This window comes from Mycobacterium mantenii, from assembly GCF_001667865.1.
Lineage (GTDB): Bacteria > Actinomycetota > Actinomycetes > Mycobacteriales > Mycobacteriaceae > Mycobacterium > Mycobacterium mantenii_A.
Genome location: NZ_LZJP01000020.1, coordinates 1 through 45,285, shown reverse-complemented (window position 1 = coordinate 45,285; position 45,285 = coordinate 1). Strand labels below are relative to the sequence as shown.

Annotated in this window: 36 protein-coding genes, 1 tRNA gene and 4 pseudogenes; 25 read left to right on the top strand and 16 right to left on the bottom strand. The window is 66.5% G+C overall.

The window, feature by feature from the left end:
• A partial coding sequence (locus A5688_RS03445) for a non-ribosomal peptide synthetase (RefSeq protein WP_120312458.1) occupies positions 1 to 3,413 on the bottom strand: 3,413 nt, incomplete at its 3' end.
• Positions 3,414 to 4,302: 889 nt separating this feature from the next.
• Here A5688_RS03445 and A5688_RS03435 point away from each other — a divergent pair.
• On the top strand, positions 4,303 to 5,556 hold the full coding sequence (locus tag A5688_RS03435) for a cytochrome P450 (protein WP_067836551.1): 1,254 nt from the start codon (positions 4,303 to 4,305) through the stop codon (positions 5,554 to 5,556).
• A gap of 136 nt (positions 5,557 to 5,692) precedes the next feature.
• Here A5688_RS03435 and A5688_RS26630 read toward each other — a convergent pair whose 3' ends face one another.
• The 6 genes from A5688_RS26630 to A5688_RS03410 all read right to left on the bottom strand — a co-directional run bounded on the left by A5688_RS26630 (position 5,693) and on the right by A5688_RS03410 (position 9,893).
• Positions 5,693 to 6,580, bottom strand: a complete 888-nt coding sequence (locus A5688_RS26630; RefSeq protein WP_082955227.1) for a DUF732 domain-containing protein — start codon at positions 6,578 to 6,580, stop codon at positions 5,693 to 5,695.
• 523 nt (positions 6,581 to 7,103) lie between these two features.
• Complete coding sequence (locus A5688_RS28500; RefSeq protein WP_067914827.1) at positions 7,104 to 8,069, bottom strand: peroxiredoxin; 966 nt, start codon at positions 8,067 to 8,069, stop codon at positions 7,104 to 7,106.
• A 148-nt stretch (positions 8,070 to 8,217) separates the two neighbouring features.
• Positions 8,218 to 8,289 (bottom strand) — tRNA-Val (locus A5688_RS03425).
• 48 nt (positions 8,290 to 8,337) lie between these two features.
• Positions 8,338 to 8,799 carry a peroxiredoxin gene (locus tag A5688_RS03420; protein WP_067836557.1) on the bottom strand — a complete coding sequence of 154 codons (462 nt, stop codon included), beginning with the start codon at positions 8,797 to 8,799 and terminating at the stop codon, positions 8,338 to 8,340.
• Complete coding sequence (locus A5688_RS03415) at positions 8,799 to 9,221, bottom strand: DUF3052 domain-containing protein (protein ID WP_067836559.1); 423 nt, start codon at positions 9,219 to 9,221, stop codon at positions 8,799 to 8,801. The genes A5688_RS03420 and A5688_RS03415 overlap by 1 nt, the downstream gene beginning before the upstream one ends.
• 84 nt (positions 9,222 to 9,305) lie before the next feature.
• Positions 9,306 to 9,893 carry a hypothetical protein gene (locus tag A5688_RS03410; protein WP_067836622.1) on the bottom strand — a complete coding sequence of 196 codons (588 nt, stop codon included), beginning with the start codon at positions 9,891 to 9,893 and terminating at the stop codon, positions 9,306 to 9,308.
• 183 nt (positions 9,894 to 10,076) lie between these two features.
• Between A5688_RS03410 and aceE the strand changes: the two genes are divergently transcribed.
• The 7 genes from aceE (at position 10,077) to A5688_RS03375 (ending at position 20,007) form a co-directional block, all read left to right on the top strand.
• On the top strand, positions 10,077 to 12,866 hold the full coding sequence (gene aceE, locus A5688_RS03405; RefSeq protein ID WP_067914829.1) for a pyruvate dehydrogenase (acetyl-transferring), homodimeric type: 2,790 nt from the start codon (positions 10,077 to 10,079) through the stop codon (positions 12,864 to 12,866).
• Between the two features lie 295 nt (positions 12,867 to 13,161).
• Positions 13,162 to 14,484 carry a PucR family transcriptional regulator gene (locus A5688_RS03400; protein WP_067914825.1) on the top strand — a complete coding sequence of 441 codons (1,323 nt, stop codon included), beginning with the start codon at positions 13,162 to 13,164 and terminating at the stop codon, positions 14,482 to 14,484.
• A gap of 143 nt (positions 14,485 to 14,627) precedes the next feature.
• Positions 14,628 to 15,536 carry an ACP S-malonyltransferase gene (locus A5688_RS03395; RefSeq protein ID WP_068268051.1) on the top strand — a complete coding sequence of 303 codons (909 nt, stop codon included), beginning with the start codon at positions 14,628 to 14,630 and terminating at the stop codon, positions 15,534 to 15,536.
• Positions 15,537 to 15,623: 87 nt separating this feature from the next.
• Positions 15,624 to 15,971 (top strand): meromycolate extension acyl carrier protein AcpM, encoded by a 348-nt coding sequence (gene acpM, locus A5688_RS03390; protein WP_064877187.1) that lies wholly within the window; start codon positions 15,624 to 15,626, stop codon positions 15,969 to 15,971.
• The gene (gene kasA / locus A5688_RS03385) at positions 15,968 to 17,218 is read left to right on the top strand and encodes a 3-oxoacyl-ACP synthase KasA (RefSeq protein WP_067836566.1); all 1,251 of its coding nucleotides are present in this window, start codon (positions 15,968 to 15,970) and stop codon (positions 17,216 to 17,218) included. The genes acpM and kasA overlap by 4 nt, the downstream gene beginning before the upstream one ends.
• 80 nt (positions 17,219 to 17,298) lie before the next feature.
• A complete protein-coding gene (gene kasB, locus A5688_RS03380; RefSeq protein WP_067836569.1) occupies positions 17,299 to 18,552 on the top strand; it encodes a 3-oxoacyl-ACP synthase KasB in 1,254 nt (417 codons plus the stop codon).
• Between the two features lie 33 nt (positions 18,553 to 18,585).
• Positions 18,586 to 20,007 (top strand): acyl-CoA carboxylase subunit beta, encoded by a 1,422-nt coding sequence (locus A5688_RS03375; RefSeq protein WP_067836572.1) that lies wholly within the window; start codon positions 18,586 to 18,588, stop codon positions 20,005 to 20,007.
• Between the two features lie 89 nt (positions 20,008 to 20,096).
• On the opposite strand, the gene A5688_RS03370 is transcribed toward A5688_RS03375, so the two are convergent.
• The gene (locus A5688_RS03370) at positions 20,097 to 21,644 is read right to left on the bottom strand and encodes an FAD-dependent monooxygenase (protein WP_067912563.1); all 1,548 of its coding nucleotides are present in this window, start codon (positions 21,642 to 21,644) and stop codon (positions 20,097 to 20,099) included.
• Positions 21,645 to 21,775: 131 nt separating this feature from the next.
• Here A5688_RS03370 and A5688_RS26625 point away from each other — a divergent pair.
• Positions 21,776 to 21,877: pseudogene (locus tag A5688_RS26625) on the top strand (nucleoside deaminase); the annotation flags it as partial.
• A gap of 5 nt (positions 21,878 to 21,882) precedes the next feature.
• Here the strand turns inward: A5688_RS26625 and A5688_RS03365 are convergent.
• Positions 21,883 to 23,424, bottom strand: coding sequence for a glycerol-3-phosphate dehydrogenase/oxidase (locus A5688_RS03365; protein WP_067912429.1), 1,542 nt, complete (start codon positions 23,422 to 23,424; stop codon positions 21,883 to 21,885).
• Complete coding sequence (locus tag A5688_RS03360) at positions 23,421 to 23,990, bottom strand: TetR/AcrR family transcriptional regulator (protein WP_067836580.1); 570 nt, start codon at positions 23,988 to 23,990, stop codon at positions 23,421 to 23,423. Before A5688_RS03360 ends, A5688_RS03365 begins: the two co-directional genes overlap by 4 nt.
• Positions 23,991 to 24,037: 47 nt before the next feature.
• Between A5688_RS03360 and A5688_RS03355 the strand changes: the two genes are divergently transcribed.
• Positions 24,038 to 25,627 (top strand): FAD-linked oxidase C-terminal domain-containing protein, encoded by a 1,590-nt coding sequence (locus tag A5688_RS03355; protein WP_120312457.1) that lies wholly within the window; start codon positions 24,038 to 24,040, stop codon positions 25,625 to 25,627.
• A complete protein-coding gene (locus tag A5688_RS03350) occupies positions 25,624 to 26,535 on the top strand; it encodes a diacylglycerol kinase (protein WP_067912435.1) in 912 nt (303 codons plus the stop codon). Before A5688_RS03355 ends, A5688_RS03350 begins: the two co-directional genes overlap by 4 nt.
• A gap of 127 nt (positions 26,536 to 26,662) precedes the next feature.
• On the opposite strand, the gene A5688_RS03345 is transcribed toward A5688_RS03350, so the two are convergent.
• The 3 genes from A5688_RS03345 to A5688_RS03335 all read right to left on the bottom strand — a co-directional run bounded on the left by A5688_RS03345 (position 26,663) and on the right by A5688_RS03335 (position 29,204).
• The gene (locus tag A5688_RS03345) at positions 26,663 to 27,175 is read right to left on the bottom strand and encodes a DUF3145 domain-containing protein (RefSeq protein WP_067836629.1); all 513 of its coding nucleotides are present in this window, start codon (positions 27,173 to 27,175) and stop codon (positions 26,663 to 26,665) included.
• A gap of 152 nt (positions 27,176 to 27,327) precedes the next feature.
• Entirely contained in the window at positions 27,328 to 28,146 is an 819-nt protein-coding gene (locus A5688_RS03340) for a serine hydrolase domain-containing protein (RefSeq protein WP_067836591.1), read from the bottom strand.
• On the bottom strand, positions 28,146 to 29,204 hold the full coding sequence (locus A5688_RS03335) for a class I SAM-dependent methyltransferase (protein ID WP_067836594.1): 1,059 nt from the start codon (positions 29,202 to 29,204) through the stop codon (positions 28,146 to 28,148). Before A5688_RS03335 ends, A5688_RS03340 begins: the two co-directional genes overlap by 1 nt.
• Positions 29,205 to 29,308: 104 nt before the next feature.
• On the opposite strand from A5688_RS03335, the gene A5688_RS03330 reads away from it, so the two are divergent.
• The 4 genes from A5688_RS03330 to A5688_RS03315 all read left to right on the top strand — a co-directional run bounded on the left by A5688_RS03330 (position 29,309) and on the right by A5688_RS03315 (position 32,625).
• Entirely contained in the window at positions 29,309 to 30,394 is a 1,086-nt protein-coding gene (locus A5688_RS03330) for an S-(hydroxymethyl)mycothiol dehydrogenase (protein WP_067836596.1), read from the top strand.
• Entirely contained in the window at positions 30,394 to 31,017 is a 624-nt protein-coding gene (locus A5688_RS03325) for an MBL fold metallo-hydrolase (RefSeq protein WP_067836599.1), read from the top strand. The genes A5688_RS03330 and A5688_RS03325 overlap by 1 nt, the downstream gene beginning before the upstream one ends.
• Positions 31,018 to 31,063: 46 nt before the next feature.
• Positions 31,064 to 32,170, top strand: a complete 1,107-nt coding sequence (locus tag A5688_RS03320; protein ID WP_067836602.1) for an SAM-dependent methyltransferase — start codon at positions 31,064 to 31,066, stop codon at positions 32,168 to 32,170.
• Between the two features lie 71 nt (positions 32,171 to 32,241).
• Positions 32,242 to 32,625: a hypothetical protein gene (locus A5688_RS03315; protein ID WP_067836605.1), complete on the top strand. Its 384-nt coding sequence runs from the start codon at positions 32,242 to 32,244 to the stop codon at positions 32,623 to 32,625.
• A gap of 26 nt (positions 32,626 to 32,651) precedes the next feature.
• Here the strand turns inward: A5688_RS03315 and A5688_RS03310 are convergent, their stop codons facing one another.
• Positions 32,652 to 34,424: an Hsp70 family protein gene (locus tag A5688_RS03310; RefSeq protein ID WP_068268050.1), complete on the bottom strand. Its 1,773-nt coding sequence runs from the start codon at positions 34,422 to 34,424 to the stop codon at positions 32,652 to 32,654.
• Between the two features lie 107 nt (positions 34,425 to 34,531).
• The gene (locus tag A5688_RS03305; protein WP_067836610.1) at positions 34,532 to 35,617 is read right to left on the bottom strand and encodes an NAD(P)H-dependent amine dehydrogenase family protein; all 1,086 of its coding nucleotides are present in this window, start codon (positions 35,615 to 35,617) and stop codon (positions 34,532 to 34,534) included.
• Positions 35,618 to 35,748: 131 nt separating this feature from the next.
• On the opposite strand from A5688_RS03305, the gene A5688_RS03300 reads away from it, so the two are divergent.
• The 9 genes and pseudogenes from A5688_RS03300 (at position 35,749) to A5688_RS03260 (ending at position 42,915) form a co-directional block, all read left to right on the top strand.
• Positions 35,749 to 36,096 carry an MmpS family transport accessory protein gene (locus A5688_RS03300; protein WP_207546588.1) on the top strand — a complete coding sequence of 116 codons (348 nt, stop codon included), beginning with the start codon at positions 35,749 to 35,751 and terminating at the stop codon, positions 36,094 to 36,096.
• 30 nt (positions 36,097 to 36,126) lie between these two features.
• A complete protein-coding gene (locus tag A5688_RS03295) occupies positions 36,127 to 37,434 on the top strand; it encodes a cytochrome P450 (protein ID WP_067912439.1) in 1,308 nt (435 codons plus the stop codon).
• 237 nt (positions 37,435 to 37,671) lie between these two features.
• Positions 37,672 to 38,031 (top strand): annotated as a pseudogene (locus tag A5688_RS03290) (ester cyclase); the annotation flags it as partial.
• Positions 38,019 to 38,264, top strand: a pseudogene (locus tag A5688_RS03285) (hypothetical protein); the annotation flags it as partial. The pseudogenes A5688_RS03290 and A5688_RS03285, both read left to right, overlap by 13 nt.
• An 86-nt stretch (positions 38,265 to 38,350) precedes the next feature.
• Positions 38,351 to 38,914, top strand: a complete 564-nt coding sequence (locus tag A5688_RS03280; RefSeq protein WP_067912442.1) for a sigma-70 family RNA polymerase sigma factor — start codon at positions 38,351 to 38,353, stop codon at positions 38,912 to 38,914.
• On the top strand, positions 38,911 to 39,603 hold the full coding sequence (locus A5688_RS03275; protein ID WP_067912445.1) for an anti-sigma factor: 693 nt from the start codon (positions 38,911 to 38,913) through the stop codon (positions 39,601 to 39,603). The genes A5688_RS03280 and A5688_RS03275 overlap by 4 nt, the downstream gene beginning before the upstream one ends.
• A 220-nt stretch (positions 39,604 to 39,823) precedes the next feature.
• Positions 39,824 to 40,360, top strand: coding sequence for a fasciclin domain-containing protein (locus tag A5688_RS03270; RefSeq protein ID WP_431602675.1), 537 nt, complete (start codon positions 39,824 to 39,826; stop codon positions 40,358 to 40,360).
• A 97-nt stretch (positions 40,361 to 40,457) separates the two neighbouring features.
• The gene (locus A5688_RS03265; protein WP_067912451.1) at positions 40,458 to 42,209 is read left to right on the top strand and encodes a cytochrome c biogenesis protein DipZ; all 1,752 of its coding nucleotides are present in this window, start codon (positions 40,458 to 40,460) and stop codon (positions 42,207 to 42,209) included.
• A 172-nt stretch (positions 42,210 to 42,381) separates the two neighbouring features.
• Positions 42,382 to 42,915: a fasciclin domain-containing protein gene (locus tag A5688_RS03260; RefSeq protein ID WP_242660333.1), complete on the top strand. Its 534-nt coding sequence runs from the start codon at positions 42,382 to 42,384 to the stop codon at positions 42,913 to 42,915.
• Positions 42,916 to 42,962: 47 nt separating this feature from the next.
• Here A5688_RS03260 and A5688_RS03255 read toward each other — a convergent pair whose 3' ends face one another.
• Entirely contained in the window at positions 42,963 to 44,450 is a 1,488-nt protein-coding gene (locus A5688_RS03255; protein ID WP_067836620.1) for a flavin-containing monooxygenase, read from the bottom strand.
• Between the two features lie 658 nt (positions 44,451 to 45,108).
• Here A5688_RS03255 and A5688_RS26620 point away from each other — a divergent pair.
• A pseudogene (locus tag A5688_RS26620) lies at positions 45,109 to 45,285 on the top strand (cutinase family protein); the annotation flags it as partial.

Here is a 45,285-nt window from a genome sequence, read left to right as displayed (position 1 = left end):
GGCCAGTCGGTGGCATCGATGACGTCCCAGCCGAAATCGGCCCGCTCGGCGGCCACCACCACCTGCCGCGGTATCCCTTCGACCACCGGTAACAGTGTGCGCAGGCTTTCATGGCGGGCCACCACGTCGGCCAGCGCCGCGCCCAGCGCCTCGGCATCAAGCCGCCCACTTAACCGCAACGCCGCCGGGATGTTGTAAACCGGTGAGGGGCCCTGCAATTGGTCGAGGAACCACAACCGCTGCTGGGCGAACGACAGCGGGACCACGGTGGGCCGCCCGCCCGCCACCAACCGCTCGAGCCGGCCTACACCTGCGCCGATACGCGGGGCCAACTGGGCAACCGTGGGCGCCTCGAACACGGTCGGTACCGAAAGGCCGGCGTCAAAACCGGTCTCGATTGCGGCGACCAGGCGCATCGCCAACAGCGAATCCCCACCCAGGTCGAAGAACGAATCGTCGACCCCGACGCGCTCCACGCCCAGAACGTCGGCGTAGATGCCGGCCAGGATCTCCTCGACCGGGCTGGCCGGAGCGCGAAAACCACCACCGGTGTATCCGGGTGCGGGCAGGGCGCGGGTGTCGAGTTTGCCGCTGGGTGTCAGCGGCAGCGCGTCGAGCACCACCACCGCGGCCGGCACCATGTACTCCGGGAGCCGCTCGGCCAGCGCGGCGCGGATCTTTGCCGGGTCGGCGGTCCCGGTGACGTAACCCACCAGGCGTTTGTCGCCGGGGCGGTCCTCGCGAGCGATCGCCACCGCCTGCGCCACCCCATCGCAGTCGGCCAGCGCCGCGCGCACTTCGCCCAGCTCGATGCGATAGCCGCGGATTTTGACCTGCTCATCGGCGCGCCCCAGATACTGCAGCTGCCCATCGGTGCCCCAGCGGACCAGGTCCCCGGTGCGATACATCCGCATTCCTGGCGCTCCCGCGCCGGCGAACGGACAGGCCACAAACCGCGACGCCGTCAACCCCGCACGGCCCAGATACCCACACGCCACGCCGCGGCCGGCCACATACAACTCCCCCACCACACCGGCAGGCACCGGACGCAACCAGCCGTCCAACACAAACAACGCGGCGGTCGACACCGGCGAACCGATCGGCGGCGCCCCCGAACCCGCCGTCAGCGGCGCAGTCATCGCCGCATACACCGTGGTCTCGGTCGGCCCGTAAGCGTTGATCACCACCCGCCCGGGCGCCCACCGATCCACCACCTCGCCCGGACACGGCTCACCACCCAACAGCAACGCCACCGACTCCAACCCCTCCGGCGAGTGCACTCCCACCGCCGACGGGGTCTGCGTCAACACGTTGACCTGCTCAGCCACCAACAGGTCGTGGAAACCCTCCGGTGAACGCGCCACGTCATCAGCGACCACGACCAGCCGCCCCCCACCCAACAGCGCAGCCCAGATCTCCCACACCGAAAAGTCAAAAGCAAACGAATGACATTGCGTCCACACCTGGCACCCCGGCAGACCCGCCGGCGACGACTCCGTCAAATGAGCCAAGTTCCCGTGGGTGACCGCCACCCCCTTGGGCACACCGGTGGTGCCCGAGGTGTAAATCAGATAGGCCAGGTCATCAGCGTGCGGCGTCGGCAACGCGATGCAGGGATCGGCGTCAACACCGACATCGTTGAGATCGATGATCAGCAGATCGTGCCCCTCCAATCGCCCGGCCAACCCCGCGGTGGTCACCGCGGCCACCGGCGCGGCATCGGCCACCATGAACTGCACCCGCACCTCGGGCACCGCGGGATCGATCGCCAAATACGCGGCCCCGGACTTGAGCACCCCCAACATCGCCACGACCGCCTCAGCCGAGCGCTCCAACACCAGTGCCACACACTGCCCCGGACCCACCGCCCGGCCGGCCAACACGCGCGCCAACCGGTTGGCCGCCTCCTCGACCTCTCGGTAGGTCCACGAACACCCTTCGCATACCAGCGCCACCGCATCCGGTGTCTGGGCTACCCGCGCGGCGAACAAAACCGGAATCGACACCGGCGTGGTCGCCGACTCGTCCAATACCGCCCGATTACCGATCTCATCCAACCGGGCATGCTCATCCGCGTGGAGCAGATCCACCGACAACAACGACCGGGTGGGATCGGCGGTCATCGCCAGCAGCACCCGCTCTAACCGCTTCACTAAATCGCGGACATCACAATCGGATAGCAATTGCCCGACACCCGCGGACCCACTCGTCGTGGTGCTCGGCTGCGTGCTGAGAAAAAGCCGATCGTCGTCCCTGAAAAAGTCCAGTCCAAACTGATCGACGAGGTTGGTATGGGTCAGGGTCCCCGACGCCGTAGCACCGGCAAGATTCGCCTGATGTGCGGTCGGAATGAAATTAACGATCACGCGATTCGACGTCTGCGCGGAGGTGCGGAGACGTGCCTGGTTCTCAATAACGTGCACTGGAAACCGCTGATGCTGCAGCGCTTCCCGCAGTCGCGTGTCAACATGTTCATTAAAGCTGGCAACCGCAGACCCCGGCGAAGCTTTCAACACCAATGGAACGGACCCGGAAATCATTCCAGGCACCGTCTGTGCCTCGGGACGCACACGCCTGCTCACCGGAAAATCGAGCACCACCTCCGAACTGTCGACGTCGTACCCCCGCACCAGCAGCGCGCACGCCGCAGTAATCACCGACGAGCGACGCACCCCCAACTCCTGCGACAGCTCCTGGATTCCGGCGACGACGAGAGGGTCCAATTGAATTGGTGCCGAAGACTCATGTGGATCACGCCCGTCCGCGGCGGGCGTAAACCGATGGCGCGGTTCGCTTTCCGGCGGCAGGTTCTTAGTCCAATAGGCTTGATCATCGAGATAATCGGTGGACGCTTCGTATTCTAATTCGCAAGCAATCAGATCACTCAGCGACCCAAAAAAAGCGGGCGGAATCGACGCGCCCGAAGCCAAAGCATTATAGATATCTGCGATCCGATGCAAAACAAGAGCAAGGCCGATTCCGTCGGCCACGATATGGTGGCAGCACACGAAGAAATAGAATTCGTCTACCCGCGTCCGCAACAACGCAAATTTGAACAGCGGGCCACTAAACGGCATCACCGTGCCCTGAATCGAGAATGCCAGCCGATGTGCTTCCTGGACAGGGTCTTTCGAGCCTCGGAGATCGTAGTTGGCAAGCTCAACGTCCGGGTAATCAACCGTCTGTTGGAAAACCTGGCCGTCCAGCTGGAAAAAGGTGGCTCTGAGCGGTTCGGCCTCGCGCACCGCTTGACGAATCACGTGCTCAAGCAAATCAGGCTCTACCGCGCCCTCGATTCGCACCAAATAGCCCAGTTGCCATCGCGCAGCGAAGCGACCCGTTTCCTGCGCAAGCCATATATCCAGCTGTCCCCGGGTCAGCGGATACCCACGAGCAGTTAGTTGCGGTCCCATCCCGAGTCCCCTTATAAAGCGGTAGCGAATTTTGCGTGTCAAACGCCTGACCTGCGAGGCCCTCTCACGCAGACTCTTCGGCCGTATATCGGTCCAGTCCTGTTCGAGGAAGTCCAGACATGCCGCGCGTTGCTTCGACGTATTCAGCCGGCCCGACGGCGCAATACGTCGACGAGAGTCGGCCATCGGCTGCATTACTTCTCGTCGTTAACCAAGACGAGTAGCCGCCTTTGCGGTCATCAAACCCGTTGGTACTCACCTGTTTCCAATCGGCCGAGATCTCGGCAAGGTTGCGTATCGCGGGGCCAATTTTGCGAGCCATGCGAGTGGTTGAAGGCGCTTAGCGTGGCTGGCCACTCCCGACATCGGTTCGTAGCGCCAAATCCGTGCGAGCCGCTAGGTGTGCCGGCTCGATTGTTAGGTAACGCTCGCGACGTGAGCGCCATGTCCTGAAGGTCTTGCAGCCGAGCGTCTCTCGCCTGGGGTGGAGGCGGTTGCTTCGTCAACCGGATGCGGCGACCCAGTTGGCTGAAAGGTGCACGGACTGACGGGTCTACGCCGCCGATGCGGTACGCGACCTTCGTGACCACACCTAGAAGACCATTCGTGACCACCTCTAGATGACGAAGTTCACGAGGATTAAGTTCACGCCGCGCCACTGAAAAGTGATCGCACTCTCCTTCGATCGTCTGGAGAGAGCGACCGTTTGGTCCCCGGCTCCGTGTGGGCTTCGCGCACGAGTCTGCAGTCGGAGCCGTTGGACGCCAGGGCTTTTCGCTCGTCGTAGCCGGAGTCGGGGTTCTCCAGAGGACCCGATGCGTTTCCGACGGCTATTCCCGTACATCTGCTGAGCGCTTAGCATTGATTTAGCAACGCGTGGGAGGCCGACGTGAGCGGACCCGAGAAAAACCTGGACTTCTTCACCAACATGTCGCTCGTCGATGACCCCTACGACTACTACGACGCGATCCGTCGATGCCCAGTATGGCGTGAACCGGCGCACGGCGTGGTGATGGTGTCGGGGTACGACGAGGCCGTCGCGGTGCAGCGCGACACCGATCAGAACTTGTCGGTGTGCAACATAGTCAGCGGTCCATGGTCGGGGATTCCGATCTCAAGCGACAGTGATGACATCTCCGATCTGATCGAGCGGCACCGCCAGAGAATCACGTTCGGCGACTACTTCATAACGTTCGATCCCCCGAAGCACACCGCGCACCGCTCGCTGTTGAGCCGGTTGTTTACGCCAAGGCAACTCAAGAACAACGAGGACTTCCTGTGGCGTCTTGCCGGCGAGCAACTCGACCGCTTCGTCGCCGACGGCAAGTGCGAGATCGTCCTCGACTACAACTTTCCGTTCACGCTCGACGCGATTACCGACCTGCTGGACGTACCTGAGGGCGACCGTGAGCGATTCCGTCGCGCTGCGTACGCTAGTCGGCTCGAAGGCGATCGCAGCGGCTTCGTTGGCGTCAAAGAGGAGTGGTTCGTCGATTACATCGAGGATCGGCGGCGCAATCCGCGCGACGACGTCCTCACCGAGCTTGCGCTGGCAAAGTTTCCCGACGGCACGACACCCGACCCGATCGACGTTGCCCGCGTTGCCACCTTTATGTTCGCCGCCGGCCACGGCACGACGATCGACCTACTGAGTCTCTCGATGCTGACGCTGGCCGAACGGCCAGACTTGCAAAAGATACTGCGCGAGGACAATTCGATGATCCCTGCCTTCATCGAGGAGATGCTGCGCATCGAAAGCCCAATCAAATCGAATTTCCGCATGGCGCGGCGCCCCACCAGGATCGGCGACATCGACGTGCAAGCAGGTACCAGCGTACTGGTGATGAACGGCGCGGCGAACCGCGATCCGGGACGGTTCGAACAGCCCGACGAATTCCGTCTTGGCCGTCCAAACATATTGCAACACATGGCATTCGGCCGTGGTATTCATACATGTCCGGGTGCCCCGATTGCACGCGCCGAAGTGCGGGTGAGCTTGGCACGAATGCTCGACCGGATGGCCGACATTCGGCTTTCAGAGGCCGAGCACGGTCCGGCAGACGCTCGTCGGCTCAAATGGGACCGCACCTTTTTGTTCAGGCGCCTCAAGGAATTGCACCTCGAGTTCACTCCGATTCAGTGAGCCGTTCCATCGCGACGACTGACCGCCCTGGAGGAACCGCTGACGCGCTGTTGCCACGTTTAGCCGGGGCGCCGTCCGACCACCGACGCAAGATCTCGTCGGGTAGGGACGGCATGGCTTTGTACCGCCGACGATCTCACGGCGCGAGCCTGACAAAGCCCGGCGCCATGGGTGGTGCCGGCTGTGGCGATGGCGGCGCCGGCGGTGGCGGCGCCGGCTGTAGCGGTGCAGGCGCTGGCTGTTCCGGTGGTGGCGCCGGAAGCTGCGATGCGGGCGCGGGCCGGAGCGGCGCCGGCTGGAGCGGCGCGGGCGCCGGCTGCTGTGGCCGGGGCGCCGAGCGTTGTGGTCGAGGCGGTGCCGCGACCGGCAGAGGTGGCGTCCGGAGATGCGCCACCGGCGGCGGTGGCGCCGGAAGCTGCGGCGGGTTCGGCTGGGTGATCTCTCCGGCGGGAACCACTCGATGTCGCGAAACGAGCGCTGCGCGCAGGTCGGAGCGGTCGCCACTAGATCGGCCCGGTACCAGGTCTCCCTGCCGTCGCGCCGGCATGGCGAAGGTGACCGCAGTATGCGCGTACGCGGTCCCCTCGGGTGTCGGCATATTCCAGGCCGACGCGGGATTAACGCTCAGGGAGGCGATCTTGCCTCGATCGTATGGGCAGTAAGCCTCGACTGACGCAGTGACGAATCGGGCCTCGGTGCGTGCGAGGCGCCCGGGAGCATACGTACGCTCGGCCGGGTCCTGGCTGTACGCAAACTGCACCATCGCGTCCACTACGGCGTTCGCCGAATAGCCGGCATCTACTGCGCGACAGACTTTATGGGCTGTATCGATGAGGTACGGAACGCCCTCGAGAGCAGGGATGCCTTCTTGATCGAGCAGGGCGAGAAACTGGTCGTCTTGGTTCGGGTCAGCCGCTGCCGCGCCGCCGTGCAGAATCGCTGCGCCGCTTAGTAATACAAGGGTGGTAACCAGAAAGCCGGCGTGGCTGGTGACGCCGAAGCACCTGGTGGTGGCGGTGAACATGACAGGATTTCCGTTCTGCGAGAGCCCGTCCCCGCGCGGACTTTGGATAATCACCTATGCCGCAGGCGTGATCGCCTGCGCCAGCGCATCCCCAACGCGAATTTGCGATCGGGATATCGCCGGTGGAAGTGGGGCGCACGGTCGTTGGCGCGCACCACGTAAGACGACCTGGCGCGGTCGCCGGATCCGTCTGTGCCACCAGACGGTAGGCGTCGTCCGCGCAGACGCCGGTGCTCAATATTTTGAGCGCTTTACCGCGGGCCAAACGGGGACGCCGGGTGAAGTAGACCTCGCCCATCCCCAAACATCCCAACAACCGCAGGATGGCATATCCAGCAAACACGTTGCCGTTAGCCAACGGCATGAAAAAATCGTAGTTCCGCCATGTTGGTGAACGACATATGCGTTACCTGAGGGTGTACTGCGGGTTAACTGTTATCCCGCTAGCGAACGTTTATCCATATTACGAAACACGTGTACAACAAATCATCCGATGCGGCGTCAATCCCCGGCGCTCGACCCCTCAGAGTGCTCGTAGGCCACGCAGTGTCCTGCCTATCAGTTCCCGTCGTTGGTCAATCGTCATCGAGTCACCGAGGGGGGCGTGCACCCGCAAATAACCTTGCGTCACCAGATCGCCGACCAGGAACCGCGTCGCACCGAGCGGCAAGGACAGGCGAGCGGCGATCTCTGCGACCGAGGGGCTCTGCACGCAATACGTCAGGATCTGGCCGCGCACATCGTTTCTCGGCCAGCGCGGTGGCTTCGACGTGGTGCTGAGCGCTTCCACCGGAGCCTCGAGTGCGAGTTCGACGCCAGAGTCGGTGCGGCCCGCCGTCAGCGTGTACGGCCGGACCAGGCTCGCCTCGTCCGCGGCTTTCCGGTCTGCGCCCTCGTCCTCCGACTGCTGATGCGCGTCGGAATGTTTCCCCGCGGCATGCGGCGAACTATGCGGCCCCTTGTGGTTCTGCAAGAACCACAAGGTCTGGTCGGCGTGCACGGATGCCCGAAGCTCGTTGGAGACCACCTTGAGTACGGTGCGATCGGTGTCGATGACGAATGTGGTTCGTCTGACCGGCAGTAGCCGGGCCAGCAGGCCACGGCGCCGCGTGTGCCGGCCACGCCGGGCGGCCTCACGCGCCACGACGGATCTACGCAGCTTTGCGAGCCTGCCCCGACGCACCCCGAACAGCTCGGACACCACGCCGTCCGCGTCGGAAAGCAGCGGATAGTCGAACGAGCGCTGTTGGGCGAAATGGGCCTGCCTGTCGACGGTGTCGGTGCTGATGCCCACCCGCTGGGCGCCCACCGTGACGAATTCGTTGCTCAGGTCCCGAAAATGACAAGCCTGGGCTGTACAGATCGGTGAGGACGCTAGCGGGAAGAAGAACAGCACCACCGGCCCGTCGGCAAGGAACGCTGACAACGCCCGGGGCCGACCGGTGTGATCGTAAAGAGTGAAGTCAGGCGCCTTCTCGCCCGCGATCATCGGCAAAGAGTAACTCCGGGAGGCTTGCGCGACCACACTCGAATAATTCGGTCTAGGCCGAACAAGCTACGAACGCCGCTCGCGAGCGTAAGCGCACTGCGGAATTCGCCTTGATTTTTCGCAATGGGCTTACGCTCGCGGCGTTGGGTGGGCGCGGACGGTATCGAACCGCCGACCGCTGGTGTGTAAAACCAGAGCTCTACCACTGAGCTACGCGCCCTATATGCCCGCCGCAGGGTACACGCCCGTCGGCCAGGACCCCAAACTCTCAGGCCTTCAGCGCCGCCAGGGCGTCGGTCCAGAGCCGCTGGTCGCGGGACTCGCCGGGCTGTTTCATCTCGGCGAAGCGAATGATCCCGGACCGATCGACGACGAACGTCCCGCGGTTGGAGTAGCCGGCGTCCTCGTTGAACACCCCGTAGCTCCGGCTCACCGCGCCGTGCGGCCAGAAGTCCGACAGCACCGGGAAGGTGAAGCCGCTGTCCAGCGACCAGACCCGGTGGGTCGGCGGCGGGCCCACGGAGATGGCCAGCGCCGCGCTCTCGTCGTTGTCGAAATCGGGCAGATGGTCGCGCAACTGATCCAGCTCGCCCTGACAGATCCCGGTGAAGGCCAGCGGGAAGAACACCAGCAGAACGTTCTTGGCGTCCCGATACGAGCTCAGCGTGACTCGCTGCTGGTTCTGGTCGCGCAAAGTGAAATCCGGGGCGGGTGTGCCGACGGACAGCATCAACGCTTCCCGGCGCGGGATTTGGGCTGCACCAGTCGGCTGGCGCTCCAGTCCCCCAGGTTGACCGACGAGGTCGGCATCAGACCCGCGGTGGGCGCGGCCTCGGCGATTTCGGCCGGCAGCACGTGACCGGGCTTGCCGGTCTTGGGGGTCAGCACCCAGATCACGCCGTCTTCGGCCAGCGCGGTGATGGCGTCCATCAGGGTGTCGACCAGGTCGCCGTCACCGTCTCGCCACCACAGCAGCACGACGTCAACCACCTCGTCGGTGTCTTCGTCGAGCAACTCACTGCCGCAGGCTTCCTCGACATCGGCGCGAATCTCGTCATCGGTGTCTTCGTCCCAGCCCCACTCCTGGACAACTTGGTCCCGTTGGATGCCCAGTTTGCGAGCGTAGCTCGGGGCGTGATCCGCCGCGACCACCGTGGAGCCTCCTTCAACATCCGAGCGCTGTGCGATTGGGAATTATCGTCGCACAGCCAGAGCCCGGTACATACTTCCGCATCATCAGGTTGCCAGGCAGAGTTTCACTGCGTTCTTTTTCGTGTCGTTGAGTTGATCGACCCGTTTGTTGAACTCGCCGGTTCCCGCGTGCGTGCCGATGGCGTTGGCGACCGCGCGGGCGGCGTCGATGTAGGCGTTGAATGCGTCCTTGATCTGCTGCGACATCGCGTCGTTGAAGCTGTTGCCGACCGTGGTCGCGCTGTCGTTGAGGGCTTCGATGGCCGGGCCTTCGGTCGGGCCGGTGCCGCGGCCCGCGTTGAACGCCTGGACGAACTCGTTGGTCTTGTCGATCGCGTTCTTGCTGGTGGTGATCAGCGTGGCGCAGGCGGTGCGCACCGCCTTGGTGGTCAGCGATTGCTGCCGCTGGGACTCCCGGATGCTCGAGGTCGCCGACGACGCGGACACCGACGCGGACACCGACTGCCGGTAGGCCGGCGCCACCTTGGTATCCGGCGTTGCCGTGCCATTGGTGACGGAGGTGCACCCGACGATGCCCATCAGCGTCACGGCGATACAACCGAGGGCCAAGGCCCCACGCCGCGAGAAAGCCCCTACCTGCGTCTGCGGGACGGCACGCCACCGGATGAGCACGAGCCTGACGTTACCGGGTGGGTTGTGCACCTGCCCCATACACGCCGAGTTGGTGTTCGCCAGGTGAAGCCCCGTCGGCTACCCGACGTCGGCTATCCGCGCGAAACACCGGTGCGGCACGATGGTGGGAAGGGTGCGACCCACCCGTACGGCACACATTCCGCCAACAACAGGAGTAGTGCGTTGACAACTGAGTTCGTGCGCCACGATCTGGCCACAAACCCCCACAGCACAACCGAACCCGACCGCGTTCGGGTGATCCGCGAGGGGGTGGCCTCCTACCTACCCGACATCGATCCGGAAGAGACGTCGGAGTGGCTGGAGTCCTTCGACGAACTGCTGGAGCGCTCCGGCCCGTCGCGAGCGCGCTATCTGATGCTGCGATTGCTGGAACGGGCCGGCGAGCAGCGAGTCGCCCTCCCGTCGCTGACGTCGACCGACTACGTCAACACCATTCCGACCGAACTCGAGCCGTGGTTCCCCGGCGACGAGGACGTCGAGCGGCGCTACCGGGCGTGGATCCGGTGGAACGCCGCCATCATGGTGCACCGCGCCCAGCGCCCGGGAGTCGGTGTGGGCGGCCACATTTCGACCTACGCCTCGTCGGCGGCGCTGTACGAAGTCGGCTTCAACCACTTCTTCCGCGGCAAGGCGCACCCCGGCGGCGGGGACCAGATCTTCATCCAGGGCCACGCGTCCCCGGGCATTTATGCGCGCGCCTTCCTGGAAGGCCGGTTGTCCGCCGATCGGATGGACGGCTTCCGGCAGGAGCACAGCCACGCCGCCGGCGGGTTGCCCTCCTACCCGCACCCGCGGCTGATGCCCGAGTTCTGGGAATTCCCCACGGTGTCAATGGGCCTGGGCCCGCTCAACGCCATCTACCAGGCGCGGTTCAACCACTACCTGCACGACCGCGGCATCAAGGACACCTCCGACCAGCACGTCTGGTGCTTCCTGGGCGACGGCGAAATGGACGAGCCGGAGAGCCGCGGTCTGGCGCACGTCGCGGCGCTGGAGAGCCTGGACAACCTGACGTTCGTGGTCAACTGCAACCTGCAGCGCCTCGACGGCCCGGTGCGCGGCAACGGCAAGATCATCCAGGAGCTGGAGTCGTTCTTCCGCGGCGCCGGCTGGAACGTCATCAAGGTGGTCTGGGGCCGCGAGTGGGACGCCCTGCTGCACGCCGACCGCGACGGCGCGCTGGTGAACCTGATGAACACCACCTGCGATGGGGACTACCAGACGTACAAGGCCAACGACGGCGCCTACGTGCGCGACCACTTCTTCGGGCGCGACCCGCGCACCAAGGCGCTCGTGGAGAACATGAGCGATTCCGAGATCTGGAACCTCAAGCGCGGTGGCCACGACTACCGCAAGGTCTACGCCGCCTACCGCGCCGCCGTCGACCACAAGGGTCAGCCCACGGTGATCTTGGCCAAGACAATCAAGGGTTACTCGCTGGGCGCGCACTTCCAGGGCCGCAACGCCACCCACCAGATGAAAAAGCTTGCGCTGCAAGATCTTAAGGATTTCCGCGACGCGATCCGGATTCCGATCAGCGATGCCCAGCTGGAAGAGGACCCCTACCTGCCGCCGTACTACCACCCCGGCCCGGACGCCCCGGAGATCCGGTACATGCTCGACCGGCGCCGCACGCTCGGCGGGTTCCTGCCCGAGCGGCGAACCAAGACCAAGGCGCTGCGACTGCCCGGCCGGGACACCTACGCCGCGCTGAAGAAGGGGTCGGGAACCCAGGAGGTCGCCACCACCATGGCGACCGTGCGGACCTTCAAAGAAGTGTTGCGGGACTCCGAAGTCGGCCCGCGCATCGTGCCGATCATCCCCGACGAGGCGCGCACTTTCGGCATGGACTCGTGGTTCCCGTCGCTGAAGATCTACAACCGCCTCGGCCAGCTGTACACCGCGGTGGACGCCGAGCTGATGCTGGCCTACAAGGAAAGCGAAGGCGGGCACATCCTGCACGAGGGGATCAACGAGGCGGGCTCGGTGGGCTCGTTCATCGCGGCCGGCACGTCGTATGCCACGCACAACGAGCCGATGATCCCGATCTACATCTTCTATTCGATGTTCGGCTTCCAGCGCACCGGTGACGGCCTGTGGGCCGCCGCCGATCAGATGACCCGCGGCTTCCTGCTCGGGGCCACCGCGGGGCGGACCACGCTGACCGGCGAGGGCCTGCAGCACGCCGACGGCCACTCGCTGCTGCTGGCCAGCACCAACCCGGCGGTGGTCGCCTACGACCCGGCGTTTGCCTACGAGATCGCCTACATCGTGGAAAGCGGGCTGGCGCGGATGTTCGGGGCGAACCCCGAGGACGTGTACTTCTACATCACCATCTACAACGAGCCGTACGTGCAGCCGCCGGAGCCGGAGAACTTCGATCCCGAGGGCGTGCTGCGCGGTCTCTACCGCTACCGCACCGCCACCGAACAACGGGCCAATGAGGCGCAGATCCTGGCGTCGGGGGTGGCCATGCCGTCGGCGCTGCAGGCGGCGGAGATGCTGGCCGCCGAATGGGACGTCGCCGCCGACGTGTGGTCGGTGACGAGCTGGGGCGAGTTGAACCGCGACGGCGTGGCCGTCGACAGGGCCAGGCTGCGCCACCCGGACCGGCCCGCCGGCGTCCCGTACGTCACCCAGGCGCTGGCGGACGCGAGCGGGCCGGTGATCGCGGTCTCGGACTGGATGCGCGCGGTTCCCGAGCAGATCCGGCCGTGGGTGCCGGGCACCTACGTCACCCTGGGCACCGACGGGTTCGGCTTCTCCGACACCCGGCCGGCCGCCCGGCGGTACTTCAACACCGACGCCGAGTCGCAGGTGGTCGCGGTGTTGGAGGCGCTGGCGCGCGATGGTGAGATCGATCCCTCGGTGCCGGTCGCGGCGGCCCGGCAGTACAAGATCGACGACGTGCAGGCCGCCCCGGAGCAGACGTCCGATCCCGGGGTGGCCTGACGCCCGACCCGCCCCCCATACGCCGAGTGTGACGCCACCGTCACGTTGGGCGCCGAGCGTGACGCCACCGTCACGCTCGGCGCGCCGCGGGCGGGGTGGCCTGACGCCGAACCCCCCACGCGCCGAGCCCCCACGCCGAGTGTGCGGCCAGCCGCACAGCCGTCGCCGAGTGTGCGGCCAGCCGCACACTCACCCCACCCGAGACCACCCGAGCGCCCCCAGCTTGAGGACTTCTTAAGAACGCCACGCGCAGCCTTTGGAAGAAACTTCTAGAAAAGGCGCGTAGGTTTTAGGGGTGAATGACAACCCCTTCGCCGGTCCATTCGCCAAGCAGCCCCGCTCGCCGCTCGAGCTGTTGGACACGGTGCCGGAGTCCGTACTGCGGCGGTTGAAGCAGTACTCCGGCCGGCTGGCGACCGAAGCGGTCTCGGTCATGGGCGATCGGTTGCCGTTCTTCGCCGAGCTGGAAGCCTCACAGCGGGCCAGCATGGCGTTGGTGGTGCAGACGGCCATCAACAACTTCGCCGAGTGGATGCAAGACCCGCACAGCGACGTCAGCCACACCGCGCAGGCCTTCGAACTGGTGCCCCAGGACCTCGCCCGCCGGATCGCGCTGCGGCACAGCGTCGACATGGCGCGCGTGACCATGGACTTCTTCGAGGAAGTCGTCCCGCTGCTGGCCCGCTCCGAGGAGCAGCTCACGGCCTTGACGGTGGGCATCCTGAAGTACAGCCGGGACCTGGCGTTCACCGCCGCCACCGCCTACGCGAACGCGGCCGAGGCGCGCGGGACCTGGGACAGCCGAATGGAGGCCAGCGTGGTCGACGCGGTGGTCCGCGGCGACACCGGCCCCGAGCTGCTGTCCCGCGCCGCGGCGCTGAACTGGGACACCACCGCCCCGGCGACGGTCGTGGTCGGCACCCCGGCGCCCGGGCGCGACGGGTCGACCGGCCCCGACGACAGCGAGCGGGCGAGTCAGCACGTCCGCGATATCGCCGCCCAGCACGGGCGCGCGGCGCTCACCGACGTGCACGGCACCTGGCTGGTCGCGATCGTGTCCGGCCAACTGTCGCCAACTGACAAATTCCTGGGCGACCTGATGGCGGCGTTCGCCGATGGCCCGGTGGTCGTCGGACCCACCGCTCCCATGCTGACGGCCGTCTACCACAGCGCCAGCGAGGCCATCTCCGGCATGAACGCCGTCGGCGGCTGGCGCGGGGCGCCACGTCCCGTGTCGGCCCGCGAACTGCTGCCCGAACGCGCCCTGATGGGCGACGCGTCGGCGATCGTGGCACTGCACACCGACGTCATGGGCCCGTTGGCCGACGCGGGGCCGACGCTGATCGAGACTCTTGACGCTTACTTAGATTGTGGCGGCGCTATTGAGGCTTGTGCCAGAAAGTTGTTCGTTCATCCAAACACCGTCCGCTACCGACTCAAGCGGATCACCGACTTCACCGGACGGGATCCCATGCAGCCTCGTGATGCATATGTGCTGCGAGTGGCGGCGACGGTGGGGCAGCTCAACTATCCGACCCCTCCCTCTGGCGCCGCCAACAACGCGATGCCAGCGGTTCCGTTGCCGGTCAAAGGGGCTGTTGCCGGACAAACCGGATGATAGTGATCCAGGCAACAGGTCGCGGGGCGATATCAAACCCGTAGCTTACCGAGCTATTTTGTAGGGAGTGCACAAAAACCTAAGACGAGGTTCATAATCTGTTACACCCGCCAAAACCGTTTCCACAGTGTTCTCTTAAACACGTGATTGCATTGCTTGCGCCCGGACAGGGTTCGCAGACCGAGGGGATGCTCTCGCCGTGGCTGGAGCTCCCCGGCGCCGCTGACCAGTTGGCGCTGTGGTCCAAGGCCAGCGGCCTCGACCTTGTGCGCCTGGGCACCACCGCATCGACCGAAGAGATCACCGACACCGCGGTCACCCAGCCGCTGGTCGTGGCCGCCACGCTGCTGGCTCACCAGGAGCTGACCCAGCGCGGCCTGCTGTCGAACGCCGAGCTGGTCGTCGCCGGCCACTCCGTCGGGGAGATCGCCGCCTACGCGATCGCCGGCGTGATCGCCGCCGACGACGCCGTCGCGCTGGCCGCCACCCGCGGGGCGGAGATGGCCAAGGCGTGTGCCATCGAGCCGACCGGTATGTCCGCGGTGCTCGGTGGCGAGGAGGCCGAGGTGCTGGCCCGGCTCGAGCAGCTCGACCTGTTCCCGGCGAACCGCAACGCCGCCGGGCAGATCGTTGCCGCGGGCGCGCTGACCGCGCTGGAGAAGCTGGCCGAAGACCCGCCGGAGAAGGCCCGGGTGCGCGCCCTCGGGGTGGCCGGGGCGTTCCACACCAAGTACATGGCGTCGGCGCTCGACGGCTACGCCGAGGCGGCGGCCGCCGTGCAGACGTCCGAGCCCACCGCCACGCTGCTGTCGAACCGCGACGGCAAGCCGGTCGCCTCGGCCGCCGCGGCGATGGAGGCGCTGGTCGCTCAGCTGACCCAGCCGGTCCGTTGGGACCTGTGCACCGCGACGCTGCGCGACCTGGAAATCACTGCGGCCGTGGAGTTCCCGCCCGCGGGCACTCTCACCGGTATCGCAAAACGAGAACTTCGGGGGATCACGGCTCGTGCCGTCAAGTCGCCCGCAGACCTGGACGCTTTGGCCGAGCTCTAAAGCCAGCTCGACCAGTTGCACAACCAGTACAACCGCATAACACGTCAATTCGACTAACACACAACACATTACGAAGGGAAGCACGCTGTGGCTGTCAGCCAGGAAGAAATCATCGCCGGTATCGCCGAGATCATCGAAGAGGTAACCGGTATCGAGCCCTCCGAGGTCACCCCGGAGAAGTCCTTCGTCGACGACCTGGACATCGACTCGCTGTCGATGGTCGAGATCGCCGTTCAGACCGAGGACAAGTACGGCGTCAAGATCCCGGACGAGGACCTCGCTGGTCTGCGTACCGTCGGTGACGTCGTCTCCTACATCCAGAAGCTCGAGGAAGAGAACCCCGAGGCTGCCGAGGCGCTGCGCGCCAAGCTGGAGACCGAGAACCCCGACGCGGTCGCCAATGTCAAGTCGAGGCTGGAAGCGGACAGCAAGTGAGCAAGCCTTCCACTGCTAATGGCGGTTACCCCAACGTTGTGGTAACCGCCGTCACGGCGACGACGTCGATCGCGCCGGACATCGAGAGCACGTGGAAGGGTTTGTTGGCCGGCGAAAGCGGCATCCACGTCCTCGAAGACGAGTTCGTCAGCAAATGGGACCTGCCCGTCAAGATCGGCGGGCACCTCAGGGAGCCCATCGACGAACACATGAGCCGACTCGACATGCGGCGCATGTCGTACGTCCAGCGGTTGGCCAAGGTGTTGAGCGGTCAGCTGTGGGAGTCCGCCGGCAGTCCGGAGGTCGACCCCGACCGGTTCTCGGTCGTGGTCGGCACCGGGCTCGGCGGCGCCGAGAGGATCGTTGAGACCTACGACCTGATGAACGAGGGTGGCCCCCGCAAGGTGTCGCCGCTCGCCGTTCAGATGATCATGCCCAACGGCGCCGCGGCGGTGGTGGGCCTGCAGCTCGGCGCCCGCGCCGGGGTCATCACCCCGGTCTCGGCCTGTTCGTCGGGTTCCGAGGCGATCGCGCACGCGTGGCGCCAGATCGTCATGGGCGACGCAGACTTCGCCGTCTGCGGCGGTGTCGAGGGTCCCATCGAGGCGCTGCCGATCGCGGCGTTCTCGATGATGCGGGCCATGTCGACGCGCAACGATGAGCCTGAGCGCGCATCGCGGCCGTTCGACAAGGATCGCGACGGCTTCGTGTTCGGTGAGGCCGGCGCGATGATGATCATCGAGACCGAGGAGCACGCCAAGGCACGCGGCGCCAAACCACTGGCCCGGTTGATGGGTGCAGGCATCACCTCGGACGCGTTCCACATGGTGGCGCCGGCGGCGGACGGCGTGCGCGCCGGCCGCGCAATGACCCGATCGCTGGAGCTGGCGGGGTTGTCCCCCAAGGACGTTGACCATGTCAACGCCCACGGCACCGCGACGCCGATCGGTGACACCGCCGAGGCCAACGCCATTCGCGTGGCCGGTTGCCAAGAGGCGGCGGTGTACGCGCCGAAGTCGGCCCTGGGGCACTCGATTGGTGCGGTCGGGGCGCTGGAATCTGTTCTCACGGTATTGAGCCTTCGGGATGGCGTGATACCGCCGACGCTGAACTACGAAACCCCCGATCCGGAGATCGATTTGGACGTTGTCGCGGGCGAACCCCGCTACGGCGACTTCCGTTATGCGATCAACAACTCGTTCGGGTTCGGTGGCCACAACGTGGCACTCGCCTTCGGGCGCTACTGAGTGCGGCGTCCGGCGACGACGCGGGCCGCAGAGGCCCGAGGAGGAGCCGGACAATTACGGAAGGAACGTTCGCAAGACCCATGACAGAGCTGGTTACCGGGAAGGCACTCCCCAACGTGGTCGTCACTGGCATCGCCATGACGACCGCGCTGGCAACTGACGCCGAAAACACCTGGAAGCTGTTGCAAGACGGCCAAAGCGGCATCCGCACCCTCGACGATCCGTTCGTCGAGGAATACGACCTGCCAGTCCGCATCGGTGGCCATCTGTTGGAGGATTTCGACAGCCAGCTGACCCGTATCGAGCTGCGCCGGTCGGGATACCTGCAGCGGATGTCCACCGTCCTGGGCCGGCGGGTATGGGAGAACGCAGGCTCGCCGGAGGTCGACACCGGCCGATTGATGGTTTCCATCGGCACCGGTCTGGGCTCGGCCGAAGAGCTCGTCTTCGGGTATCAGGAGATGCGCGAGCGCGGGTACCGAGCGATGTCCCCGCTGACCGTCCAGAAGTACATGCCCAACGGCGCGGCCGCGGCGGTAGGCCTGGAACGGCACGCCAAGGCCGGGGTGATGACGCCGATATCGGCGTGTGCATCCGGGTCGGAGGGCGTTGCCCGTGCCTGGCAGCAGATCGTGCTCGGCGAGGCCGACATAGCGATCTGCGGCGGCGTCGAAACGAAGATCGAGGCGGTGCCTATCGCCGGGTTCGCCAACATGCGCATCGTGTTGTCCACCAATAACGACGACCCCGCCGGTGCGTGTCGGCCCTTCGACCGGGACCGCGACGGCTTCGTGTTCGGCGAGGGCGGCGCTCTGATGGTGATCGAGACCGAGGAGCACGCAAAGGCGCGTGGCGCGAACATCCTGGCCCGGATCATGGGGGCCAGCATCACCTCGGACGGCTTCCACATGGTCGCCCCGGACCCCAACGGCGAACGCGCCGGGCACGCGATGTCCCGGGCGATACAGCTCGCGGGCCTGAGCCCCAGCGACATCGGGCATGTCAACGCCCATGCCACCGGCACCCAGGTCGGTGACGTCGCCGAGAGCAAGGCGATCAACAAAGCCCTCGGTGGGCACAAGCCCGCGGTGTACGCGCCCAAGTCCGCGCTCGGCCACTCGGTGGGTGCGGTCGGCGCCGTGGAATCCATCCTGACCGTGCTCGCGCTGCGCGACCAGGTGGTCCCCCCCACGCTCAACCTGGAAAACCTCGACCCCGAGATCGACCTGGACGTGGTGGCGGGCAAGCCACGGCCGGGCAACTACGAGTACGCGATCAACAACTCGTTCGGATTCGGCGGACACAACGTGGCCATCGCCTTCGGGCGGTATTAAACCGAGCAACACCGGAATATCAGGAGACCTGCGATGACTATCACGGCCCCCGAGACGGTTGGCGAGTCGCTCGACCCTCGCGACCCGCTGTTGCGCTTGAGCAATTTCTTCGACGACGACACCGTCGAGCTGCTGCACGAGCGCGACCGCTCCGGTGTGCTTGCCGCCGCGGGGACCGTGAATGGTGTGCGCACCATCGCGTTCTGCACAGACGGCACCGTGATGGGCGGCGCGATGGGCATCGAGGGCTGCACGCACATCGTCAACGCCTACGACACCGCCATCGAGGAGCAGAGCCCGATCGTGGGTATCTGGCACTCCGGCGGTGCCCGGCTGGCCGAGGGTGTGAAGGCTCTCCACGCGGTGGGCTTGGTCTTCGAGGCGATGATCCGGGCATCGGGCTACATCCCGCAGATCTCGGTGGTCGTCGGCTTCGCGGCCGGCGGTGCCGCCTACGGGCCGGCCCTGACCGACGTCATCGTGATGGCCCCGGAGAGTCGGGTGTTCGTCACCGGGCCCGACGTGGTGCGCAGCGTCACCGGCGAGGACGTGGACATGCGCTCGCTCGGTGGCCCGGAAACGCACCACAAGAAGTCCGGGGTATGCCACATCGTCGCCGACGATGAGCTCGACGCCTTCGCGCGTGGTCGCCGATTGGTCGGGTTGTTCTGCCAGCAGGGGCATTTCGACCGCAACAAGGCCGAGGCCGGTGACACCGACATCCACGCGCTGCTGCCCGAATCGGCACGACGGGCCTACGACGTGCGCCCGATCGTGACCGCGATCCTCGACGACGAGACGCCGTTCGACGAATTCCAGGCCAACTGGGCGCCGTCGATGGTGATCGGGTTGGGACGGCTGTCCGGCCGCACGGTCGGCGTGCTGGCCAACAACCCGTTGCGTCTGGGCGGTTGCCTGAACTCCGAAAGCGCCGAGAAGGCAGCACGTTTCGTGCGTCTCTGCGACGCCTTCGGCATTCCGCTGGTGGTGGTCGTCGATGTGCCCGGCTACCTGCCCGGCGTCGACCAGGAGTGGGGCGGAGTGGTGCGTCGCGGTGCCAAGCTGCTGCACGCGTTCGGCGAGTGCACGGTTCCGCGCGTCACGCTGGTCACCCGAAAGACCTACGGCGGGGCCTACATTGCGATGAACTCGCGGTCGCTGAACGCCACCAAGGTGTACGCGTGGCCGGACGCCGAGGTGGCGGTGATGGGCGCTAAGGCCGCCGTCGGCATTCTGCACAAGAAGAAGCTGGCCGCCGCGGCCGATCACGAACGCGAGGCGCTGCACGACCAGCTGGCCGCCGAGCACGAGCGGATCGCGGGCGGCGTGGACAGCGCCATCGAGATCGGCGTGGTCGACGAGAAGATCGACCCGTCGCACACCCGCAGCAAGCTCACCGAGGCGCTGGCCCAGGCGCCCGCGCGCCGCGGCCGCCACAAGAACATCCCGCTGTAATTCTCTGCCCGCTGGCCGCGGGCGTGGGGTACCTCCCGCTTGCGAGCGTAAGCCCACTGCGAAAAACCGCGTCGGAAATCGCAGTCCGCTTACGCTCGCGGACCGCCGAGTATCGCCGAAAGCGCCTGCCGCAGCTCCGCTTCCGGGTCGGCGGGAAGCGCATCACAGCGCCACCCGACAAAATCGTCCGGACGGACCAGCAGCGCCCCCTGCGGCCCGAGGCCGGTGACCGCCGCCCACTCGTCGGTGTAGAAGCGATGCGCGGCCAGCGATGCCGAAGCCGCTGCCGCGCACCATCGCTCGTCGCCGGACAGCACGGTGAACCGGGGTCCCAGCAGATCGAGTGTCGAGACGCCCTCGTGCACCCAGACGTGCGGCACCCGAGTGCCCGGCTGGGCACGCAACTCCTCCACCAGTCCGCCATCGTCGGCGTCACGCGTCACGACCGCGGCCGAGCGGTACCGGTACCCGATGAGCAGGGCGAACATCGAGCACTCTTCGTCGGCCGGCAATTGCGGCGCGTCACCGCCGGCACGCAGCAGGGCCACCGACGGCCCGGTGAGCGACTGGCGCGCGGCGAACCGGCCCACCGGATGACGTTCGGGGTGATAGGTCGCCAATAATTCCGGCGTGGCCCTGCCGTGCAGAACGGCGGCCAGTTTCCAGGCCAGGTTGTGGGCGCTTTGGATGGCGGTGTTGGCTCCCCCGGCCTTGAACGGTGGCATGGTGTGCGCCGAATCGCCAACGAGAAATGCTCGCCCACAATCGAATTGGTCGGCCACCCGCTCGTAGGGCTGCCACGTCGCAACCTCGATGATGTCGATGTCGACCCGCTCGCCGATCGCCTTGGTGAGCAACTCGGTGCAGCGCTGCGGCGTGAACTGTTCGGCCGTCTCCCCCGCGCCGGGGAAGTAGGTGGTGATGAACATGCCGAGATCGCCCTCGGCGATCAGGAATATGCCGTCCACGTCGTCGTTTTTGACCTGGACGCCGTCGCCGTCGTGCAATGTCGGGATGAACCGGCGCCAGGGCGCCCGGAAGTAGACGAAGACGACGTAGATCGGCAGCGCGCCGTAGCCGGATGTGCTGATGCCCAGCGATTTACGGATCGGGCTGTGCACACCGTCGGCGCCGACGAGATAGTCGGCGCGAATGGTCTCCGACCTCCCGGTATCCGTATCGCGGACCACCGCGGTGACACCGGTTTCGTCCATCTCGAACGAGGACAGCTCCGTGCCGTAGCGCACCTCGCCGCCGCCCCGTCGCGCAGCGTCGCGCAGGATCGGCTCGAGCCGACTCTGCGGGCAATACTGGGCCGCAGGCTCCGGGCTGACGTTGTCCAGGCCGGCGAAGATCGCGGCGATGTCCAGCGCCGGTTCCTCCAGGGTGCTGTTGAGGGTGGGCTTGACCACCAGCGCCGAGACGTGCTCGGCGACCGCCCGTATCTCGTCGCGAAGACCCAGCCCGCGCAGGATTTCCGAGCTGCGGAAGCTCAGGTTGCGGGCTTTGGGGTACAGGAACGATTCCCGCCGCTTCTCGACCAGTAGCGAGCCGATCCCGTGCTGGGTCAGCAGCGCGGAGGTGGCCAGGCCGCCGACGCCGGCCCCAACGATGAGCACGGGAACGCGGGTGGTCATCTCGTCTCCCTTCGTCACCATCCGACAAAGTGACAGTCTCTATCATTCGATACTAACTTTCAATACCGCCAAAGCGTCTTTCGTGCCGCGGCATGGTGCAATATCGACCCGTGAGCCTCTGCGCGCCGACGATGATGGATGTCGCGTTCGACGAAGCAACGACCGGGCTGGCCGAGGGCGGCATTCCGATCGGTGCCGCGCTGTTCACCGCCGACGGAATTCTGCTCGGCCAGGCGCCCTAGCCAAAGCGCGCCAGGAACTCCTCGGCCACGGCGGCCACCCGCTCCCGGTCGCGCGCCACCAATCCGATCCGGGTCCGCCGGTCCAGGATGTCGGAGACGTTCAGCGCGCCCTCATGGGTGATCGCGTATTCGAATTCCGCTCTGCTGACGTCGATTTCGTCGCCGACGGGCTCGGTCGGCCGGTCACAGGTCGCGGCGGCGACAACCTTGGGCGCCTCGGCGCCGTAGCGCTGCACCAGCGACGCCGGCAGCACGGTGTCAGGCGCCGCGATCACCCCCGGATTGGCCGGCGCCCCGATCAGCGGCAGATTGCGGGTCCGGCATTTCGCGGCGGGCAGGCGCCGCACCCGGATCGCGCGATCCAGCACATCCTGTGCCATGTACCGGTATTCGGTGAGCTTCCCGCCGATCACACTGATCACCCCGGATGCCGATTCCACGACGGCGTGTTCGCGGGACACGTCGGCGGTGCGGCCCTCGCCGGTATCGATCAGCGGCCGCAGCCCCGCGTAGGCGCCGATCACGTCGGTGGCGACCAGGCCGGTCCGCAGCGCGGTGTTCACCGTGTCGAGCAGGAACGTGATCTCGTCGACCGACGGTTCGGGCACATCAGGAACGGGACCGGGAGCCGCCTCGTCGGTCAGCCCCAGATAGACTCGGCCCAGTTGTTCTGGCATGGCGAACACGAAGCGGTTGAGCTCACCGGGAATCGGAATGGTCAGCGCCGCAGTCGGATTCCCGAAGGCCTCGGCATCGAAAACCAGATGCGTGCCGCGGCTGGGCCGCAACCGCAACGAGCCGTCGATCTCGCCCGCCCACACCCCGGCCGCGTTGATGACCGCACCCGCCGACACGTCGAACGATTCCCCGCCGCGCTGGTCGGTCAGCCGCACCGAGGTGCCGGTGGCCCGCGACGCCGACACATAGGTCAGGATTCGGGCGCCGTGCTGCGCCGCGGTGCGCGCGATCGCGGTGACCAGTCGCGCGTCGTCGATCAGTTGACCGTCGTAGGCCAACAAGCCCCCGGCCAGGCCGTCGCGTCGCACGGTGGGCGCCATCTCCACGACGCGCTGCGCCGAAATCCGTTGCGAGCGGGGCAGAGTCGACGCCGGGGTACCGGCGAGGAACCGCAACGCATCACCGGCCAGGAACCCGCCGCGCACCAGGGCCCGCTTGCCCGGGCTCATCGACGGCAGCAGCGGCACCACCTGCGGCATCGCATGAACCAGGTGAGGGGCGTTGCGCGTCATCAGGATTCCCCGCTCGATGGCGCTGCGCCGGGCAATGCCCACGTTGCCGGTCGCCAGGTAGCGCAGCCCGCCGTGGACCAGTTTGGAACTCCAGCGGCTGGTGCCGAACGCCAGGTCGTGTTTCTCCACCAGCGCCACCCGCAGCCCGCGCGCCGCGGCGTCCAGCGCGATCCCGGCACCGGTGATACCGCCGCCGATCACCACGACGTCCAACGGTTCACCCTCGGCGAGTGCGGTCAGGTCGGCCGCGCGGCGCGCGGCGTTCAGCGCGGTCGGATCAGCTATCACGACAGGTATCCGTTCAGCGAGTAGGCAAGCTCGGCGCCCAGTGCGTCGGCGTCGAGCATCGGTTCGACCATCCGCGCCGACTGGATGGTCGACTGCGCGATCAGCAGCACCATGGTGGCCAGCTCGACCGGGTCGCCGGGCCGGACGCTGCCGTGGCGCTGGGCCACCCGCAGCCGGGCGGCCAGCGCGTCGATCAACATGCGCTGGCTGGTCCCCAGGCGTTCGGTGATGTACGTCGACGCAAGGTCCGAGTGCAGCACCGACATCACCAAGCGGTCCGCGCGCAGTCGATCGGTCACCGTAACTATCTGTCGCACAAGCGATTCGCGATCGTCTCCGAGCAACGGCGCGTCGCGCATCACCTCGGTGACGTGCTGGGTCAACAGCGCCGCCACGATCGACTGCGTGTCCGGCCACCGCCGGTACACCGTCGGCCTGCTGACGCCCGCCCGCCGGGCTATCTCGGCGAGGGTCACCCGGTCCACGCCGAAATCCACCACACAGCTGGCCGCCGCCCCGAGGATGCGCTCGCCGGTATCCAACCTTGCATTACGGGTTGACAACATATGTAATACTGTAACGCATGACGCATCCCCAGGGGCTTCTGCCGCCGATGAAATGGAACGCGTGGGGAGATCCCGCCGCGGCCAAGCCGCTTTCGGAGGGGATCCGGTCATTACTGCAGCAGGCCGTGGGGGTCGAGGGGTCCCACACGGCCGAACTGCAATCCGACCAGGTGACGCTGCGCCCGTCGGCGTTGTCGCAGTCCGATCACGAGGCACTGGCCGCCATCGTCGGCGCCGAGTACTGCCGCACCGCGGACCCCGATCGGTTGCTGCACGCGGGCGGCAAATCCACCATCGACCTGCTCAACCGCATGGGGCGCGGTCCGCAGGACGCTCCCGATGCCGTATTGCTTCCCGGCGGCCCCGATGGCGACGAAGCCGTTGCCGCGATCCTGCGCTACTGCTCGCAGCATCGCATCGCCGTCGTGCCCTTCGGCGGGGGCACCAGCGTGGTCGGTGGGCTCGATCCCATCCGCGCGGACTTCTCGGCCGTGGTCTCGCTTGATCTGCGCCGCTTCGACAAACTTATCTCTTTGGACGAAGTGTCCGGCCAGGCGGTTTTCGGGGCGGGAGTCACCGGGCCGGAGGCGGAACGACTCCTTGGCGCCCAAGGCTTTTCACTCGGCCATTTCCCGCAGAGTTTCGAATACGCCACCATCGGCGGTTTCGCCGCCACCCGCTCCTCGGGACAGGACTCGGCCGGCTACGGCCGATTCAACGACATGGTGCGGGGGCTGCGCGTGGTCACCCCGGTCGGCACCATGGATCTGGGCCGGGCACCGGAATCGGCCGCGGGCCCCGACCTGCGCCAGCTGTTGATCGGCTCGGAGGGCACGCTGGGCGTCATCACGCGGGTGCGGCTGCGGGTGCACCGCGCGCCCGAGGCCGTCCGCTACGAGGCGTGGTCGTTCCCCGATTTCGAGACCGGGGCCGCCGCCCTGCGCGCGGTCACCCAGAATGCCACCGGCCCCACCGTGCTTCGGCTCTCCGACGAGGCCGAGACCGGAGTCAACCTGGCCACCACAGAGGCCATCGGCGGATCTCAGATCACCGGCGGATGCCTGGGCATCACCGTGTTTGAGGGCACCAAGGAGCACGCCGAGAGCCGGCATGCCGAGACCAGCGCACTGCTGGCGGCCCGGGGCGGGACCTCGCTGGGCGAAGGACCGGCGCGGGCCTGGGAGCGCGGCCGGTTCGGCGCGCCGTACCTGCGCGATTCGCTGCTCGCGGCGGGCGCGCTGTGCGAAACGCTGGAGACCGCCACCGACTGGTCAAACGTCCCCTCACTGAAAGTCGCTGTCACGCAAGCACTTACCGAGGCGCTCGCCGCGAGCGGCACGCCGGCCCTGGTGATGTGTCACATTTCCCACGTCTACCCCACCGGCGCGTCGTTGTACTTCACCGTCGTCGCCGGGCAGCGGGGCAATCCGATCGAGCAGTGGAAAGCCGCCAAAAAGGCCGCGTCGGATGCCATCATGGCCACCGGCGGGACCATCACCCACCACCATGCGGTCGGTGCCGACCACCGGCCGTGGATGCGCGACGAGATAGGCGAACTGGGAGTGCAGGTGCTACGCGCGGTCAAGGCGACATTGGATCCGGCCGGAATTCTCAATCCCGGCAAGCTGATTCCGTGACCCGCCGCGAGGTCGGCAAGGTCACCGCGCTGACCAATCCCGTCTCCGGACACGGCGCCGCCATCCGCGCGGCCCAGGTCGCGATCGCCCGCCTGCACGAGCGGGGCGTGCAGGTCACCGAGATCATCGGCGACGACGCGCAAGACGCGCGCCACCTCGTTGCCGCCGAACTCGACATGGGAACGGACGCGGTCATGGTCACGGGCGGCGACGGCGTCGTCTCCAACGCGCTGCAGGTGCTGGCGGGCACCGACGTTCCGCTGGGCATCGTCCCGGCTGGCACCGGCAACGACCACGCCCGTGAATTCGGTATCCCCACAAAGGATCCCGCGGCCGCTGCGGACGTCGTCGCCGATGGCTGGACGGAAACCATTGACCTGGGCCGGATCCGGTGGGGTGACGCTGAAAAGTGGTTCGGCACCGTGGCGGCCACCGGCTTCGACTCCCTGGTGACCGACCGCGCCAATCGGATGACCTGGCCGCACGGGCGGCTGCGCTATTACATCGCGATGCTGGCCGAGCTGTCGCAGCTGCGGCTCCTACCCTTCCGCTTGGTGCTCGACGGCACCAAGGAGATCGACGCCAGCATCACGCTCGCTGCCTTCGGCAACACCCGCAGCTACGGCGGCGGCCTGCTGATCTGTCCCAACGCCGACCCCACCGACGGCCTGCTCGACATCACCATGGCTCACTCGGCGTCCCGGACCAAACTGGTCCGCCTCTTCCCCACCGTCATGAAAGGGACTCACGTGCACCTCGACGAGGTCAGCACGGCACGGGCCAAAACAATCCACGTCGAGTGCCCAGGCATCAACGTCTACGCCGACGGCGACTACGCCTGCGCGCTACCGGCCGAGATCTCGGCAGTGCCGGACGCCCTGCAGATTCTGCGCCCGGCCAACCGATAGGCGTGTCTCCGGGGACCATTACCGCATGTGCGAAAGCGCTAGCGGATGCGCTAGCGCTTTGCAGAGTCGCCTATTGCTTCCGCAGAGGCGACGTGCCCGCAAAGACCCGGACGCCGACGCCGCTCGGCTAACCGACGCCCCGGCTCAGCCAGGTCACCTCGCCGACGTCGCCGCCGTCGCGGTAGGCCTCGAGCGCCTCATCCCAGGCCGTGCCCAGCACCGAGTCCAGTTCCGCGGCCAGGGTGTCGGCGCCCTGGGCCATCATCGACCGCAGCCGCATCTCCCCGACCATGACGTCGCCGTTGGCGCTCATCGCCCCGCTCCACAGACCCAGTTGCGGGGTGTGGCTGAACCGGTGGCCGTCGACGCCGGGGCTGGGATCCTCGGTGACCTCGAACCGCAGCACGGACCAGGACCGCAGCGCGTTGGCGAGTTTGGCGCCGGTGCCCACCGGCCCGACCCAGTTGGTGACCGCGCGCAGCTGTCCGGGCATCGCCGGCTGGGGCGTCCAGTTCAGATTCGCCTTGGCACCCAGGGTCGACGACAACGCCCACTCGACATGCGGGCAAACCGCCGCGGGCGAAGCGTGCACGTACACCACGCCGGTCGTCACGTCGGCGAATTGATTCGACGCTCGCATTTCCTGCTCCTTCGGTTCCACGAGGGACGTCTTCCCCAACGACCTGCGGACCCGACAAACAGGGCAGCTTGTGCGAAATCTTCGATTATTTGTGTGTCGTGCGTGTCTATTGTGCCTTGTGATACCCGTGTTGCGCTAGTGTGCATTTCCCACTAGCTGTAATCGGCTATCACGGCGTCAGAAATCGCCGGCCACGGCTGCAGCGCCCACTTCCCGAAATCCCGGTCCGTGAGGACCACCAGCGCCAGGTCTTTTTCCGGATCTGCCCAGATGAAACCGCCTGCTTGGCCAAAATGGCCGTACGTCCGCGCGGAATTGCGCGCACCCGTCCAGTGCGGCGATTTCGCGTCGCGGAGCTCAAAACCCAGCCCCCAGTCATTGGGCCGTTGCACCCCGTAACCCGGCAGAACACCGTCCAGACCGGGAAACTGCACCGTCGTCGCCTCGGCGTGCAGGCCCGCGGAGACCGTCGCCGGGCGCAGCAGGTCCCCCGCGAATGCCGCCAAGTCGGCCACCGTCGACCTCGCGCCGAACCCGGCGGCGACCGCGCCGCCGTCCAGGCGGGTCGCCGCCATGCCCAGCGGTTCGCACACCGCCTCGGTCAGATAGCGGGCGAACTCGATGCCGGTCGCGTGCTCCACGGTCTGCCCCAGCACGGTGAAGCCCTGGTTGGAGTAGATCCGGCGGGCGCCGGGCGCGGCCAGCACCTGGTCGGAGTGCATCGACAGACCCGATGCGTGGGACAGCAGGTGGCGGACGGTGGCGCCGGGCGGGCCGGCGGCCGTGTCGAGATCCACCGCGCCCTCCTCGATGGCGACCTGCACGGCCCGGGCCGCCAGCGGCTTGGTCACCGAGGCCAGCTCGAAAACCCGCTCGGTGTCGCCGTGGCCGGCCAGCAAGCCGCCGGGTCCCACCACCGCCGCGGCGGCGGCCCCGACCGGCCAGTCGGCCAGGGCGTCGAGGGCCGCCATCACTTCCGGGCGATGTAGTAGTTGTTGATCGGGTCCGACTCGATCTCGGCCACCCGCACGTCGCCGAAGCCGGCGTCGCCTAGCATCGCGACGGCCAGTTGCGTCCCCCACGCGGTGCCCAGCCCGGCGCCGTCCAACGCCAACGACACCGTCATGCAGTGCATCAACGACGTCGTGTACAGGTAGGTGCTCATCGGGACGCCGACGTTCTCCTCGAGCCGGCTCGACGCCTTGATGTCGGCCATCAACAGGACACCGCCGGGCCGCAGCGCCCGGTAGATGTTCTCCAGCACCCGCGCCGGCTGAGCCTGATCGTGAATCGCATCGAAGACGGTGATGACGTCGTAGGCGTCGGACTTGTCCAGATCGGCAAGATTGTGGCTTTCGAAGGCCGCGTTGGACAGGCCCCGCTCGGCGGCTTCCCGGATCCCGGAGGCGATGGCCTGCTCGGAGAAGTCGATGCCGGTGAAGCGGCTGGCCGGAAACGCTTGTGCCATCACGTTGATGGCGTGTCCGCTGCCGCAGCCGAAGTCCGCTACCTCGGCCCCGGACCGCAGCCGCTGCACGAGTCCGTCCACCAGCGGCAGCACCACGTCGACCAACGCCGTGTCGTACACCACGCCGCTCTGCTCGGCCATCAACTCATGGAAGCGGGGGAATTCGCTGTACGGCAGCCCACCGCCGGCGCGGAAGCAGCCGATGATCTTTTGTTCGACCTCGGCGAGTACCGGCACGAGCAGGGTCACCAGCGCCAGGTTGTTCGGTCCGGCCGCGCGCGTGAGCACGGCGGCGCGCTCCGCGGGCAACGAGTAGCGGGCGGTGTCCGGGTCGTACTCGACGACGCGTCCGGTGGTCATGCCGGCCAACCACTCTCGGACGTAGCGCTCGTTGAGCCCGGCCACCTCGGCGATCTGCTCGCTGGTAGCGGGCGCCAGCCCGGCCATCGTGTCCAGCAGACCGGTCTGATGCCCGATGCTGAGCAACAGCGTCAGGCTGGCGCCGTCGATGGCCCCGGTGATTCTTGCGGTGAACTCTTCGGTGGTTTCCAAAGCCGTCACGCCCAGGGACGCTACACCCGGCTATCGACGCGACGATTGCCAACGGTGGATGGGTGGACAACCCGCCGCGAGATGTATGGCGGCGAACGCTTAGGTTGGAGCCCATGAGTCAGACAGTGCGCGGCGTGATTTCACGCAAGAAGGGCGAGCCCGTCGAATTGGTGGACATCGTTGTCCCGGATCCCGGGCCCGGGGAGGCTCTGGTCGACATCATCGCCTGCGGGGTGTGCCACACCGACCTGACCTATCGCGAGGGCGGCATCAACGACGAGTATCCGTTTCTGCTCGGCCACGAGGCCGCCGGCCGGGTCGAGGCCGTCGGCGAAGGCGTGACCGCCGTCGAGCCGGGCGACTTCGTGGTGCTGAACTGGCGCGCGGTGTGCGGGCAGTGCCGAGCGTGCAAGCGGGGCAGGCCGCACCTGTGCTTCGACACCTTCAACGCCACCCAGAAGATGACGCTGACCGACGGCACCGAGCTGACGCCCGCCCTGGGCATCGGGGCGTTCGCCGACAAGACGCTGGTGGCCGCCGGCCAGTGCACCAAGGTCAATCCCGAGGCCGACCCCGCCGTCGCGGGTCTGCTGGGCTGCGGGGTGATGGCCGGGCTGGGCGCGGCGATCAACACCGGCGCCGTCACCCGGGACGACACCGTCGCGGTGATCGGTTGCGGCGGCGTCGGCGACGCCGCGATCGCCGGTGCCGCGCTTGTCGGGGCCCGGCGGATCATCGCGGTGGACACCGACAACACCAAACTGGACTGGGCCCGCAAGTTCGGCGCCACGCACACCGTCAACGCCCGCGAATCCGACGTGGTCGAGACCATTGCCGACCTCACCGACGGGTTCGGCGCCAACGTGGTGATCGACGCGGTGGGCCGGCCCGAAACCTGGAAGCAGGCCTTCTACGCCCGCGATCTCGCTGGAACCGTTGTGCTGGTGGGTGTTCCGACTCCCGACATGCGCCTGGACATGCCGCTGGTGGACTTCTTCAGCCACGGCGGCTCGCTGAAGTCGTCCTGGTACGGCGACTGCCTGCCCGAACGTGACTTCCCCACCCTGATCGACTTGTACCTGCAGGGCCGTCTTCCGCTGGACAAGTTTGTCTCGGAGCGAATTGGGCTAGACGGCATCGAGGAGGCGTTCGAGAAGATGCATGGCGGCAAAGTATTGCGTTCGGTGGTGATGCTCTGATGGTGGTCATAGATCGGGTAGTCACCCACGGCACCTTTGAACTCGACGGCGGCAGTTGGGAAGTCGACAACAACATCTGGCTGATCGGCGACAACTCCAATGTCGTGGTTTTCGACGCCGCACACGACGCGGCGCCCATCATCAAGGCCGTTGACGGCCGCCACGTGGTGGCGGTGGTGTGCACGCACGGCCACAACGACCATGTCACGGTGGCTCCCGAACTCGGCAAGGCGCTCGATGCTCCGGTTCTGCTGCACCCGGCCGACGAAATGTTGTGGCGTATGACCCATCCGGACAAGGACTTTCGCAGCATTTCCGATGGGGACACGTTGAAGATCGATGGCACCGAGCTCACCGCGCTGCACACTCCGGGCCACTCCCCGGGATCGGTGTGCTGGTATGTGCACGACATGGGTGTCGTGTTCAGCGGCGACACGCTGTTCTCCGGCGGCCCCGGGGCGACGGGACGGTCTTACTCCGACTTCCCGACGATCCTCGAGTCCATCTCCGGTCGCCTGGGCAAGCTGCCGGGCGAGACCGTCGTGCACACGGGCCACGGCGACAGCACCACCATCGGCGACGAAATCGTGCACTACGAAGAATGGGTGGCCCGCGGGCACTGATCCTTTCGAGCTGACCGACAACCGGCTCGGCCACTATCGTTGATCCATGCGTCCTGAACCCCGGATGCCCGAATCGAGCATTGTGGTGCGGCCCGAGCCGGTCTACACCGAGGCGACGCGGTTGCGGGCCGCCGGATTGGCGCGGGCGATCGCGGCGTTCGAGCGCGCCGCCGAACAGGCGCTGCTGCCCAAGCCTCCGCAGCCGATCGTGATCGCCGATTACGGCGCCGCCAACGGCTACAACTCGATGAAGCCTCTGTCGGCGGGCATCGCGGTGCTGCGCCGGCGCACCCGCCACGATCACGCAATCCTGGTGGCGCACACCGATGTACCGCACAACGACTTCGCGGCACTGTTCGAGACGGTGGCCGACGACCCGGAAAGCTATCTGCATTCCGACACGGCGACGTTCACCTCGGCGGTCGGCCGGTCGTTTTATGACCAGATCGTGCCGTCCAAGACGGTCAACCTGGGCTGGACGTCGTGGGCAACCCAGTGGTTGAGCCGGACGCCGTGCGAGGTGCCCGATCATGTGCACGTCTCGCGCAGCAAGGACGACGCGGTGCGGTCGGCATACGCCGACCAGGCCGCGTTGGATTGGCATAACTTCGTCGCATTCCGCGGGCGGGAGTTGGCGCCCGAGGGCCGGCTGGTGGCGTTGATGCTGGGCGCCGACGAGGCCGCCGACGACGACTCGGCGGGATTCGGACCGTTGCTCGATGCCGTCGTCGAGGCGCTGGGCGAGCAGGTGCGCGACGGCCTTCTGCGTCCAGATGAGTTGCGGCGCATGACGATTCCGACGTTCGCCCGTTCCGAGAAGGATTTCCGCGCCCCGTTCGCGCCGAAGGGGCGGTTCGAAGGCCTGATGATCGAGCACCTCGAGATGTTCAACGCCGAGGACCGGTTCTGGGCTCGGTACCAGTTAGACCACGACGCAGAGGCTTTCGGCGAACAGTGGGCGGCCTTCGCTCGCGTCGCGCTGTTCCCCTCATTGGTGGCCGGACTCGATGGTGGGCCACACGACGAGCGGGCCGCGCAATTCGTAGAGCGGCTGACGGTAGCGGTCGCCGGGCGTCTGTCAAGCGCGCCTGAGCCGATGCGGATTCCGCAGGCCTTGGTGGTGCTGGTCAAGCGCGACGCGTCGCGCGGATGAGAGTTTTGGCACAACGGCGCAGCGGGTAACCCTTTGCAATCGTCAACCTGCGACTGCAAGGGGGTAGACGCATGAGCGTGCAGGACGATAAAGGTACTGATCAAGCCGATCAAACCGATCAAGCCGGTCAAGAGGATGAGCAGCGGCTAACTGAAAAGCCTGAGCCTGACGAAGACGATAAAAAAGAGGCCGCCAAGATGATGGAGGCCTACGAGGACAAGCCCACGATCGTGCTGCCCGGCACGGGCGGAAGCGTGTCCGGCACCGCGGTCAATGAGTGGTTGGACGAGGACGGCAATCCCAAGCACGAAACGCCCGAGGGCGCGGACGAGTCGAAGAGCGACGACAGCAAGCGTGACGAGAAAGCTCTGCAGGAACAGATCGAGAAGGACAAGGCCCTCAACGAGCAGCTCAGACAGGCCGCCGAGGAGGAGAACAAGGGCGAAAAGGGTTGAGCTGAAGCCGAGTTCGCATTTTGCGCTCAGTGAGCGGGTATCGGGCCTAACGCGCTGATGCCCAAGTTGCCCTCGATCTCCTGAATGATTTGGTTGACCCGGTCGAGTCCGGGAATGGGTTCGTTGACACCCGGGATGGGTGGGATCGGCGGGGCCGCCACCCGATGCGGCGCCCCCGCGGCCGGTGGCGCCGCCTGAGGAGTCGCTTTGGGCGTCGTGGTCATCGGCGTCTCGGTCTCGGCGGGCGGGGTGGTGTCGGAGGTCGACGGCACCGGAACGTCCGGCGGCGGGGCGGGTGCGGCGGTCGCGCTGTTGGGAGCCGGGGGCCTCGTGCTCAAGGCCGGCGGCGGCGTGGTCGCCGATTTGTTCTGCGAACTCAGCCCGATCGCCACGGCGGTTCCCACCAGCAGCACGGCCGCGACGGCGATGATGACGGCCGCGGCCGGCAGCAGATGCCGGCGGGAAAACAGCCCCCCGCGCTTCGAGGTTTCGGGCGCGGCGTCCGAAGCCGACATCGAGCCGGCGTCAGGCGTCGGATCCCCGATCGCGCCGGCGGCGTCGGCCCGCGAGTTGTGACCGGTAGCCGACCAGGCCCGTGCCAGTTCTGCCTGCGTCGGCTCGGCCGGTGGCGCCTGGGCGGTCGCGGTGGCCTCCGGGCGCGGATCCGGCCGCCACGGCGCCCGACCCGTCCCAGTCGCGGGTGCGACGGCTGCGGTGGCGGGAGCGACGGGCGCCGAGAGCGTCGCGCCGGCGTCACCGGGACCGTGCGCCACCCGCAACGCGGCGCCAACCGCCGGCGTGAGCTGCGGGCACGGGGTCGTGGCGACCGGAACGCGAAAATGCCGCGACAGCGCGGTGGTGACGGTCGGCAGGTTCGCCCCGCCGCCCGTCGAAACCACCGCGACGAGATCACGAATCCCGTTGCGCGCCAACGTGTCATCCAGTGCCGTGAGCACGCTGGTCAGTGACGGGCGGATCGCGTCGTCAAGTTCGTGCCGGGTGAGCGGGATCTCGCCGCGCGTCCCGGTCAGCCCGTCGGTCAGCGTGGCCGTCGTGCTCACGGACAGCTGTTCCTTGGCGACCCGGCATGCGCTGCGCAGCCGGCTCAGCGAGCCGATCGCCGCGGTGCCCGTGGGGAACGCACCGGTGGTGGGCATGTTGGCGATGACGACACCCAGCAGCGCCTGGTCCATCAGGTCGCCGGAGAACTCGCGGTGCCGAACGGTCGGGGCCAGCGCCCGGTAGTCGCCGTCGGCGTGCATCAGGGTGATGCTCGTGCCGCTGCCGCCGAAGTCGCAGATGGCCACCGTCCCGCGCGGCGGTATGCCGGGGTTGGTCCGCACGGCGAGCAGCGTCGCCGCGGCGTCGGGGATCAGCAGGATGGGGCGCGCGCGCCGCGACCATTCGGGAATCTCGCTCAGGGCCGCGCCGAGGGCCTCCACCGCGTGCGATTCCCAATGGGCCGGATAGGTGACCGCGACGTTGTCGGGCAGGGCGCGTCCGCCGGTGGCGGCGTAGGCGAGCGCCCGCAGCGAGTCGGCGATCAACACCTCGCTGCGGTGCACCGAGCCGTCGACGGCCACGACGCCACGCGGGTCGCCGACCCGGTTCACGAAGCCGGTGATCACGACGCCGGGTCCCTGCAGTCTGGGGTTCTCGGCGGGGATGCCGATCTCGGCGGGGCGATCCGGGTACAGCGTCAGGACGGGCTTGCGGGTGATGGCGTTGTTGGCGGTGACGGCCGCCAGGTTGGTGGCACCGATCGATAAGCCCAGCGCGGTCCCGACTCCATTGGCCATATCCCGATCCCCGTATCCGCAGCAGCGACTCGCATCCGGCTAGCCGTTATTGTGCCGCCAAAACCTGTATTCCGGGTCAGCGGCGGCTATGCGCCGGCTGTGCGCGCTCAGCGAATGGTGCCTTCGCCGGCGATCAGCGGGAGGTCGAGCGGGGTGACCCAGCCCGGCCGCAGGTCGTTGACCGCAGGAACGGCGTTGAGTGCGCGCAGGCCGGTCGCCAGGCACCCGGCCGCGGCCGCGTCCCGGCCCGAGCCGTCGGTGAACCGGAACGCGGTCTCCTGAGAGATGCTCGGCGTCCCCTCGATGTCCACGCGGTAGACGTCGTTGTCATAACCCGTCGGCCAGTCCGGGGCGGCGTCCAGCCCGATCCGGTTGACGTGCTCGAGCTGGATGCGGGTCTCGCCCTTGTAGACGCCGTTGATGGTGAACCGGACGGCGGCGACGTGGCCCGGTTTGATGACGCCCCGGGCGGAGTTGCGCTCGGTCGGGGTCACCCACTTGTCCCAGGTGGTGGTGATCTCGTCGAGCATGATGCCCGCGGCGTGCGCGATCATCGGGACGGTGGCGCCCCACGCGAAGACCAGCATGTCGCGGTCTTCCAGCATCGGCTTGAATTCGGGTTCGCGGCCGATGCCCATCTCGAATTCGTAGTCGCCCTCGTAGTTGGTGTAGTCCAGCAGCTCGGATGCCCGGACCCGGCGCACCTCGGAGCACAGCCCCATCAGCGTCATCGGGAACAGGTCGTTGGCGAAGCCGGGGTCGATGCCGGTGGTGAAGCAGGACGACTCCCCCAGCTCGCAGGCCTCGGTGATGGGCTGGATCCAGTTCGGCGGGTTGAGGCTCATGGTCGGCCAGACCCACGGGGTCATCGCGGTCGAGCACACATCGATCCCGGCCCGCAGGAAGCGGGTGATCAGCGCGATGTTCTCCTTGGCGTGCATCGCCGTCGGGCCGTAGTGCACCAGCGCGTCGGGTTTCAACGCGATCAGGGCGTCGATGTCGTCGGTGGCGGTGATGCCGACCGGTTCGGGCAGCCCGCAGATCTCGCCGACATCGCGGCCGACCTTGTCGGGGTTGCTCACTCCGACGCCCACCAACTCGAACAACGGATGCTTGACGATCTCGGCGATCACCATCTTGCCGACGAAGCCGGTTCCATAAACCACCACACGCTTTGAGCCGTGTCCCGCCATGCCTTGACGCCACCTTTCCGCCTCCACAGCCCCCGCTTCGGCTTCACATTAAGCGCGCGCGCAGGCGGCATCTAGCCCGGCATGGGCGAAAGAGCTTCCGTGCGCTCGCTCGTGGTGACACGATGCATTTCATGACGAAGCACCTCGCCGGACCTTCGGTCCTGTTGGCCGTCGGTTTCGGGTTCGCCAACGCGTGCGGCGTGGCCCACGCCCTGCCCCAGATGCCGAAGGTCCGCTACGAGATCAACGGGCCCGCCGTCGCCGAGTTCATCTACTACCAAACCGACGCCGGGCAGCTGCATCAGGTGAATGCGCCGCTGCCCTGGTCGACGGAGTTCACCGGGTTCGGCGGCGAGGTGTTCACCATCAGCGCGCAGGGACCGGGCCCGATCTCCTGCAAGATCTTGCTCGACGGCAACGTGGTGAGCGCCGCGACGGCAACCGTCGGCGCGCCCGCCCGAACCGTCTGTACGCACTGACCTAGCATTTTCAGCACGAAGGAGGTCTAGGTGAGCCTCAAGACGGGCCCCAAGAAAGGCCTGGCGCCGCGGACGAACGGGGCGCCACCGCCCGACATTCCGCTCGCCGACGTCCATCTCGAGTCGCTGGACTTCTGGGAATTGGACGACGACGTCCGCGACGGCGCTTTCGCCACCTTGCGCCGCGAGGCGCCGATCTCGTTCTGGCCCGCGATCGAGTACGAGGGATTCGAACCGGGCGAAGGGCATTGGGCGCTGACCAAGCATCACGACGTGCATTTCGCGAGCCGTCACCCGGACATCTTCAGCTCCAGCCCCAACATCACGATCGCCGACAACACGCCGGAGATCAGCGAGTACTTCGGCTCGATGATCGTGCTCGACGATCCGCGCCACCAGCGGCTGCGCTCGATCGTCAGCCGCGCGTTCACCCCGAAAGTGGTGGCGCGCATCGAGGCCTCGGTCCGCGAGCGGGCCCGCCGTCTGGTCGCGTCGCTGATCGCCAACCATCCCGACGGAGAGGCCGAGCTGGTCAGCGAGCTGGCGGGTCCGCTGCCTCTGCAGGTGATTTGCGACATGATGGGCATCCCCGAAGAGGACCATCAACGAATCTTCCACTGGACCAACGTGATTCTCGGGTTCGGCGACCCGGACCTGGCCACCGATTTCGACGAGTTCCTTCAGGTGTCGATGGACATCGGCGCCTACGCCGGCGCGCTGGCCGAGGACCGGCGATCCAATCACCACGACGATCTGACCACCAGCCTGGTGGAGGCCGAGGTCGACGGGGAACGGCTGTCCTCCACGGAGATCGCCTCGTTTTTCATCCTGCTGGTGGTGGCCGGCAACGAGACGACGCGCAATGCGATCAGCCACGGTGTGCTGGCGTTGTCCCGCTATCCCGCCGAGCGCGACAAGTGGTGGTCCAACTTCGACCGCCTGACCCCCACCGCCGTCGAGGAGATCGTGCGGTGGGCGTCCCCGGTGGTCTACATGCGGCGCACCCTGACCCGGGACTTCAAGCTCAGCGGCACCAAGATGAAGGCCGGCGACAAGGCCACGCTCTGGTACAACTCGGCCAATCGCGACGAGTCGGCGTTCGAGAACCCCTGGATGTTCGACGTGGCGCGCACCCCCAATCCGCATTTCGGCTTCGGCGGCGGCGGTGCGCATTTCTGCCTGGGCGCCAACCTGGCTCGTCGTGAAATCAGGGTTGTCTTCGACGAATTGCGTCGCGAGATCCCCGATATCGTGGCGACGGACGAGCCCGCGCGGCTGCTGTCGCAGTTCATTCATGGCATCAAAACGTTGCCGGTGGCCTGGACGCCCCCGCGGTAGCCCCCGGTAGACCTCCGTAGCCCTCGCGGTAGCTCTCGCGATCACCCTCGCGCCGAGTTCGCCTCTGCCCTAAAGGTATACCGCCTTCTCGAATCCGCTAGCGCCCGCGCTAGCTGTTTCGGCGAAGACCTGTGGACCACCCGGAGGCCCTGGTATCAGGAGGCCCTGCCGAGAGGTATGTCGCTTTCCCCAAACTGATAGCGCATGCGCTATCAGTTACGGGATTACGCTGACCCCGTGACCATTCCCGCGTTTCCCGCTGCCGAGGTGCTGGCCGCCCGCCAGAAACTCGTGCTCGACCACTTCCACGACGAGGTCCGTCAAGCCTGGGACGACGTCTTGTCGACGTTCCCGCATCCGCGCTACGAACTGATCCCCCAGATGCTCGTGCACGACGGCGATGTGGCCGTGCGCGACTACTACACATACACCAGGACCGCCTTCCCCGACCAGGACCACGAAATCATCGCGCTGCGCCACAGCGCCGATGCGGTGATCGTCGAATTCTGGTTGATGGGCACCCACCGCGGCTACCTGGGCAAGGTTCCGCCCACGGGCAGCCGGTTCCGCGTCCGGATGACCGCCTACTTCGTCTTTACCTGCGCGCCCCGATGGCCGTCGACGCGGCCATCGCCACCGTCGCCAATCGCGATTGCCGGAGTGGATTAGCGCCGTACACCGGTCAATCCGTTGACAGCGGCCGGTTTTCGATCACCTATCTCATCGACTCGAATCAAGACCGCACCGGCGCCAACCCCACCCCGAGCACCGTCATCTGCCTGCTGCAGGCCGGCAACGGGCAACCGCTGACCGGCTCCGCGCACCACTGAGGCATGACGAAGCCATCCAATCGGTCCCGGGCTACGAATAACCGGAGTGGACCACAGGGCGACGTTCGGCGATAGGCTACCGATCGATGATGCGACCCGCACCGCCGAGCAACGAACTGGACGCGCTGCTGCGCAAGGTGGCGCGCGGCGACCGCGCCGCCTTCGCCGCCGTCTACGACCTCACTAAAAGTCGGGTATACGGACTGATCATGCGGGTGTTGCGCGATGCGGGGTATAGCGAAGAAACCACCCAGGAGGTTTACCTCGAGGTATGGCGACGGGCACCGGAGTACGACTCCGGCAAAGGATCCGCCCTGGCCTGGATGCTGACCATGGCGCACCGGCGGGCTGTCGACCGGGTGCGCACCGAAACAGCGTCGACCGCGCGCGAGTCCCGCTACTTCGCGGCCAACGCCGACCCGCCCTCTGACGTCGTCGCCGAATCGGCGATCACCGGTGACGAGCGTCGCCGGGTGACCGATTGCCTCGGCGCGTTGACCGAAGTGCAACGGGAGTGTATCCAGTTGGCGTACTACGACGGACTCACGTATAGCGAAGTGTCGCAGCGGTTGTCCGCGAACCTGTCGACGATAAAATCACGCATGCGCGATGCACTGCGCGGCCTGCGTAACTGCCTGGAAGTGCCATGACCCAACCAAACGACTTCGAACTGCTCGAGCTGGCGACGCCGTACGCGCTCGATGCCGTGTCGAACGATGAGCGCACCGAAATCGAACGGCGGGTCGCGGCCGCGCCGGCGCCGGTCGCCGCGGCGTTCGAAGACGAGGTTCGTGCCGTCCGCGAGACGCTGGCAGTGGCGTCAGCGGCCACCGCCGCCGAGCCACCGGCGCGGCTGCGGGCCGCCACCCTGGCGGCCGCCACCGGTGGTAAGCGCCAGTTCGGTTGGCGAGCGGCGGCTTTGGCAGCGGCGGCAGCGGTCGTGGTCGGTGCCGTAGCGTTCGGCGTCGGCGTGCTCATGCGGCCGCAGCCCGCATCGACCGTGGCCGAACAAGTCCTGGCTGCCCCCGACGTGCGCACCGTGTCCCGCCCCCTTGCCGACGGAACCGCCACCGTGGTCTTCTCGCACGACCGCAACGCGGGAGTGCTGGTGATGAACAACGTCCCGCCGCCATCTCCGGGCACCGTGTATCAGATGTGGTTGCTGGGCGCCAAGGGCGCGACTTCGGCTGGGACGATGGGCACCGCGGCGGTAAGCCCCTCGACGACCGCGACTCTGGTCAACCTCGGATCGTCGACGGCCCTGGCATTCACGGTCGAACCCGGTGCCGGGTCACCACAACCGACCGGGACGATACTGGCCGAATTGCCCTTGACCTGAAACCCGTCCCTGGCGACGGTGGCTCCGAATAACTCGCGTCCGATCAGAACGCGCGCAAACCGCGCCGTCCGTGATGAAGGAGTAAAACGCGATGATCAACGCTCGGGCCAAAACGATCGCTGCGGCAAGCCTCGCAACGATGGCGATAGTAGGTATCTCGGCCTGTTCGAACAGCAAGTCGGCCTCTGGGCCGACGACCGGTAGCAGCACGGAGACCAGCATGGCGGCGCCGGCAACGACGTCGGTCACGGCCGACCCCGCGGCCGACCTGATCGGAACCGGCTGCGGCGACTACGCCAAGCAGAACCCCACCGGACCCGGGTCGGTAGCGGGGATGGCTCAAGACCCGGTCGCGACGGCCGCGTCCAACAACCCGATGCTGACCACCCTGACCTCGGCGCTGTCGGGCAAGCTGAACCCGAACGTGAACCTGGTCGACACGCTGAACAACGGCCAGTACACGGTCTTCGCACCGACCAACGCCGCGTTCGACAAGCTGCCGGCGGCCACCATCGACAAGCTCAAGACGGACTCGCAGCTGCTGAAGAGCATCCTGACCTATCACGTAGTGCAGGGTCAGCAGAGCCCGAGGAAGGTCGACGGTGACCACACCACCCTGCAGGGCGCCAAGCTGTCCGTGACCGGTCAGGGTAACGGCCTCAAGGTGAACGATGCCGGATTGGTGTGCGGCGGGGTGCACACCGCCAACGCGACGGTGTACATGATCGACACCGTGCTGATGCCGCCGGGCCAGTAAACCCGCGCCCGTCATTGGAGAACAGCCCGGCCTTGGTCGGGCTGTTTTTCTTTGCGGCACTACCAATCCGCGACGGGCTCGGCGGCGAATAGTCTTCGTGTTGACCATCGCGCTGATCGGCTTCGTCGGGGGCCTGCTCACCGGGGTATCGCCGTGCATCCTGCCCGTGCTGCCCGTTGTTTTCTTCGCGGGCGCTCAGACCGTCGGCGATCCTGTTGCCGCACAACCTGTTTCCGGAAGCGGCGTAGACGTCGCGGTCCAGCGGAAGGCCGCGAACGCCGCTCGGCCCTACCTCGTCATCGGCGGACTGGTGCTCAGCTTCAGCGCGGTCACGCTGACCGGTTCGGCGCTGCTGTCGCTGTTGCATCTGCCGCAGGACGCCCTTCGCTGGGTCGCGTTGGTCGCACTCGTGGCGATCGGCCTCGGCCTGATATTTCCGAGGGTCCAGCATCTGTTGGAGCGTCCCTTCGCCGGCATCCCACAAAAGGACTTCGGCGGGCGCGGCGGCGCATTCGGTCTCGGCCTGGCGCTGGGCGTGCTCTATGTCCCTTGCGCCGGACCGGTTCTCGCCGCGATCGTGTTGGCCGGCGCCACGGCTCCCCTTGGTCTGCGTACGGTGGTGCTGACGGGCGCATTCGCGCTGGGTACCGCCGTGCCATTGCTGATCTTCGCGTTGGCCGGCCACCGGGTGGCACAGCGGGTTGGAGCGTTTCGGCGCAGGCAGCGACAGATCCGTATCGCGGCGGGGGTCGTGATGATTCTGCTCGCGGTGGCGCTGGTGTTCAATCTCTCCGCGGCGCTGCAGCGAAGCATCCCGGACTACACCGGCCGGCTGCAGGACACGCTGGCCACCGATCATGGGATCCGGGAGAAGCTGAACCTCGGCGGCATCGTCAACGAGCAGAACGCACAATTGTCCAATTGCAGCAACGGAGCGGCAGAGCTCGAAAGCTGCGGTCCAGCACCGGATCTCAAGGGCATCGACGGCTGGCTGAACACACCCGGTGACCAGCCGATCGGGCTCTCGTCCCTGCGCGGCAAGGTCGTGCTGATCGACTTCTGGGCGTATTCCTGCATCAACTGCCAACGCGCCATCCAGCACGTCGCCAACTGGTACAACACGTACAAGGACCTCGGATTCGAGGTCATCGGGGTACACACCCCGGAGTACGCGTTCGAAAAGGTTCCGGGCAACGTCGCGAAAGGCGCCGCCGACCTGGGCATCAAATACCCGATCGCCCTGGACAACGGCTATGCCACGTGGACGAACTACCGGAACCGCTACTGGCCCGCGGAGTATTTGATCGACGCCACCGGTCGGGTGCGACACATCAAATTCGGCGAGGGCGACTACGACGTCACCGAGCAGTCGATCAGGCAGTTGCTCGTGAGTGCGCAGTCCGGGCTCAAGCTGCCACCGCCCAGAGACGCGAGCCGTTCGACCCCGTCACACGAACAGACCACCCCCGAGACCTATTTCGGCGTGGGCAAGGTCGTCAATTACGGGGGTGGTGGGTTATATGACGAGGGCACAACCGCATTCGACTACCCGCCGACTCTCGCCGCCGACAGCTTCGCACTGAGCGGCCCCTGGTCGTTGGATTACCAAGGCGCGACCGCGGCCGGTAACCAGTCCGGCATCAGGCTGAATTACCGCGCGAGAAGCGTCTACATCGTCATCGGCGGAACGGGAACACTCACGGTCACGCGTGACGGACGATCCGCCGTGGTCCCGATCAGCGGGCCGCCGACGTCGCACCAGATCGTCTCGGACGATCGCCCGCAGTCGGGAACACTCGAGGTCCGCCCCACCGAGGGGCTGCAGGTGTATTCGTTCACGTATGGCTGACTGCAATGCCTTTGATGCCTTTGATGTCTTTGTCGGCAATCCAAAAGCGTTCGGGCTCCGAATCACCGATGTAACCCGGCGGCGAGATCCGCTACCGGCAAGATTGAGGAGGCCAAACACGATGAAAACGCACAAAGCGTCTGTTGCGGCGAAGGGTGTTGCAGCAGCCGCCATGGTCGGTCTTGGACTGGTGACCGCTCCGACCGCGGCGGCGGCCGATCTGGTGGGACCGGGTTGCGGGGATTACGCGGCCGCAAATCCCAGCGGTCCCGCGTCGGTCGACGGGATGTCGCAGGTTCCGGTGGCGCAGGCGGCATCCAACAACCCGATGCTGACCACCCTGACCTCGGCGCTGTCGGGCAAGCTGAACCCGAACGTCAACCTCGTCGACACGTTGAACAACGGCCAGTACACGGTGTTCGCGCCGACCGACGCGGCGTTCAGCAAGCTGCCGGCGCAGACGATCGACCAGCTCAAGACCGATTCGAACATGCTGAAGGGCATCCTGACCTATCACGTGGTGCAGGGTCAGCTGAGCCCCGGACGAGTCGTCGGCTCCCACAAAACTTTGCAAGGCGCGAACGTGACCGTGACGGGCCAGGGCAACGAACTCAGGGTCAACAACGCGGGCGTGGTGTGCGGCGGCGTTCCCACCGCCAACGCGACGGTGTACATGATCGACACGGTGCTGATGCCACCGGCGTAGTGGGTGTCGGTAGTGCCGCGGCGGCGACTACTCGCTCGTCTGAGCGCTCAGGTGAACGAGTAGTCGCTCAGCGGGAAGGTGCGGTTTTCGCGTACCGCGTTGAGTGTGGACGTCGGCCGCAGCAAGGTCGCCTCACCTTTGGGATTGAAATAGTAGGACCGCGACGTCGCACAGTCGCCGTTGTTGAACACCGAGGTTTCCAACAGTTCGGTCACCCGCTCGAGGAATTGCGCGTTGGCTTCCTCGGTCACCTCGAAGGTGGTTGCGCCCCTGCGTTTGACCTCACCGAGCAGCCGGTCCATGTGCCGCATCTGGTATTCGATGGTGTGGAAGAACGAGAACCCGGAGAAGGCAAACGGACTGGCCAGTCCCAAGTAGTTGGGGAAGTAGGGAACCGACACGCCCTGATAGGCCTGAAACCTGGTCTCCCGCCACCACTTTCCTAGGTTGCGCCCTTTGCGGCCGATTACCTCGATGGCCGGGAAGTTGGCCTCCCACAGGTCAAAACCCGTCGCCAGCACCAGCGTGTCGACGACGGTCTTACGCCCGTCCGCCGTAACGATGCCGTCAGCCTCGATCCGCTCGATCGTGTTCGTCTCCAAGTGCACATGAGGCATGGTGAAAGCGCGGTAGAAGTCGTTCGACATGGTGGGCCGCTTGCAGCCGCAGTCGTAGTCCGGTGTCAACTTGGCGCGCAGATCCTTGTCCCGGAGCGTCCGGAACCGGTTGATCTTGGCCAGGTCGGCGAAGGCGATATTCCCCCGCCCCCGGGTCTGCACGAATTTCAGCGCACCGATGACCAAGATGAGTTCCATAACAATGTCGGTCACCCAGCGCAGCGCACGCTGCGTCGCGGGCAGCCGGGCAAACATGCGTTGCACGTTCGGAGAGAACGGGAAATCGGGCTTGGGCAGAATGTGCGCCGCGGTGCGCTGGTAGACGGTCAGGTCCGCGGCCTCTTTGGCCAGCTCGGGAATGACCTGCACCGCGGACGCGCCGGTGCCGATGACCGCGATGCGACGCCCCTCGTAGCTGTACCCGTGATCCCACGCGGTGGTGTGCACCACCTTGCCTTTGAAGCCGGCGATGCCGGGGATGTCCGGCATGCGCGGCTGGGACAGGAACCCCGTCGCGGTGATCAGGAACCGGCAGGTCAGGCTTTCGCCGCCGGCCAGTCCGACCCGCCACACCGCGGCGTCCTCGTCCCACTGCGCGCCCTCGACGGTCGTGTTGAACCGCATGTGGCGGCGCACGTCGTACTTGTCGGCGACGTCCACCGCGTACTGCTTGACCTCAGCGCCCGGCGCGAACAGCCGTGACCACTCAGGATTGGGCTCAAACCAGTACGAATACGTCGTGGACGGGATGTCGACGGCCACGCCTGGGTAATGGTTGACATGCCAGGTGCCACCCAGGTCGTCCTCGCGGTCGAGGATGATGAAGTTGTCAAACCCGAGGCGCTTGAGCTGAATCGCGGCGCCGATGCCGCCGAAACCTGCACCTACGATGATCGCGTCGAACCGGTCCGTGTCCACAGCCTTGCTCCGTGTTACCTGTTTCCGTACTTAACGAATCATAAGCTTTCACTAAGATACGCAACTCTAATAGGGCGCCACGCCGGGCGCATCCGAGCTTTGCCAGTATGTGACCTTGCCGACACACGTGCGGTGATCGTCGACGGGCTATCCGACAAGGTCCTTCGCCCATCACCTGTGCAAACGACCGGACACCGAACAGCCACACCAACCCGGTCGCTATGGGTGCCGTCGGCTTAACTCAGGGCGAGACCGGCACGACACCCAGAATTCTCATCAAGTTGCCGGCCCGGCCGTCGGCATCCTCCGTCAGCGAAGAGGCGCGTCGCGCGCCCGCTGACCGCAATCGTGCCCCGGTTTCCGCGAGTGGTATTGAACGGGACCAAGTTCGGCGGACACGTCGTCGAAACCCGTTCCAGCCGTTGCCATGCCGCCACCCTCCTGACAATGAGCGCCCAATCTGGCACACGCAATTCCGCCTACCCTGAATGGACAACACCAAACGACGGCTTAAAGTATTTTGGTAGGAAATCCGACACGCGTGGCGTCGGTCCGATCGCGGCGACGCCGCCGCTATCCACCGCCGGTCGCCGCGCCCCGGTATCCAGGAAAAGATGACGCAATAGTTGGCAAGTTGACAGTTTGGGAGGGGACTTGCATGGGCACTTTGGACGCCATGATTGCACGTCACATCGTTCGTTCCCTTGGTCCCGCAGTAGTTATCGCCGCGTCGGGCGTGGCCGCTTCTGCCGTGACTACTTCCGTTATTCCCTCCGCCTCGGCCCAGTGTCCGGACGTGCAAGTGGTGTTCGCCCGCGGCACCGGTGAAGCACAG

Coding starts and splice junctions, on each gene's coding strand:
- A5688_RS26630 (WP_082955227.1), bottom strand. CDS start 6,580: ATGTTCACCGCCACCACCAGGTGCTTCGGCGTCACCAGCCACGCCGGC.
- A5688_RS28500 (WP_067914827.1), bottom strand. CDS start 8,069: ATGATCGCGGGCGAGAAGGCGCCTGACTTCACTCTTTACGATCACACC.
- A5688_RS03420 (WP_067836557.1), bottom strand. CDS start 8,799: ATGCTGTCCGTCGGCACACCCGCCCCGGATTTCACTTTGCGCGACCAG.
- kasB (WP_067836569.1), top strand. CDS start 17,299: ATGACAGAGCTGGTTACCGGGAAGGCACTCCCCAACGTGGTCGTCACT.
- A5688_RS03375 (WP_067836572.1), top strand. CDS start 18,586: ATGACTATCACGGCCCCCGAGACGGTTGGCGAGTCGCTCGACCCTCGC.
- A5688_RS03370 (WP_067912563.1), bottom strand. CDS start 21,644: ATGACCACCCGCGTTCCCGTGCTCATCGTTGGGGCCGGCGTCGGCGGC.
- A5688_RS03360 (WP_067836580.1), bottom strand. CDS start 23,990: ATGTTGTCAACCCGTAATGCAAGGTTGGATACCGGCGAGCGCATCCTC.
- A5688_RS03355 (WP_120312457.1), top strand. CDS start 24,038: ATGAAATGGAACGCGTGGGGAGATCCCGCCGCGGCCAAGCCGCTTTCG.
- A5688_RS03345 (WP_067836629.1), bottom strand. CDS start 27,175: ATGCGAGCGTCGAATCAATTCGCCGACGTGACGACCGGCGTGGTGTAC.
- A5688_RS03340 (WP_067836591.1), bottom strand. CDS start 28,146: ATGGCGGCCCTCGACGCCCTGGCCGACTGGCCGGTCGGGGCCGCCGCC.
- A5688_RS03330 (WP_067836596.1), top strand. CDS start 29,309: ATGAGTCAGACAGTGCGCGGCGTGATTTCACGCAAGAAGGGCGAGCCC.
- A5688_RS03325 (WP_067836599.1), top strand. CDS start 30,394: ATGGTGGTCATAGATCGGGTAGTCACCCACGGCACCTTTGAACTCGAC.
- A5688_RS03320 (WP_067836602.1), top strand. CDS start 31,064: ATGCGTCCTGAACCCCGGATGCCCGAATCGAGCATTGTGGTGCGGCCC.
- A5688_RS03315 (WP_067836605.1), top strand. CDS start 32,242: ATGAGCGTGCAGGACGATAAAGGTACTGATCAAGCCGATCAAACCGAT.
- A5688_RS03310 (WP_068268050.1), bottom strand. CDS start 34,424: ATGGCCAATGGAGTCGGGACCGCGCTGGGCTTATCGATCGGTGCCACC.
- A5688_RS03305 (WP_067836610.1), bottom strand. CDS start 35,617: ATGGCGGGACACGGCTCAAAGCGTGTGGTGGTTTATGGAACCGGCTTC.
- A5688_RS03300 (WP_207546588.1), top strand. CDS start 35,749: ATGACGAAGCACCTCGCCGGACCTTCGGTCCTGTTGGCCGTCGGTTTC.
- A5688_RS03280 (WP_067912442.1), top strand. CDS start 38,351: ATGATGCGACCCGCACCGCCGAGCAACGAACTGGACGCGCTGCTGCGC.
- A5688_RS03275 (WP_067912445.1), top strand. CDS start 38,911: ATGACCCAACCAAACGACTTCGAACTGCTCGAGCTGGCGACGCCGTAC.
- A5688_RS03270 (WP_431602675.1), top strand. CDS start 39,824: ATGGCGGCGCCGGCAACGACGTCGGTCACGGCCGACCCCGCGGCCGAC.
- A5688_RS03260 (WP_242660333.1), top strand. CDS start 42,382: ATGGTCGGTCTTGGACTGGTGACCGCTCCGACCGCGGCGGCGGCCGAT.